Consider the following 56,248-nt stretch of genomic DNA (forward strand, 5'->3'; position numbering starts at 1 on the left):
TGTCGTGCGTCCAGCAGCCCCAGGGCGACACGGACATCGTCGGCCGCCGCCTGCCGGGCCTCCGCCAACGTCCGGACACTGTGATCCAGCTTGGTCCGCGAGTCCCACAGCGGATACCAGATCTGTGCCGCCAGCTCGTCCACCCGCGGGTACCCCTCGGCGTGCACGAGCATCACGTCGAGATCGCTGTACGGCGACAGCTCCTCGCGGCCGTAGCCGCCGACCGCGACCAGCGCGACGCCCTCGGTGGGCACACCGAGGGCGTCACAGGCCTTGGCGAGGAGCAGGTACAGCAGCGCGTCGGCCTCCTCGGCACGAGCGCGCCGCTGTTCTGCCCGGTTCACCATCTACAGTGCGTCTCCATCCAGCTCGCCGGTGCGGACCCGGACGATGGTCTCGACCGGAGTGACCCAGACCTTGCCGTCACCGATCTTGCCGGTCTGTGCGGCCTTCACGATGACATCCACCACGTCCGAGCTGTCGCCGTCCTCGACGACGACCTCGAGCCGGACCTTCGGGACCAGGTCCACCTCGTACTCCGCACCGCGGTACACCTCGGTGTGGCCCTTCTGCCGGCCGTAGCCGCTCGCCTCGGTCACCGTCATGCCGGTGACGCCGAACGTCTCCAGCGCGGCCCGGACGTCCTCCAGCTTGTGCGGCTTGACCACCGCGGTGATCAGCTTCATGCGTTCGCACCTTCCTTCTCGGACGTCTCGGTGGACTCATTCTCCGGGTCGGCGGCCGGCGCCGGCGTCCGGGCCAGTGCGTTGTGCCCGCGCAGGCCGGCCGCACCGAGGAAGTCGTACGCCGTCTCGGCGTGCTCGGCCTGGTCGACACCGGCGACCTCGTCCTCTTCCTTGAGCCGGAAGCCGATGGTCAGGTCGATCACCTTGGCGAGGATGAACGCGATCGTGAACGAGTAGACACCGACCACCAGGTTGGCCAGCGCCTGCTTGCCCAACTGCGAGGCGCCACCGCCGTAGAACAGGCCGTTGACGGCCGACGGGGCTGCAGCCGAACCGAGGAAGCCGATCGCCAGCGAGCCGAACAGACCGCCGACCAGGTGGACGCCGACCACGTCGAGCGAGTCGTCGAAGCCGAGCTTGTACTTCAGCGAGACCGCGAAGGCGCAGACCGCACCGGCGAGCAGACCGAGGATGATCGCGCCGACCGGGGTGACCGCGCCACAGGACGGCGTGATCGCGACCAGACCGGCGACCGCACCGGACGCCATGCCCAGCGTGGTGGCCTTGCCGTGCCGGATCCGCTCGACGATCAGCCAGCCGATCACCGCGGCGGCGGTGGCGACCTGGGTGTTCACGAACGTGACAGCAGCGGTGGTGCCGGCGCTCAGCGCCGAGCCCGCGTTGAACCCGAACCAGCCGAACCACAGCAGTCCGGCACCGAGGATGACCAGCGGCAGGCTGTGCGGCCGCATCGGGTCCTTCTTCCAGCCGATCCGCCGGCCGAGCACGATCGCCAGGGCGAGCGCGGCCGCACCGGCGTTCACGTGCACCGCCGTACCGCCGGCGAAGTCGATCGCCTTGAGCTTGTCGCCGATCCAGCCGCCGTTGCCGCCGTCGAGGAACCAGACCGAGTGCGCGACCGGGAAGTACACCAGCAGCGTCCAGCCGACCACGAACGCGATCCAGCCGCGGAACGTGGCCCGGTCGGCGATCGCGCCGGAGATCAGCGCCGGGGTGATGATCGCGAACATCAGCTGGAAGGCGACGAACGCGAGCGTGGGCGTCGTCCCGGTCACCGCATCCGGCGACAGCAGGCCCTTCAGGCCGACCTCGGAGAAGTCACCGATCACGTGCCCGGTGTCACCGGCGAACGTCAGCGAATAGCCGACCACCACCCACAGAATCGTGACGACGGCGATGGTGATGAAGCTCATCATCATCATGTTCAGCACGCTCTTCACGCGCACCATACCGCCGTAGAAGAAAGCCAGGCCCGGTGTCATCAGCATCACCAGGGCGGCGCTTGCCAGGACCCAGGCGGTATCGCCGGGCACAGTCGTCATGAGCGTCGTCCTTCCATCGTTCCGGACGTGACCGGCGTCCTCAACCAGGAAGCTCCACAACGCCGGGGAGCCCGCCCGCCAGCCACACCGCACACGGTGTCGGCGCGCCGTTTCAGCCGATCGGTCCGTTTGTTTCAGGCATGTGACAAAGAGGGCGATCAGGTGACATCGAGGTGACATCGCCCAAGGTGTGGCACTCTGGCCTGGACCACACGGGTACGCAGCCGCGCCACTGCGCCCGTCCGACCTGGGGAAACGAAATGGGGACCAACCACGGGGTGAGGCCGCGCCGCGGCAGGCCGCGGGACCCGGACGCGGAGCCGAGGATCCGTAGGTACGCCGTGCAACTGCTGCTCGAGCGCGGATTCGACGGAATGACGGTCGACGACGTCGCCGAGGCGGCGGGCGTCGGCAAAGCCACCATCTACCGCCGCTGGGCCAGCAAGGAACTGCTGGCCAACGACGCGATGGCGGAGCTCTTCGACATCCAGATACCGGACGCGGACACCGGCTCGATCGCCGGCGACCTGCGCCAGGTCTACGCCGACGCACTGGCGTTCGTGAACAGCGAGAACGGCCTGGCACTGATCCGCCTGGCGGTCACGGAGGCGAACCGCGACGAGCGGTCCGCACGGATCTACCGTGAGCTGCTGGACCACCGGATCGAGCTGACCCGGGATGCGCTGGAACGGGCCCGCAAGCGCGGTGAGCCGATCCGGACCACGGTGGACCCGGTGCTGATGGTGCAGTGGCTGGCGGGCATCTTCGTCATCCGCGCGCTGACCGGCGAGCCGATGCCGGCGCCGGAGGACGCGGACAAACTGGTGGAGTTCACGCTGCGCTGCATTTTCGACAAGGGTTCAGGGGCGAATCCCGGGACCAACCGCCAGGCCGGCCACGGCCAGTTCGGTGACCCGGCGGACCCGGCCTGAGTTCAGGTCCCAGGCGAGCACCCAGCCTCGGACCTCGAACAGCGGGGTGTCGTGGTCGTACCAGCCCAGTACGGCGCAGCAGCCGGGCTCGCGCACGTACGGCCGGTCCATGGGCGGGGCCGAGGACATCACCGTGGGGTCGCCCAGCACCAGCAGGCGGCTCGGCTGTGCCTGCAGGGTCGAGATGGCCGCCACCACCTGCGGCTGTGAGGCGTTGGTGGTTACTGCCGGGATCAGACCGTCCGCGACGAACAGCCGGGCGGCGGCGCTGTCCGTGGAGAACGTCTGCCCGACCCATGAGCGCACCGGCAACGGCAACTGCAGAGCGCTGTCGACGATCCACTGGCCACCGACCATGTAGCGCAGCACGGCACCCTTGTCGAGCCGGAACGGCGCTGTGACCGCCGACGGATCCGCGGCACCCGCGATCGCCACGAGCGGCTCCTCGCCGGTGCCGCTCTCCCCCACCAGCACCCGGTAGGCGACGCCCGGCCCGCTGACGAGAACGCGCTGGGCATCCGGCAGCCAGGAGACGCTGCGGATGTCCCGGGCCGGCATCTTGATGCGGAACACCTCTGCCGTCGCCGCGTCGACGGTGACCAACTCGCCCGGCTGCGGGAAGGCGGCGATCCGCCCGTCCGGCGACACCGCCCCGGAGCTCAGCGGCGTACCGGTGCGGATCGGGAGAAGCTCCACGTCGGCTCGCGCCCAGGAGGAGTCGGAGCCCAGCAGGAGCGGTACGTAGCGGTCGCCTCGGTCCTCGAGCACGACGGCGGCGATGCGGTCCAGCGGCCTGTCCGCGAGCGGTTCGACGTTGTCCGGTAGCTGCAGGCGATCGCCGAGCGGCGTCTCGAGCCGGTCGAGGAACCGTTCGCTTCCGGACGGCGGAGCGACCCAGAAGTCGATCCCGTTGATCTGTCCGTCCGGGGCGCGGATCTCCGGATTGCTGGGCGGTGTGATCGGTGGGATGAACTGGGAGTTGTCGTCACCGCTGAGGCCCACTCCGATCGCAGCGATCACAGCGATGAGCACAGCAGCGATCAGACCGATGAGGATGCTGCGCCGCCGGCGGCGACGGGTCTCCACTCCGGCCGCCCAGGCCGCGTCGGCCAGATCCGGTTCGGGCAGCCGGTCGGATGCCTTGGCGAGCATCGGCTGGACGTCCTCGCGCCTCATCGCTGGTCGCCACCAATGTCACGGGCCCTGTCAGGTGCGCTGTCGCGGGGGCTATCCCGCCAGTCGCCCCCGCCGCCGAGCGCCGTACGGAACCGGCTGAAGGCGGACATGCCGTGTCCGTGCACGGTCTGGTGGGACATGTTGAGCATGTCCGCCACCTCGAACTCGGTGAGCTCCTCCAGGTGGAGCAGCACGAACACCGTGCGCTGTGCGGGCGACAGCTCGGCCAGCGCGAGCTTCACCGGGTCGTCCTCGTCCGGGAACGCCTCCACCCGGCCCCACCGGTTCAGAGCAGGCTGGTAGAGCAGCCGCTGAACGAAGACGTCCGGATCGTCCACCCTGGTCCAGCGCAGCGCGAGCCGGGCGAAGGCGTGCAGCAGTGCATCCTCGGCACGCTCAGGATCGCCGTACACCAGGTACGCCGTTCGGAGCCATCTGCCCTGCCGCGCATCGACATACGAGGCGAAATCCGGGTCGACCGTTTCGTGCATCCACCCTCCCGCCTCTATTCAACTCCTCAACTACTGCGGGCGGCCACTGCCAGCCTGATCTCTTCGCCGATCAGGTCGAAGTTGACACCGCCCGCAGCCATCAGCCCTGCCGCTGCGGCAGAGATGACCTGCGCCCTCGGATCGGTCACGTTGCCGGCCGCAAAGACGCCCGGCACCTGGGTGGCGCCCATCGCGTCGACCTGGACAGCGGTGCCCAGGACGATCCCATTGGCCTCCAGCTCGGTCGTCTCCAGCCCCAGATCGGTCAGGAAGCCCGCACGCGCCCGCATGGTGCTCTGCACGGCCAGCGCCTGCCGTGGGATGACCTTCCCGCCCTCCAGCCGGACACCGGTGAGTTTGCCGTCCTCCACCTCGAGCTGCTCGACCTTCCCTTCCACTACTGAGATGCGGCGGGCCGCGAGCTCCTCCCACTGCTCATCTGTCGGCTCCGGCGCGGTGTGCAGGAACAGCGTCACGTCGTCACTCAGCTGCCGGAACAACTGCACCTGGTGCAGCGCCATCACCGTGGTCGCCAGTACGCCGATCGCCTGGTCGCGCACCTCCCAGCCGTGGCAGTACGGGCAGTGCAATACGTCCTTGCCCCACCGTTCGGCCAGCCCGGGTAAATCGGGCAGCACGTCCGTCAGCCCGGTCGTCACCAGCAGCCGCCGGCCCTGGTACGTCGTACCGTCTGCAAGCTCGACTTTGAAGTCGCCGTCCCGGCGGGCCGTGGTCACGGTGCCGGTGACGACCTCACTGCCGTACCCGATGACCTCCTCGCGGCCGATCGCGTACAGCTCGGCCGGCGGGACCCCGTCCCGGGTCAGGTAGTTGTGCACGTGCTCCGCCGGCGCGTTGCGCGGCGTACCGTCGTCGATCACCAGGACCGACCGGCGCGATCGGACCAGCGCCAGCGCTCCACTCAGCCCGGCGGCGCCTCCGCCGATCACGATCACGTCGTACTTCTTCATCTCCGGCTCCTCTCGGTTGGCTCGAGAGTGCGTGACGATTCTCGTTTTCGACAACTTTGTTTGCCAGAATGGCAACATGGAGTCCTACGACGACGTACTCGAAGCAGTCGGATCACGGCTGCGCAGCCTGCGATCGGAGCGGGGTACGACGCTGTCCCAGCTGTCCGAGGAGACCGGGATCTCGGTGAGCACGCTGTCCCGGCTGGAGTCCGGACAGCGCCGGCCGACCCTGGAGCTCCTGCTGCCGCTGGCACGGGCGCATCAGGTCCAACTGGACGAACTGGTGGACGCGCCACCGACCGGCGACCCGCGGATCTACGCGAAGCCGATCAAGCGCCACGGCACGGTGCACATCCCACTGAGCAGGCGGCCGGGCGGTCTGCAGGCCTTCAAGCAGATCCTGCCGGAGGGCTACCCCGGCAACGACGTACAGCAGAAGACACACGAGGGCTACGACTGGATCTATGTGCTCTCCGGACGGGTCCGGCTCAAGCTCGGCGACCAGGACTTCATCCTGAAGGAGGGTGAGGTGGCGGAGTTCGACACCCGGGTGCCGCACTGGTTCGGCAACCCCGGTCCTGGTCCGACGGAGGTCCTGTGCCTGTACGGGCCGCAGGGCGAACGCATGCATGTCCGGGCGCGCACCAAGTAGGCTGCGGCGGTCTGTCAGGCGATCCGTGTGACTGAGGAGGAACTGGTAGTGAGCATCGCGTTGTTCACCCTGGGCGGCACCATCGGGATGGCCGGCAAACACCGACTGACCGGCGAGGACCTGGCCGCCGCGATCCCCGGGCTGTCGGAGCTCGGTCACCCGGTCGAGATCCAGGACATCGAGGCAGTGCCCAGCGCCAACCTCACCGCCGCGAAGATGCTCGAGGTCGTCGACGCCGCCTCGAAGGCCGTGTCCGCCGGTGCCACCGGAGTCGTGGTCACGCAAGGCACAGACACCCTGGAGGAGACCGCCTTCTTGGTCGACCAGGTCTGGCCACACCCACAGCCGTTCGTACTCACGGGCGCTATGCGCAACCCCACGCTGGCCGGCCCCGACGGCCCGGCGAACCTCCTGGCTGCTCTCCGCGTCGCCTGCTCCCCCGCGGCCCGCGACCTCGGCGCACTGGTCGTGTTCAAGGAGGAGATCCACGCCGCCCGGTGGGTGCGCAAGACGCACAGCACGAGTACGGCGACGTTCGTGTCGCCCAACACCGGACCGATCGGGCACGTGGTCGAGGACCGCGTCCGAGTCCTCACGCGTCCGATGCGCCTTGACGGCGTACAGGGAAGTGCGGAGCCGGCGGAGCTCGACGCGACGCGGGTGGCGCTCTACACCGTCACCATGGACGACGACGGCCTGCTGTTGCAGGGGCTGGCGGACACTCACCAGGGTCTGGTGGTGGCCGGCTTCGGCGTCGGACATGTCCCGGCCGCACTTGCTCCAGTGCTCGGAGAGCTGGCCGCGAAGATGCCAGTGGTCCTGACGTCGCGCACGGGCGCCGGCTCGATCGTACGCAACACCTACCGGTCGGTCGGGTCGGAGTCGGATCTGCTGCAGCGTGGCCTGATCGACGGCGGCTTCCTGGACCCGTACAAGGCCCGGGTGCTGCTTCGGTTGCTCTTGGCAACAGATGACGACATCGCGGCGGCGTTCGGACAATACGTTTGATTGATTTACGTTTGATTATTTGATTATTGCCTTAGGCAACCTTCCGGGGTTCGGGCAGACCAGAGGTCGTACCTCCTACCCACGGATCGGGGTTGTCAATCAATCGCCACGAAGATCGGACGAATCGTGGCAAATCCGTCGCTTGAACTTGACCACGGCCGCCCGACAGTGCTCGGATCGTCACCGCTCGGGGATCGATTTCGAAGATTGGGAGATGGTTGCGCCGTGGTCGAGCAGGCTCAGGGCAACACAACGGGGGACAGCGATTACGAGGCGGTCGGCGGTGGTCCCGCGATCGCCTCGGTGGTGGATGTCTTCTACCGCGATGTCCTTGCGGACCCCCAGCTGGCCGGCTACTTCGCCGACAGCGACCTGGCCAAACTGAAACGGCATCAGGTGCAACTGGTCTCGCAGGTCATGGGCGGACCGGTCACGTACGACGGCCTCGCGCTGTCCGAGGCGCACAAGGGCCGCGGCATCACCGGTGACGACTTCGGCAAGGTCGTGGTGCACCTGGTCGCCGCGCTGGAGGCGCACGACGTACCCGCCGACATCATCGGTCGGGTGGTGACAGCGCTGGGCGCCACCCAGGACGACATCGTCGGGGTGCACTGACGCGGATGGACCCGGCTGCTCTGAAGAACAGCTGGGCCCTGGTCGCCAAATCCGGTGACGAGGTGCCGTTGTTCTTCTACTCCCACCTGTTCCTTTCCCATCCTGAGGTCCGGGAGATGTTCCCGGTCTCGATGGCCGCCCAACGCGACAAGCTGGTCGGCGCTCTCGGCGCCGTCGTCAGCAACGCCGCACAAATCGACGAGGTGGTGCCCTTCCTGCAACAACTCGGCCGCGACCACCGGCGCTTCTCGGTCGTCGCCGAGCACTACTCCGCGGTCGGAGCGTCCCTGCTCGCGACGCTGCAGCACTTCCTGGGTGCTGCATGGACGTCCGAGCTGGCCGCCGACTGGGCCGAGGCCTACGGCCTGGTCGCGACCGTGATGGTCCAGGCCGCCGAGGAGTCGGCCACCGGTGACGCCCCCGCCTGGTGGACCGGCCAGGTCCTCGGGGTGGACCGGCGCACGATGGACGTCACGATCGTGCAGATCCACCCGGAGCGACCGCTGGACTACCGGCCCGGCCAGTCGGTCGCGGTCGAGATCCCCTACCGGCCGCGGCGCTGGCGCTACTACAGCCCGGCCAACGCTCCGCGCAGCGACGGCTCGATCGAGCTGCACATCGGCCTGGTCCCCGGTGGCCAGGTCAGCGGACCCGCCGTTCGGTCGCTCAAGCGTGGTGACCCGGTCCGGATCGGCGCTCCGGTCGGGGACACGCTCAAGCTGCCCGAGGACGACGGCCGGGACCTGGTGATGATCGCCGGCGGCACCGGACTGGCGCCGTTCCGGGCGATGCTCGAGCAGCTCGACCGGCGGACCCAGCCGAGCCAGGTGCCCCGCGTGCATCTGTTCCACGGTGCGCGGATGCCGTGGAACCTGTACGAGCACAAGCAGCTGACCAGCCTCACCCAGCGGCCCTGGTTCAGCTACACCCCCGTGGTGTCCGACGACTCGTCGTACCCTGGGGCGCGCGGGCAGGTCGGCGCGATCGCCGCCGAGCACGGGCCGTGGACGGACCGCACCGCCCTGGTGTGCGGCTCCCCCGCCATGGTCCGGCACACCGTCGCGGACCTCACCGAGGCCGGGGTGCCGGCCACCGCCATCCACACAGAATCCTTGGGGATCACGACCTCGGCAGGGAGTCAGCAGTGACGCGCCAAGATCCGTTCGCCGGCCGACCGGCTCAATCGCCGTACACGATCCGGCACAAGACCTTCGGCACCCGCCGCAAGGGCCTGGACCAGGACGAAGTCACGGCGTACCTGAGCGACCTGGCGGACCAGATCGAGTACGCCGACGCGGACCGGGCCGAGCTGCGGGCGGAGGTCGAGCGGCTCCGCAGCAGTTCGCCGGACGCGGACCAGCGTGCCCACATCACCGCCCACGCGGTCGGGCTGCTCAGCCAGGCGCAGCAGATCGCGGACAACCTGGTGGGCGAGGCGGAGCAGTACGCGAAGGATCTGGTGGAGACGGCTCGTACTCAGCAGCGGGACGCACTGGAGCAGGCTCGGGACTCGGTGGAATCGGCTGTGAAGCACTTCCCGGCGAGCGATGCTCCGGTCGCCGAGCTGGAGTACGTGCGGACGTTCACCCGGGTCGCACATGTGCAACTCCGGTCCGTCCTGGACGCATTGGCGGAGCAGGTCGAGCGGCTGGGTCATCTACCGCAGGTGCCGGCCGAGGCGGCGACTCCCCCGGACGACGAGGTGCTGTGGTGGAACGACCTGTCTGCCGGCCCGGACGGGGGCGGCATTCAGGAGACGCCGACGGTGGCCGGCCACCGTCGGCCTATCTGAGCGCTGCCGCCTTGCTGGTCAGGTAGTCGCGCTCGGGGACGCTCGTCGTACCGTGGGCCGCCGCGCGGAAGTGCTGCGCGGCGGTCTCGTGGTCGCCCTTCATCTCGTACAGATGCCCGCGTACGGCGTCCAGCCGGTAGTGGCCGGGGAGTTCCTCGTCGAGTGGCTCGAGGAGCTTCAGACCGGCGTCGGGGCCGTCCACCATCGCGGCGGCGATGGCCCGGTTGAGCTTCACCATCGGGTTGCCGGACAGGTCCTCCAGCAGCCCGTACAGCGCGAGGATCTGCGGCCAGTCGGTGTCCTCCGCCCGATCCACTTCGTCGTGCAGCGCGGCGATCGCGGCCTGCAGCTGGTACTCCCCGAGTGGCGGTGTGTCGAAGGCCTGCACGGCCAGTGCGACGCCTTCGGTGATGTGGTCCTTGTTCCAGAGCGTGCGGTCCTGGTCCGTGAGCGGGATGAGCTCTCCGGCGCCGCCGGTGCGGGCCGGGCGGCGAGCGTCGCTGAGGAGCATCAGCGCGAGCAGTCCGGTGACCTGTCCGTCGTCCGGCAGTAGTGCGTGCACGCTCCGCGTCAGACGGATCGCTTCCGCCGACAGATCGCTGCGCTGCAACTCCGGACCGCTGGTGCTGGTGTAGCCCTCGTTGAACATCAGGTACAGCACGTGCAGGACGTTGCGGAGTCGCTCCTCGCCGGTGTCCAACTCGAAGGCGACGCCCTTGAGCCGCTGCTTCGCCCGGCTGATCCGCTGCGCCATCGTTGCCTCAGGCACCAAGTAGGCGTGCGCGATCTCGGCGGTGGTCAGGCCGCCGACCGCCCGCAGCGTCAGCGCGATGGCCGACGCCGGCGTCAGCTTCGGGTGGCAGCACAGGAACAGCAGCCGCAGCGTGTCGTCCTGCTCCTCGACGTCCTCCGGCGGTACGTCGCGCAGCGCGGCCTTCTCCTCACGGCGTCGCCGGGCCTGCTCCTGCCGGACCTCGTCGATCAGCCGCCGCGACGCTGCCTGGATCAGCCACGCCTTCGGGTTGTCCGGCGTACCGTCCCGCGGCCACGTCGTCGCAGCGGCCAGCAGCGCCTCCTGGACGGCGTCCTCCGCCGCCGCGAAATCACCGGACCGCCGGACGAGCACGCCGACAACCTGCGGCGTCAGTTCGCGCAGCAGGTCCTCGAGGTGGTGGTCATTCGTAGAGGTCGGCATCCGACTCCATCACCCGGCGGACCTCGATCGGCTGCTCGACCGGGACACCGCCCGGGCCGGGCGCGGCGGACTGCTCGGCCGCGATCTCCAGTGCGCGTTCCTCCGACTCCACGTCGACCATCGTGTAGCCGGCCAGCACCTCCTTGGACTCGGCGTACGGACCGTCGGTCAGCACCGGCGCACTCACGCTGGCAGCCCGGACGACCTTGGCGTGCCGGGGCCAGGTCAGGGCCTGCGCCTCCACCAGCTCACCGCTCTCCCGCAGCCGGTCCAGGCCGTCGCTCAGGTATTGCAGGTGCGCCTTCATGTCGGGCTCGTCCCACTCCAGCATCGGGGTGTCGACGTTCCCGCCGTCGTAGTGCATCAGCAGCAAGAACTTGGTCATCTCGTCTCCTCCTTCGGGCCCACCTCAGTGTGGGCGAACCCGCTCCGGACTCGCGGTCTCCAGCGGTACGTCGGCCGCGGGGATGACACCGAGTTGCGTGGTCTGCCGGTGCAGTGTCGCATCGAACAGCCACTCGGTCGCCGTACGGACGCGGTTCCCCGGCATGGACATCAGATGGTAGCCACGGGTCACCGCCTTCGCGGGGAGCCCGGCCAGCGGGATCTGCAGCGGGTTGGCCGCCGCCTGTTTGCCACCCAGGTCCACCACGAAGCCGAGGTCCTTGTGGGTGTACGGCTTGCGCTCACCGGTCCCGAAGCTGGCGGCAACGTTCTTGGCAGCCCGCCGGCCCTGCCGCTCGGCATGCTGCGCCGTCATCGGTGTGACCTCACCAGGCCGCGTCAGGTCGGGTACGGCGGCCGCGTCGCCACACGCGAACACCTCTGGGCGGTCAGGCACGTTCAGGTACTCGTCGACCAGGAGACGCCCCTTCTCCGTCTTCAGCCCGAGTCCCTCCACCACAGGGTCCGGACGGACGCCGACACACCAGATCAGCGAATGAGTCGGTACGTCGGACTGGTCGGTGAGTCGAACACCGTCGTGCATGGCCTCTTCGACCGACGTACCCATCAGGACCTCGACACCACGCTCGCGCAGCACTCGGTCCGCCGTACGCGACAGGCGCTCGTCCAGCTCGGGCAGGACGCGGTCTGCGATGTCCAACAGCATCCAGCGCATCCGCTGATCGCGTAGGCGCGGTCTGCGCTTCTTGAGCAGCTCGGTGTACAGCACGCCGTGTGCTGCCACCTCTGTGCCCGTGTAGCCCGCTCCGACGACGACGAACGTGCAGAGTGCGTCTCGCGCGGCCACATCGTCGGTGGCGTCGGCGAGCTCGATCTGCTGGGTCAGATGGTCACGCAGGAAGACCGCTTCGGGGATGCCACGGAAGCCGTGCGCGTACTCCGTCACGCCGGGGATGGGCAGCAGCTTGTTCACACTGCCCGCGGCGATGATGAGCCGGTCGTACTCGAGCTCGTCGCGCCGGTCGAGCGGATCGGCGTACTGCACCGTGCGACGGTCCAGGTCGAGTCCCTCGACCTCTCCGAGCACCAATCGGACGTCGGGCAGCGCGTCCGCGATGGACACCGTGATGTTCCGGGGCTCCAGGATGCCGGTGGCGACCTCAGGCAGCAGCGGGACGTACAGGAAGTAGTCGGTCGGGTTGATCACCACGACCTCGGCCCGGCCCTTGGCCAGCCGGCACAGCGTCTTGGCCGCGTGGAACCCGGCGAACCCAGCACCGATGATCACGACTCTTGGCAGCGTCATGCCACCTGAGTACCAGATCAACCCGCCCGGCAAACAGCCTCAGTCCAACGGCGTGTGTCAGCGCAGCGGCGTGTCGGTCCAGCCGGCGTGTCAGTCCAGCAGGGCGTCGACGAACTGCTCGGCGTCGAACGGGGCCATGTCGTCGGCGCCCTCGCCCAGGCCGACCAGCTTGACCGGTACGCCGAGCTCACGCTGAACGGCGATCACGATGCCGCCCTTCGCCGTACCGTCGAGCTTGGTCAGGACCAGTCCGGTGACGTCGATGACCTCGGCGAAGACGCGGGCCTGGGTGAGCCCGTTCTGGCCGGTGGTGGCGTCGATGACGAGCAGCACCTCGTCCACCTCGGCGGTCTTCTCGATCACCCGCTTCACCTTGCCCAGCTCGTCCATCAGGCCGGTCTTTGTGTGCAGCCGTCCCGCCGTGTCGACCAGGACGGCGTCCGCCTCCTCCTCGATGCCCTGCTTGACCGAGTCGAACGCGACGCTGGCCGGGTCGCCGCCCTCGGGACCGCGCACGGTCCGGACCCCGACCCGGTCACCCCAGGTCTGCAGCTGGTCCGCGGCCGCAGCCCGGAACGTGTCGGCCGCACCCAGTACGACGTGCTTGTCCTCGGCCACCAGGACCCGAGCCAGCTTGCCGACCGTGGTGGTCTTGCCGGTGCCGTTCACGCCGACGACCATCACGACCGCCGGCTGCGTCTCCTTGCGGCTCACCTTCAGCGTCCGGTCCAGCGACGGGTCGACCAGCGCGATCAGCTCCTCGCGGAGGATGTCGCGGGCCTGCGCGCCGCCGACGCCCTCAACCCGCATCCGAGTCCGCAGCTTCTCGACCAGCTCCTGGGTCGGCGCCACTCCGACGTCCGCAGTGATCAGCGTGGTCTCGATGTCCTCCCACGCCTCCTCGTCCAGCTTGTCCCTCGACAGCAGCGCGAGCAGGCCCTTGCCCAGCGACCCCTGCGACCGCGCCAGCCGCGCACGCAGCCGGACCAGTCGTCCCTGCGCGGACTCCGGCTTCTCGATCGTCGCGGCCGGGGCCTCCGCCGGCAGCTCGGTGTCCTCCAGCGTCCGGGTCGGCGTGTCCCGCGGCTCCTCGGCGTCCTCACCGACCGTCGGCTCAGCGGTGTCGAGCGACGCCCGCTGAGTGGCCTGGGGCAGCTGGGACCTCCGACGCCGGGACACGACGAGTCCGGCGGTACCGGCGACCAGGACAGCCGCAACCACGACGATGATCGCGATCAGGGCCTGGTCCGAGAGCAGAGTGACAAGCTGTGGAGTCAACACGGTTCCCCATCTTGACAGACACCAGGCCCGCCCTCCGCATCCATCACGTCAGGCGCACCAGCTGTCGCGGTACGTGAGGCGGCACCAGCTCGGGCCGGTGGGTGAGCAACACCACGGTCCGGTGCCCGGCCGCGGCGAACAGGTCCTCCAGCAGCGCCCGTCCGGTCTCCTCGTCCAGGTGCTCGGTCGGCTCGTCGAGCACGAGTACATCGCGGTCGGCCAGCAGCAGCCGGGCGAACGCGAGCCGCTGCCGCTCACCGCCCGACAGCCGGGCGCCGTGCTCGCCGACCATCGTGTCGAGCCCGTCGGGCAGGTTCTCGACGAAGACACCGAGTCGGGCGCGGTAGAGCGCCTTCCAGAGCTGCAGGTCGCTGACGCCGGGCTTGGCGAGCAGGAGGTTCTCCCGGATGCTCGTGTCGAACACGTGGCTCTCCTGGGTCAGCAGGCCGACCACGGACCGGACCTGGTCGCCCTCGAGCTTGGCCAGGTCGACACCGTCCAGCAGTACCTCGCCGTCGCGTGGCTCCAGGAACCGCAGCAGGACCGCTGCGAGGGTGCTTTTACCTGAGCCGCTCGGGCCGGTGATCACCACTCGGCTGCCGGCTGGCATGTCCAGGCTCAACCCGTTGAGTACGTCGGCGTGGTCGGCGTACCCGACTCTAAGGAGCTTGACCTCGAGGTCGCGTCCGTGGGTCAGGGGTAGCGGGGTCTTGGGTTCGGTGACAGGCTCTGGGGTGTCGAGGAGCTCTTGGACCCGGTCGAGTGATGCACGGACGCGGATCGCGAGTTGTGCGGCGGCCGGGATGCCGCCGAGGACGTCGGCGAGGGCGAGTGGGGTCAGGACGAGTACGGCGAACACTGCGCCGGTGATGTTCGCCGTACTGCCGAGCACCAGACCGGCCAGGCTCGCACCGCCGACGCACAGCACGAGGAGCGCTGCGCCGAGCCCTGCGCTCCAGGCTGAGCGGCGCTCAGCCGCGGCTAGGCGGGAGTCGCTGGCGGTGAACGAGTCCAGCACGTTGTCGAGCGCGTTGAACGCGACGATGTCGCCTGCGGTGAGCAGCGTCTCGGTGGCGGAGGCTGCTACCTCGCCGCGTGCACCTGCCAGCTTCCGCTCGGCTCGTGCAGCGGTCTTCGCGGTTAGCCACGGTACGACGGTGCACGCGATCAGGACCGCCAACGCGACGGCTACACCTGCGGTCGGCAGCAACAGAGCTATGAGGACCACGGTGGCGGTGGATGTCACCGCTGCGACCGCTACCGGCAGCAGCACGCGCAACCACAGGTCCAGCACCGCGTCCACATCCAGCACGAGCCGCGCCAGCAGGTCACCCTTCCGCTGCGAACTCAGCCCGCCCGGCGCCAGCTTCTCCAACCGCCCAGTGATCCGCGCCCGCGTCTCCCCCAGCACCCGGTACGCCGCGTCATGCCCGACCAACCGCTCGACGTACCGGAACACCCCGCGCCCCACCCCGAACGCCCGCACCGCCACGATCGCCACCATCAAGATCAACACCGGCGGCTCAGCCGCAGCAGTAGTGATCAACCAGGCAGAAGTAGCCAACAACCCCACCGCACACCCAGCCGCCGCCACCCCCGCCGCAAGCGCCAACCCCAGCTGCCACCAAACCCCCCGCTCAGGCAAAACCAGCCCAACCGGAAACCGCCGCTCGGGTAGCAGTTCTCTGAGATTGCTCATGCGTTGACCAGTTCTCGGGTGCCTACGGTGACTGTTCGGTCGGCGGCGGCTATGAGGGCCGGTCGGTGGGCGACCATGAGGACTGTGCGGCCGCTGGCGCGGAGGCCGGTGATGACTGTTGCCTCGGCGTCGGGGTCCAGGCCAGCTGTGGGCTCGTCCAGGAGGAGCACGGGAGCGTCGGTGATCAGCGCTCGGGCTAGCGCCACCCGGCGTTGCTGACCGCCGGACAGCAGTTGACCTTGCTCGCCGACTGGCTTGTCGAGCTCTAGTTCACCGGCGCCTGCCGCAATGAGCGCGAGCCGGACCTCGTCGTCGGAGGCATCCGGCCGACCCAGCCGCACGTTGTCTGCGATTGTGCCCATCCGCAGCCCAGGACGCTGTGGCACCCAGGCGAACTGCCGCCTCCACACCGTCGGCTCGAACTCATCCGCCGCACTCCCACCCGCAACCACCACACCTCGCTCCAGCTCCACAAACCCGAGCAGCACAGCCAGCACAGTCGACTTCCCAGTCCCGCTCGGCCCAGTGAGCGCAACCACCTCCCCCGGCCGCAGGTCCAAGTCGAACCCGTCCAGCGCAGCCTCGTCGCGACCCGGGTACCGCACCGTCACGTCGTACAGCTGCAACGGACTCACCCGCAGATCCGGTACGTCGGTCCGATCACCGCGCTCCGGCAGCGGCGTCTCCAGGATCCGGAACACCTCTTCGCTCGCGGCGACCCCGTCCGCACTGGCGTGGAACTGCATGCCGACCTGACGCAACGGCAGGTACGCCTCGGGCGCCAGGATCAACACCATCAACGCCGTCTCGAGCCCGAGCTTGCCGTCGACCAGCCGCAGACCGACACCGACAGCGACCAGCGCCACCGAGATGCTCGCCAGCAGCTCCAGCGCGAACGACGACAGGAACGCCAACCGCAGACTGCTCATCGACGCCACCCGATGCTTGTCCGTCACCCGACGTACGGCGGACTCCTGAGCCTTGGCGCGGCCGAACAGCTTCAGTGTGGGCAGACCGGACACGACATCGGCGAAGTGATGCGCGAGGACGGACAGCGCGTGCTGGCGGCGCCGGCTGTGGGCTTGGGTCGCCCACCCGATCAGCGCCATGAAGATCGGGATCAGCGGGAGCGTGACCACGACGGTGCCCGCCGCGATCAGGTCGCCCGTCGCCATCCAGCCGATCACACCGGCCGGGACCGTCGCGGCCAGTACGAGCTGCGGCAGGTATCGCGCGAAGTACGGATCCAGGTCGTCGAGTCCCTTCGTCAGCAGAGTGGTCAAGGCACTACTGCGCTCACCACTCAGCCACACCGGCCCGAGCTTCAGCGAGTGCTCCAGCACCTGCCGACGCAGCGTCGACTTCACCGCAGCCGCCGCCCGCTGCGCCACCACCTCCTGCCCCCAAACCAGCAACCCCCGCCCCACCACAACAACCCCTAGCCCCAACGCCACGGCCGTCAGCCCGCCACCCAACAGACCCCCGCCCAGCAAGCCACCGCCGAGCAGACCACCGTCCGGCACGCCGCCACCGGCCTCACCGCCGCCCGCGTCTCCACGGAGTACGCCGGTGCCTCCGTCGGCGACCGGCACCATGCCGGCGATGCCGCGCGCCAGCAGGATCGCCTGGACCACGATCAGCAGTCCGCTCGCGATCCCGATCAGCACCGACGCGGCAAGGAAGACCCGGGCACCCCGCGCTCGGCGCAGCAGCCGCGGATCGACGGGCTTCATGTCGCGGACTCCGAGACAGCGACCGGCTCGACAGTGATGCGCTTGCGGAACACCCAGTACGTCCAGCCCTGGTACAGCATCACCAACGGCAGGAAGATCCCGGCAATGATCGTCAACACCTTCAAGGTGTACGGCGTTGACGCGGCATCAACTGTTGTCAATGTTGATTGCGGATCAAGTGTTGACGGCATCACGGCCGGGAACATCGCGGCGAACAACGACGCCACGGCCAGCCCGACAGCGAGCGCCGTACCGAGGAAGGCCCAACCCTCACGCCGGACCCAGTTCGCAACCAGGCCACCGGCGAACGCCACCACCGCCGCAGCCGCAACGATCCAGGAGCCGGTGTCACCGCGGATCGTCTGAGCCCAAGCAAGGAAGACGATCACCAGCACCGCCGCCACCAACCCGGCACGCGAGGCCAACCGATTGGCCCGCGCCCGCAGATCATCCGTCGTCCGCAAGGCAAGGAAGATCGCGCCATGGGCAACGAACACCGCGGTGAACGCCACCGCACCGAGCAGAGCGAACGGACTCAACAGGTCACCGAAGGTGCCGACGTACTCGAATGAATCATCCAGCGGCACCCCACGCACCAGATTGGCGAACGTGAGACCCCACAGCAGCGCAGGCAACACCGACCCGACCGTGATCATCGTGTCCATCCGGCCACGCCAAACCAGGTCGTCGCGCTTCCCGCGGTACTCCAACGCCACCCCACGCAGGATCAGCGAGACCAGGATCGCGAACAGCGGCAGGTAAAACCCGCTGAACAAGGTCGCGTACCACTCCGGAAAGGCAGCGAACGTCGCCCCGCCGGCCACGATCAGCCACACCTCGTTGCCGTCCCAGACCGGCCCGATCGTGGTGATCACCGCCCGCCGCTCCGGCTCGTTCCGCCCGAGCACCCGCAGCAGCGTGCCGACGCCGAAGTCGAATCCCTCCAGCACGAAGTACCCGATCCACAACCCCGCAATGGCGAGGAACCAAACAGTGGTGAGTTCCATGGCCAGCCCCTCAGTAGGCGAACGACAACGGTTTGGCGGCGTCGTCCGGTGCGTCGTCCGGCGAGGGCGCAGGCCCGTCCGTCCCGGCCAGCCCACCCCGGATGGTGCGCAACATCAGCTTGGCCTCCACCACAGCGAGTACGCCGTACAGGACGGTGAAGCCGACCAGCGACGTGATCACCTCCCCGCTGGTGGTGCCCGGCGACACACCCGATGCCGTGGGCAACAATCCGAACACCAGCCAGGGTTGTCGCCCGGTCTCGGTGAAGATCCAGCCGAAGGTGTTCGCCAGCAGAGGCAGCAACGGCAGCGGAGCCGCCACCCAGATCAGCCACCGAGCAGGCGCCCTACCCCGCCGCGTAACCCACAGCAGCCACACCGCGAGCACGGCCGACGCCATCCCGACCCCGATCATCAACCGGAACGTCCAATAGGTCAGCGGGATGTTCGGCTTGTACGACCCCGGCCCGTACAACTGCTCGTACGCAGCCTGCAGCGAGTTGATCCCCTTCACCTCGCCGTTGAAGTTCCCAGTGGCCAGGAACGACAGCAGATGGGGCAGCTTGACCGAGAAGATCTCCCGCGACCCGTCCAGCGTCCCCACGGTGAAGACCGAGAACGACGCCGGCTTCTCTGTCTCGTACAGCGCCTCGGCCGCGGCCATCTTCATCGGCTGTACTTCGGTCATCACCTTGCCCTGCTGGTCACCGCTGATCGCAACCCCAGCACCGGCCGCGATCACGATCACAGCCCCGATCTTGAGCGCCGTACGGAACACATCGTGGTCCACCAATGGCCGCCGGATCAGATGCCAGAGCGCCACCCCGGCCACGAACGCACCGCCGACCATGAACGCGGCGAAGATCGTGTGCGGGTAGGTGACCAGGACGACCTTGTTCGTCAGCACCGCCCAGACATCGGTCAGCTCCGCGCGGCCACGGGAAGCGTTGTAGCGGAAGCCGACCGGGTTCTGCATCCACGAGTTGGCCGCCAGGATGAAGTACGCCGACAACTGCGTGCCCAGCACGACCATCCAGATGCACCCGAGGTGGACCAGCCGCGGCAACCGCTCCCAGCCGAAGATCCACAGCCCGATGAACGTCGACTCCAGGAAGAACGCGAGGATCCCCTCCAGCGCCAGCGGTGCGCCGAACACGTCGCCGACGAAGCGGGAGTAGTCGCTCCAGTTCATCCCGAACTGGAACTCCTGGACCAGGCCGGTGACCACGCCCATCGCGATGTTGATCAGGAACAGCTTCCCGTAGAACTTGGTCAGCCGCAGGTACTTCTCCTTGCCGGTCCGGTACCACGCCGTCTGCAGCCCGGCGGTGATCGCGACCAGCGAGATCGTCACCGGGACGAAGAAGAAGTGGTACACGGTGGTGATGGCGAACTGCCATCGAGCCAGATCCAGGGTGTCCACGTGCCGGCCTCCCCAACCATCTACGACGTTACGTAGTAGATGCTAGCGCGGATCTACTACAACGTGTAGTTATACTGGTCACGTGGCGAGTGAGGAGAAGGCACCGCGCCCCCTGGGTGACCTGGAGCGGCTGGTCATGGAGCGTTTGTGGGCGGCGCCGGGGGCGCTGACCGTGCGCGAGGTGCATGAGCAACTGGCGGACACCCGTGAGCTCGCCTACACGACCGTGATGACCGTGCTCGACCGGCTCGCCAAGAAGAAGCTGACCGAGCGGGAGCGCGACGGCAAAGCCTGGCGCTACCGGGCCGCCTCGCCACGTGAGGAGCTCGCGGCCGACCTGATGCGGGATGCCCTCGACCGTGCCGGCGATCGCCGTGAAGCGTTGGTCCGCTTCGTCGGACAGGTCAGCGACGAGGAAGCCGCACTGCTCCGCGAAGCCCTCGGCCGGCTGGAAGGCCAGGCGGATGAGCGGGCGGAGAGCGCGGAGCGGGCGGGGTGATCACTCCCGTCCTGCTCGCCGCACTCGCCCTGGTGCTGACGGGGCCGGCACCGGCGCTGCTGGCACGCTCCAGCTGGCCCTACCGGATTCCGCGCGCCGCCGTCGCACTCTGGCAAGCGATCTCGCTCGCCGCCGTACTGGCCGCGCTGGGCGCCGGCATCGCGCTCTCCTACTCCACAGCGGGCGAGCCGGGCCGGCCACGCTTCGACCCGTCGTCCGGCCGAGACCTGCTGGCGGCACTCATCCTCGCCATGACCGCACTGGTTCTGGTGCGGCTCCTCTGGGCAGCCAGCCGAGTCGCAGTGGGCACCAGGGCCCGTCGCAAGCGGCACCGTGACCTGGTCGACGTACTGGCCACACCGGACGGCCTGATCCCGGGACTGCGTGTGCTTGCCGAGGAGACACCGCTGGCCTACTGCCTCCCAGCTCTCCGCGGCGCTCGCGTGGTGGTGTCGGTCGGAGCTCTGGACCGGCTCGAAGACAACGAGCTGCGAGCTGTGCTCGCCCACGAGCAAGCACACCTCCGCGCCCGGCACGACCTTGTCCTCGAGGCGTTCACAGCACTGCACATGGCGTTCCCGCGCTGGGTCCGCAGCGACGTGGCACTGGAGCAGGCACGCACGCTGGTCGAGCTGCTGGCGGACGACGACGCCCGCCGCCGCAACGGCCCACGCCCACTCGCGCGTGCGCTGGTAGCACTCGCAGGCGCGCCAGCGCCCGAAGCAGGACTGGCCGCGGCCAAGTCGTCGACCGTACTGCGGGTCCAGCGCCTGGCCGACCCCGAGCCGAGCAACACCTGGCTCGCCGCCGGCACCTACGCCGTGGCGGCCGCCCTCCTGATCCTTCCGACGATCACCGTCGCCGCCCCACTCGTCAAAGCGATCGTCAGCGCGGTGAGTTAGCCGGTTGGTAGCGGAGCAGGACGCCGCCCTTCGCCCACGGCCTCGCCTCGATCAGGTCGAGGTCGACCGGCTGCCCCCCGACCGGGAACGCGCTCTTGCCCGCGCCCAGCAGGATCGGGCAGATCCGCAACTGCACCTCGTCGACCAGACCGGCGTGCAGCAGCGAGTGGAACAGCGTGATGCTGCCCCACAGGATCAGGTCCATGCCGTCCTGCTCGGCCTTGATCGCCCGCACCGCGTCGAGGTCGCGGACCACCAGGCCGGGCTCGTACGGCCCCCACGGCGCGCTCTCGAGCGTCGTCGACACGACCACCAGGTGCAAAGCGTTGAGCTTCTCCGCGATCATCTCACCGGCCGAGGCGGCCGTCGGCCAGAACGCGGCGAACAACCGGTACGTCTCCGCACCGAGCACCATCGTGTCGACGTTGTCGAGCAAGGCGAGATTGTCGGTGTCCGACTGCCCGGCGATCGTGTCGAAGAACTCCAGCCCACCGTCCGGTCCGGCGGCGTACCCGTCGAGGGTGACGTACTCCTGAAAGATCAGTCGCCTCATCCAGCGAGGCTACCCGAAATATTTCCCCTCACCCCGGGCCACGGCCAGCAGCACGAGCCCCGACAGAACCAGCAGAACGACCATGGTGACGACGAATGTCAGCACTTCTCTCCCCGTATCCCCAACCCAACAATCACACTGACGACGTCAGTGCCGCAAAAGTTCCCCGAACGCCTTGGCGACTTCGTCGACCTGCCACTCCAGCGTGTGCGGAGCAACCACCAACTCGATCCACGACCATCCCGGTACGTCGGCAGGCTGCCACCGGCCGCAGATCGCCTCGCGCGTCGTCTCCATCCGTTTCACCGCGGCGGCCTCGATCGTATCGGCTGCCTGCGGTGCATAGACCCGGAACGAGTTGGTGTGCGGCGGCTCCGGGAACACCCGGAAACCCTCGCTCTGCAAGGCCATCGAGAGCTCGACCGCCCGCTGGTACAGGTCATCCATGAGCGGCAGGACGGTCCGCAGTCCCTCCCGCGCGGACACGGCGTACGGGAACAGCGTGTAGAGGTTGCCGCCCAGCCGACGCTGCCAGCGCCGTACCTCGGCGATCACGTCCTCCGGTCCGGCCAGCGCCGCACCGCTCAAGCCACCGAGCACCTTGTAGAACGACACGTACACCGTCGACGCGAGCGCAGCGATCTCCGCGAGGCTATGACCCAGGTACGGCGTGCTCTCCCACAAGCGAGCGCCATCCAGATGCAGCGGTACGCCGCGCTCCCGGCAGGACTCGGCGAACACGACCAGCTCGTCCCACGTCGGCAGGACGAAGCCGCCATCGCGCAGCGGCAGCTCCACCGTCACGGCGGCCAGCTTCCCCGGGATCGCGGCCAGCTCGTCCGGCCGGGGCTGCCGCGGCTCCGAGGTCATCCGCTCGATCCGGAGCCGGTGCACCTCTTCCAAGGCGTTCAGCTCATGCACGAGCAGGTGGGACAGCCCATGCACCGCGACTCGATCGGTCCCGGCGCGGTCGGCGTACACCCGCAGGACGCTCTGCTGCGCCATGATCCCGGTCGGCATGAAGACCGCCGCCGGCTTCCCCAGGAGGTCGGCGACCTCCTGCTCGAGCGCGGCGACGTCACCATCGTTGCCGTAGACGTCGGCCGAGTCCTCGCACGCGACCTCTGTGAGCTGCTGCAACCTGTCCTGCACAGGCACCCGTGGGTGTGACAGCCAGCGGTCACAGTTCTCGGCCGCGGCCTTCCGGCGGGCCCTGAGGTCGTCAGAGGAGGAGGGGGTAGTAGCCACGCCCCTATCCTCTCGTGCCCCGCAACCCGTTTGGGCTCAGATCTTGGCAGTGACCACGTGCTCGCCCTGGAGCGTCCTGATCTCCACGGACTGCACTTGATTCAACGGCACCAGCACACCGCCGCCGAACTTGCTGCCCTCCTGCGCGGCCTTCGCCGACACCACCCAACTGCCTGCGATCCAGGTCTTGCCAGACTTGTCGGTGACGACCATCTGGCACTCGGCACCGGCCTTCAGGCCGTTGATCTGCACCATGACCCAGCTCCACCCGGCCCGTGGCTCCACCGTCGTCGCCATCGTCGTGCCAGTCGCGATATCCGAGGCGTTGACGTGCTTGGACCCGGCGACAGGAGCGTCCTCGGCCGTCTGGTCAACGGACTGCCGTCCGAGGGCCACACCACCAGCGAGCGCACCGGCCACCACCACAACCGCAGCGGCCGCCAGCAACCACACGCGGGACTTCTTCCTGGCAGGCGGGGCGTGTACCGGCGCCGGCTCGACGGCCGTCTGCCGCACCTCCCGCAGCGTGCGCTGCAGCAGGAGCTCGCCACCATCGGGCGGACCGTCCAGGAACGCCTCCGGCGGCACCTCGCCCAGGAAGTACTTCATCTCCTCCAACTCGGCTACCTCGGTGCGGCACTCGGCACAGGTGGCCAGGTGCTCGTCGACCTCGCGGACCTCGTCGGGCTCGAGCGCGCCCAGGGCGTAGGCACCCAACTGCGAGCGATCGTGCTCAGTCATCGGGCCACCTCCGCTTCTGTTCCGGCCATCACCGCGCGCAGAGCTCGGAGGGCGTAATACGATCTCGATTTCACGGTACCGGGCGGGACACCGAGTTCCTTTGCGGCCTCGGCCACCGACCGGCCCCGGTAGTACAACTGCACCAGCACCTCGCGATGTTCCGGCGACACCCGGTCGAGTGCGTCCATCACCACCATGGTGTTCACCACGGCCTCGGAGTGGTCACCCTCGACCGGCGGCCGGATCTCCACGTCGGCGACCTCGGCCGGTCGCGCCGCTCGGGCCCTGGCCCGGTCGGTGACGATGTTGCGTGCCACCGTCAGCAACCATCCGCGCACGGAACCCTTGCCCGCGGTCAGATCGCCGGCATGTTTCCACGCCCGCACCAGAGTCTCCTGTACGACGTCCTCCGCGGCCGCACGGTCACCGGTCAGCCGGGTCGCATAAGCCAGCAGGCTGCGGCCGTGTTCGGCGTACAGCGATCGGATCAGCGTCTCGGCAGCCTCCGGCCCCGGGTAGTCACCCACCGTCCGTACGATAGGGGATTCACCGGCCATCGCAATGGCTGGGCTCAACCGCGGCCGGAACTCAGTAACCTGAGTTGCCATTACTGGACGGCTGAGTCGTGATCTTCTTACCGTCCGCGCCGACGACCCACCAGACTCCACCGACCGCCTGACCTTTGGCGTCGCCCGCCTTGGTGTCACTGGCGAACAGGTAGATCGGCAGCCCACCGACCGCCAGCTGCTTGCTGCCGTCGGACCGGGTCACCGTGCTGACCAGTGAGGCGTCGATGCCGTCCAGCTGCGGCGTACCGTCACCGGCGGCCACGACCGGCCACTTGGCCAGGCAGTCGCCCTCACAGTTGGACTTGCCGGACACGTCCTTGTCGAACACGTACACCGTTCGCCCGTTGCCGTCGACAATCACCTTGCCGAGGCTGCCCACGTCGGCCGTGGCGAGCTTGGCGCCGGCCGCGGCCGGTGCGCTCGAGCTGCTGCTGGATGTTCCACCGCTTGCGGAGTCGCCGTCGTCACCGCAGGCGGTCAAGCCGGCGAGGCCGAGCGCGAGCACACCGATCACAATCCCCATACGCTTCATCAGGTCCTCCTCGGGGTCACCGTTGAACACCTGCCATACGTCCGGACTCCGTGACCGGTTCAAACCGGAGAGATATCGTTTCGGACATGGTTTCAGGCATGGATGAGATCCCCGCCGCGGTCGAGCGTGCACTCACCGCGATCGACGAGCAGGACAACGACGCGTTCGTGGCGGCCTTCGCCGACGACGGCTACGTCGACGACTGGGGCCGCCAGTTCCGCGGACACGATCGGATCCGTTCCTGGAGCGACAACGAACTGATCGGCAAGCGGGCCACCTTCACCGGCACCCAGGTGTCCACCCCGGGCAATCCGCTGACGATCGTCACCCAGGTCGGCGGCGACGGCTTCAACGGCCCGTCCCACTTCACCTTCGACGTCCAGGGCGACCAGCTCGCGTCGATGACCATCACCGCCTGACCCTCTCGCTTAGTTGCCGGAGGCAACTCCCCGTCGCCGGACGCGGCCGATCAAACGCTCGATCGCACCCGTCGGCACCTACAGTCCGGTCATGAGAATGTCAGCGCGCCGGTACTTGCGGCTGCCGAAGGTCGAGAACCCTCCGGAGTTGTCCGTGGCGGAGGCTGCGTTGCTCGTGTTCGCCGAGGTCGGCCCGGCAGCGACCGGTGGCACGGTGCTCGAGCTGGCGCAGCTGGGTGCCGTGCGAGTCGAGGAGGGCAGCACCGAACACTCGCCGCAGACAGTTGGCCTGGTCGATCCCGGGGCCACCGCGGGCGAGCACCATCGGGTCCTGCTCCGAGGGATGTTCCCGTTGCTCAAGCCGGGCGACAGCCGGATGATGCGCCGCGGGCGGAAGGACAATCTGCGGATGCTCGGCGCGCACCAGAAGTTCCGGACCGCCGTCGAGGAGCGGGTCGCTGAGCGCGGCTGGTTCCACCGGCCACCGACGGCTGGTCGTGCGGGGGCGATGCTCCGCCGGACCAGGCTGGCGGGTTGGGGCAGTCTGACGCCCGCCGGTCACGACATGGTGGCCGACGTACTCGGCTTTCGGCGGTACTTCGCCACCCTCGAGGCAGGCGACGTACGACGGGCCGACCTGATCCGGTTCCTCCCCTGGGCGCTCGCCCTCGGACTGCACCACCGCTGGGAGCAACTGTCGGCCGGCCTGGACACGGACGACGACGAGCCGGTGAGCTGGTGGAGCGCCACAGGCATGTTCCGCCTCGGCCCGTTCCGCCGCGGCCTCGCCGCCTTCGCTGACGCCGCCACGCTACGAGCCGCCGAGGACACGAAGTACTCCTACGGCCTCTACGACTACGACGCCGGCGACGACTTCGCCTTCGACTCCGGCCCGTCCGCCGGCGGCGACTCCGACGGTTTCAGCGACGCCCCCAGCGACAACAACTGGTAACCCGACCGACCTCTAGACCGCTTCGGGTTCGCGGATGCGTTGGGAGATGACGGATGAGACGCCGTCGCCGCGCATGGTGACGCCGTACAGCGCGTCGGCGACCTCCATGGTCCGCTTCTGGTGGGTGATGACGAGGAGCTGGCTGTTCTCGCGCAGCTCTTCGTAGAGCTCCAGCAGGCGGCCGAGGTTCGTGTCGTCCAGCGCTGCCTCGACCTCGTCGAGGATGTAGAACGGCGACGGCCGGGCCTTGAACAGCGCGACCAGGAAGGCGACCGCGACCAGCGAGCGCTCACCACCGGACAGCAGCGACAGCCGCTTCACCTTCTTCCCCGGCGGACGCGCCTCGACGTCGATCCCGGTGGCCAGCATGTCGTCCGGATCGGTCAGCACCAGCCGGCCCTCACCGCCGGGGAACAACCGGGCGAAGACGTGCTCGAAGGCGACCTCGACATCGCGGTAGGCCTGGGTGAAGACCTGCTCGACCCGCTCGTCGACCTCCTTGACGATGTCCATCAGGTCCCGGCGGGACTTCTTCAGGTCGTCCAGCTGCTCGGACAGGAACCGGTGCCGCTCCTCCATCGCGTCGAACTCCTCCAGCGCCAGCGGGTTGATCCGCCCCAACTGGTTGAGCGCGCGCTCGGCCTGCTTGAGCCGCTTCTCGACCTTCGTCCGGTCGAACGGCTCGCCCTCGAGCTCGAGGGTGTTGTCGTCGCCGTCCTTCGGCAGCGGCGGCACCAGCTGGTCCGGCCCATACTCCGCGACCAGCGCCTCGACCTCGACACCCAGCTCGCCGAGCGACTTCTCGTACAGCTGCTCCAGCCGCATCTTCTGCTCGGCCCGGGCCAGCGCGTCGCGGTGCACGGTGTTGGTCAGCTGCTCCAAGTCGGAGCTCAGGCCACGCGTCGCGGACCGGGACTGGGCCAGCGCCTGCTCACGGTCCGCCCGCTGCGCCTGGATCGCCGCCCGCTCGGACGCCGCCAGCTGCAACGAGGTCTCCAGCCGGGCCAGCACGTGACCAGCAGCCAGGTGCACCGCCTGTGCAGCCTCCGCCTGCCGAGCTCGGCGTGCAGCCCGAGCGATCGCCCGCGCCCGCGCCTCGCGCTCCTGCCGCGCCGCGCGCTCCAGGGAGTCCGCTCGGCCCGACAGCGCCCTGGCCCGCTCCTCGGTGGTGCGCAGCGCCAGCCGCGCCTCCATCTCGGCCGCCCGACCGCCCTTGGCCGCCTCGGCGAGCCGGTCGCGCTCGGAGGTGTCCGGCTCGTCGCCGTCGTCGTCGAACTGCTCGGCGTCGGTGAGGCGCTCCTCCAGCTCGGCCAGACCGGACAGGTTCTTGTCGCGCTCCTCCTCGGCCGCAGCGATCGCCTCGGCCATCCGCTGCGCCTCGCCGCGGGACGCCTTCGCCAGCGACCCGAAGTGCGCCAACTGCTCGGCCACGGCCGCCATCGCGGCGTCCGACTCGTGCAGCCGAGCCAGCGTGATCTCGACAGACTCCTTCTGCCGTGACCGCTCGTCCTCGAGTGCCGCCAGCTCGAACCGCAGCCGCTCGCTCCGCGCCGTGGCCTCGGTCAGCTTCTCCGTCGCCTCGTCGACCGCGGACTGCACCTCGATCAGGCTGGGCGCCGCGTCCGAACCGCCGTACGCGAAGTGCGCTCCGAGTACGTCGCCACCGCGCGTGGTGCACGTGACGTCGGGCAGGTTCCGCACCAGCACCCGGGCGGCCGCCACGTCCTCCACCACGACGACCTTGCGCAGCAACCGCCGCAACGCGGGCCGCAGGGTCTCGGGGCAGTCCACGACATCAACGGCGTACGACGCTCCGTACGGTAGCGACGGCCACGTGGCGTAGTCATCCGACGGTGCATCGCCCAGCAGCAGGCCGGCCCGACCCAGATCGTGCTGCTTGAGGTGGCCGACGGCGTGCAGGGCAGCGTCGGTGTGGGTGACCGCGACGGCGTCGGCAGCCTCGCCGAGGGCCGCTGCGATCGCAGTCTCGTACCCGCTCCGCACGCTCAGCAGGGCAGCCACAGAGCCCATCAGGCCGTTCACCTGCTCGGAGGCGGCCAGCAGGGCGCCGGCGCCGTCCTTGCGGTTCAGGCCCAACTCCAGCGCTTCCTTGCGAGCCGACAGGCCGGTGCGCTCACGCTCGGCGTCGCGCTCCTCGGCCCGGACCTTCGCCAGGCGCTCGTCCATCTCGTCGAGGACGGCCTGAGCCGCCTCGTACTGGTCGTCGAGACCCTTCTCACCGGCGTCCAGCCCGGCGACCTGGGTCTCAAGCGCTGTGAAGTCGTGCTGCGCCTTGGCAGCGCGCGCCTCGGCCTCCCGCATGTTGCTGGCGAGACGACCGATCTCGGACTCGGCGGCGGAGGCGCGGCTCTTCAGCGCGTTGACCTGACCGGTCAGCCGGGCCAGGCCCTCGCGGCGGTCGGCAGCGGCCCGGATCAGCGCCGAGATCCGGCGCTCCTCCTCGGCCTCCTGCGACTCGAGCTGCTGTCGGCGTTCGACCGCTTCAGCGAGCAGCTCCGAGTGGGCTTCGACCTCGGCCTCGATTTGCGCCTCGGTCTCGCGGACCCGCGCGGCCTCCAGCTCCAGCTCGTCCGGGTCCCTGCCGGCGCGCGGCTCCTCGGCCTCGTCGTTCAGCGAACGAATCCGGTCCGCCGCGATCCGTGCCGTGCCCTTGATCTTCTCGCCGAAGCCGGACAGCTGGTACCAGGTGTCCTGGGCCGCCTGCAGGGCGGGCGCGTCCTCGCGCAGCGCGTCCTCGAGCTCGGCCTCCAGCTCACGGGCCTCGCGCAGCTTGGCCTCGGTCTCGGTCCGCCGCTGGGTCAGCGCGGCCTCGTCCCGCAGCTCGGCCTCGAGCGCGGACTGGGCCTGGACGATGTCGTCGGCGAGCAGCCTGGCCCGGCCGTCCCGGACCTCCGCCTGGATCGTCACCGCCCGGCGCGCCACCTCCGCCTGGCGCCCGAGCGGCTTGAGCTGGCGGCGGATCTCGGTGATCAGGTCACCGAGGCGGTGCAGGTTGCCCTCGGTGGCCTCCAGCTTCCGGATCGCCTTTTCCTTGCGCTTGCGGTGCTTCAGGACACCGGCCGCCTCCTCGACGAACCCGCGCCGGCCTTCCGGGGTGGCGCGCAGGATCGAGTCGAGCTGGCCCTGGCCGACGATGACGTGCATCTCGCGGCCGATACCGGAGTCGCTGAGCAGTTCCTGAACGTCGAGCAGCCGGCAGTTCTGGCCGTTGATCTGGTAGTCCGACCCGCCGTTGCGGAACATCGTCCGGGAGATCGTCACCTCGGCGTACTCGATCGGCAACGCGCCGTCGGTGTTGTCGATGGTGAGCACCACTTCGGCGCGGCCCAGCGGGGCGCGGCCGGAGGTGCCGGCGAAGATGACGTCTTCCATCTTGCCGCCACGCAGCGACTTGGCGCCCTGCTCGCCCATCACCCAGGCGAGAGCGTCGACCACATTGGACTTGCCGGAACCGTTCGGGCCGACGATGCAGGTGATGCCCGGTTCGAAGTTCATCGTCGTGGCCGACGCGAACGACTTGAAGCCTCGGAGCGTCATGCTCTTCAGGTACAAAGCGATGCTCTCCAACCCGTGAAAGGACAGACGATACCGAAGGAACCGTCATAACTGCACGTAACGCTGCCGCTACCCGGGGGAAGTAGTTCCGCTTCGCAGTCTACAAACAGCTGCCGACGTTCCTGCGGAGGCCAGCCGATCAGAATGGCGGGCAAGGGATCTGGGAGCACAACATTCGATGAACAGACAACCGGCGGGGGCCCGGACGGGGGCCACCGCCGTGGGTAGTGCGGACGGTAGAGATGGAACTCTCGTTGTCGCGGCTCGGGTCCTCAGACCGAAGCGGGGGCGCGCAGAGCCTCGTCGACGGTAAGCAGCCGGCCCTCGTGGACCTGTGCGACGAGGTGGTCGTTCTCTGCCTGCAGACGCATCACGTGCGCCTCCAGATCGGCGACACGCCGGTTGAGCAGACGAACCTGCTCAAGCATGCGCGGGTCAGTGCCTCCAAGGTGCCCTAGAAGAGCCTTGGCCATTGTGCTGTCCTCCGGAAGGGTTCTGGCCGGGTGCGCTCCTGGGGTCAACGACGTGGAGCGCTGAAAATGTGTGCCGTCTTTCAGGGTGACACCGGCGGGGCCGACGGTCAACCTGGGCCACGTTTATTAACGATACCTCGCTCACCAGCGGACATGGCGAGGGATCGGCTGACATTTCGGGCACCGATACGACGAACGGTTCATGAACGGCTCCCGACGGATCGGCCGCCCGTCGCGCGGACACGGCGAACCCTCTTGTCCGTAGACGTTCAGGCCACGCTCGAAGTACCCCGATTCCCCGTTCACGTTGACATACAGGGCATCGAAGCTGGTCCCGCCGACATCCAGCGCCTCGGCCATCACCTCATGGGCGTGACGTAGGATCTCCCTTGTTTGTAAGGGTTTCAGCGTTTCCGTCGCCCGGGCGTAGTGCATTCTTGACCGCCACAACGCTTCATCTGCGTAGATATTGCCCACTCCGCTGATGACGGTCTGGTCCAGCAAGGCCCGTTTGAGCCCGGTCTTGCGGCGCCGCACCGCGGCCACGAAGGCGTCCGGATCGAACAGAGGATCGAACGGGTCGCGGGCGATGTGCGCGATGTCCGGCGGCAGTTCCGCACCACCCTCGGAATAGGACAGACCACCGAACATCCGCTGGTCCACAAACCGGACCTCTCCGCCGTCGTCGGCGAACCGGAACCGGACCCGCAGATGGGGCTCGTCGGGCGCGCCGACCGGCTGGACCCGGAACTGCCCGCTCATCCCGAGATGGGTCAGTACGGCGTCCCCGGACTCCAGCGGCAGCCACAGGTACTTCCCGCGCCGAGCCGGCTCGGTGAACACCTGCCCCTTCAGCCGCGCGACGAAATCGTCCGGCCCGGCGGCATGACGCCGTACCGGGCGGGGATGCAGGACCTCGACCGCGTCGATGGTCCGGCCGGTGGTGAACTCCGCCAGACCCCGGCGTACGACCTCTACCTCAGGAAGCTCAGGCACCTAGGGCTGCTGGGATGGATCTGTGCTGTCGGGGTGGGCGGCCCGGAGCGCCTTCCAGGCGGTCTCCGCGGCCTGCTGCTCGGCTTCCTTCTTGCTCCGGCCGATGCCGTGACCGTACGTGTCCGAACCGATCCGGACCCGCGCCTCGAACGTCTTGGCGTGGTCCGGGCCGGACTCGGCGATCACGTACTCCGGCACGCCGACGCCCAGCTGCGCGACCAGTTCCTGCAGCGAGGTCTTCCAGTCCAGGCCGGCGCCGAGCCGGGCCGAGGACTCCATCAGGTCGTCGAACAGCCTGTGCACGACCCGGCCGGCGGTCTCGAAGCCACGGTCCAGGTAAACCGCACCGATCAGCGCTTCGACACAGTCGGCCAGGATCGACGACTTGTCCCGGCCTCCGGTCGCTTCCTCGCCGCGGCCGAGCCGCAGGTACTTGCCCAGCTTGAGGTCGCGGGCGACACCCGCGAGCGCGCGCATGTTCACCACCGCGGCGCGCAGCTTGGCCAGCCTGCCCTCGGACAGGTCCGGGTGATTGCGGAACAGCGACTCCGTGACGATGACGCCGAGCACGGAGTCCCCGAGGAACTCCAGCCGCTCGTTCGTCGGCAGCCCACCGTTCTCGTACGCGAACGAGCGGTGGGTGAAGGCGTGCTCCAGTAGTTCGTCAGCCAGCGATACGCCGAGCCGCTGGTTCAGCTCGGCGTAGAGCCCCGTCTCGTTGACCGAATTCACTGGGTGAGGTGTCGCTTAGCTCTCGACGACCTGGCGGCGCTCGCCCTTGGCGCCGTACTGGCCGCAGGTGGGGCAAACGGTGTGCTGCAGGTGCTTCGCGCGGCAGGCGGGGTTCACGCAGGTGACCAGCGACGGGGCAGTGGTCTTCCACTGGGCCCGGCGGTTGCGGGTGTTGCTGCGCGACATCTTCCGCTTCGGAACGGCCACGGTTATGACTCCTCGGTTCGGCCGGGGGTTTGTGGACCCGGCCGGCTGGCTGACGTGTATTCGGTCTTCAGTTGTCTTGCTGGTCGTTCTGGAGCAGTCCGCCGAGGGCCGCCCAGCGTGGGTCGGTCCCGTCCTCGTGCTTGTGGCCGGGCTCGTCCGCCAGGCGTACCCCGCACTCGGGGCACAGACCCGGACAGTCGTCCGTACACAAGGGCTGGAACGGCAGCGCGAGCACCACCTGGTCCCTCAGCACCGGCTCGAGGTCGATCAGATCGCCCTCCATCCGGCTGGCCTCGTCGGGTTCGGCTTCGCTTTCCGGGTAGACGTACAGCTCCTGGACGTCAGCGAGGAACTCGTCCTCGATATCGACCAGGCACCGCGCGCACTCCCCGACCAGTCGGCCACGGGCCGTCCCGGTGACGAGGACCCCTTCGACGACCGATTCCAGCCGTAGATCGAACTGGATCGGATCGCCCTCGGGGACGCCGATCACGTCGATTCCGAGATCCGCCGGAGCCGGTGCCGTGAAGGTGACCTCGCGCTGGGACCCGGCGCGGCGCGTCAGCTCGTGCGTGTCGATCACGAGTGGGGACCGCGGGTCCAAGACGCTCAGGACGTTCCTCTCAGGCGTGGGCAAGGCAAAATCTCGGTCTCGTCGAGACCGGTTGTCTAGATTACCAACTCCGCGGCCAGTCGCCCAATTCGGGGTACATCTAGAGTTTTTCCAGTAACCGGGAGTGAACAGCCGGTGTGACGAAGGAGCTCACGTCGCCGCCGAGGCGGGCGATCTCCTTGACCCAGCTGGAGGAGATGAAAGCGTTCTCCGCCCGGGTCGGCAGGAACACCGTGTCGACCCCGGTCATCGCGCGGTTGAGCTGGGCCATCTGCAACTCGTAGTCGTAGTCGGCCGCCGACCGCAGGCCCTTCACGATCACGCCGGCGCCCTCGGCCCGGCAGTAGTCGACCAGCAGCCCCTCGAAGGTCCCGATCCGCACGTTGCCGAACGGCGCGGCGAGCTCGGTCAGCATCTCCACCCGCTCGTCGGGGCTGAACAGCCGGTGCTTGGACTGGTTCACCCCGGCCGCGACGATCACCTCGTCGAAGGCGGCGGCCGCCCGGGTGACGATGTCCAGATGCCCGACCGTCGGCGGGTCGAAGGTGCCGGGGAAGACCGCCCTACTCATGGCGGTGACCGTACCAAAGCCGGGCCTCGCCGTACTTGCGGTCCCGCAGCGCGGCGAACCCCTCCGGCCACTCCCACGGCTCCCGCTTGCCCCGCTCGACCACGACGACCGCGTCGTCGGCCAGCCAGCCGTTCGCGGCCAGGCCGGTCAGCACGTCCTGCAACTCCTCCGTCTCCAGCTTGTACGGCGGATCCGCGAACACCAGATCGAAGACCGCGGGGCTCTCCCCCGCCGTGACCTTCTCCACCGGGCGTGTCAGCACGGTCGCGCCCGGCAAGCCCACGACCTTGATGTTGGCCGCGATCACCTCGGCCGCCCTCCGATCCGACTCCACCAGGACCGCGCGCGCCGCTCCCCGGGACAGCGCCTCGAGTCCGATCGCGCCGGATCCGGCGTACAGGTCGAGCACCGCGAGCCCGTGCAGGCTGCCGAACTCGGACTCCAGCGACGAGAACAGCGCCTCCCGAACCCGATCCGCGGTCGGCCGCGTCCCGCTCCCCGGCGGTACGGCGATCCGCCGACCACCCGCCGCTCCCCCGACGATCCGGCTCACGTCTTCTCCAGATACTCGGTCGTCTCCGACTCCAGCGCGCTCCGCACGAACGACCGGAGCGCCGGGTACTCGGCCAGCTCGGCGTCGACCGAGACGATCGTCTTCGCCACGTGCCGGGCGGCGAAGATGATGTCCTCGTCCCGCAGCACGCTCAGCAGCTTCAGACTGCTCCGCCGACCCGACTGTGCGACTCCCAGCACATCACCCTCACGGCGGGTCTCGAGGTCGATCCGCGACAGCTCGAACCCGTCCGTCGTCGATGCGACCGCGTCCAAGCGCCCGTACGACTTCGAGCCCGCCCACAGGTCCGTCACCAGCAGGCACAGCCCCGGCACCCGGCCCCGGCCGACCCGGCCACGTAGCTGGTGCAGCTGCGAGATGCCGAACCGGTCGGCGTCCATGATCACCATCGTCGACGCGTTCGGTACGTCGACGCCGACCTCGATCACCGTGGTCGCGATCAGTACGTCGACCTCACCGGCCGCGAACCGCGACATCACCGCGTCCTTCTCTTCGGCCGGCAGCCGGCCGTGCAGAATCTCCACCCGCAGGTCGTGCAGGATCTCGGCCAGCGCCTCGGCCACCTGCATGACCGAGATCGGCGGCCGGGCCTGCTGCTTCTTCCCGCCGGCCTTCTCCTCCTCGCCCGCGACGAACTCGCCTTCCTCGTCGGCCGCGTTCTTCACGTCGTCACCGATCCGCGGGCACACGACGTACGCCTGATGGCCCTTGCCGACCTCCTCGCGGACGCGCGCCCAGGCGCGCTGCAGCCAGTCCGGCTTCTCCTTCGCCGGGACCACGGACGACTGGATCGGCGAGCGTCCGGCCGGGAGCTCGGTCAGCGTCGAGACGGACAGGTCGCCGAACACCGTCATCGCCACGGTCCGCGGGATCGGCGTCGCCGTCATGACCAGCACGTGCGGAGTGTTCTCGCCGGACTTCTGACTCAGTGCCGCCCGTTGCTCGACCCCGAACCGGTGCTGCTCGTCGACCACCACGAGCCCGAGATCCGCGAACTGCACCTTGTCCTCGAGCAGCGCGTGCGTCCCGACCACGATCCCGGCGGCGCCGCTGGCCGCGTCGAGCATCGCCGTACGTCGGGCTGCCGCGCCCAGGGAGCCGGTCAGCAACCCGACCCGGGTGGCCCGCTCCGCGCCGCCGAGCATGCCCTCCTCGGCCAGATCGCCGAGCATCTTGGTCAGCGTCTTGTGGTGCTGGGTGGCGAGCACCTCGGTCGGGGCCAGCAGCACGGCCTGACCGCCAGAGTCGACCACCGACAGCATCGCCCGCAGCGCGACCACGGTCTTGCCGGAACCCACCTCGCCCTGCAGCAGACGGTGCATCGGGTGCGGCCGGGCCAGGTCGGCGAAGATCTCCTCGCCCACCTCCGCCTGACCGGCGGTGAGCTCGAACGGCAGCCGCTGGTCGAACTCGTCCAGCATCCCGCCCTCGGTCCGCGGCCGCGGGATCGCGTTCAGCGCGTCGGTGACGGCCCGGCGCTGGGCCAGGATCGTTTGCATCACCAGGGCTTCCTCGAACCGGAACCGGTGCTGCGCGTCGCGGATGTCCTTCTCGGTGTCCGGCAGATGCACCTTCTGCAAGGCCTCGCGCAGACTGAGCAGCTTCTCGTTGCGCAGGATCAGCTCCGGGATCGGGTCGTCGAGACCCTCGTCCAGGCTGTCCAGGACGATCTTCACGCTCCGCTCGATCGTTGCGGTCGGCAACTTCGCGGTGGCCGGGTAGAGCGGCCGGAACGGCCTCGCCCGGCGTTCGATCTCGGCCTCGGACAGGTCCTCGTCGTCGAGGATCTCAGTGCCCGGGCTCTTCAGCTGCATGATGTCGCGGAACATCGTCACCTCGCCCCAGAACAGGGCGGCCGTCCCCGGCGTCAGCTTGGTCGCGAGCCAGGGCTGGTTGAAGAACGCCAGCTCCAGGTCGCGCCGGCCGTCGGTGACGACGACCTTGGTCAGGGTCTTGCGCCGGGCCCACTTCTGTACGTCGGTGAGCGGGATCTCGGCCTTGGTGTCCAGCGACCGCACGGTGACCTTCTTGACCCGGCCGTTCACGGTCGCCTGGTCGCCCACCTCGAGCTCGTCGAAGGGGGTCAGCTCCCCCTTCTTCAGGTACCGGCGCGGGTAGTGCCGCAGCAGGTCGCCGACGGTCTCGATGGCGAGCACGTCAGCGAAGATCTTCGCCGTCCTGGCACCGAGGAAGTCGCGGACCTTCCTGTCCATGTCAGTCTTCATTCCACCCCGATCAGCAGCGGGTACCTGTCCTGCCCTCCGTCGTACACCACGACGTCGACATCTTTGCGGTTCCGCCGCACGTGCCGCTCCACAGCCGCCGCCAGAGCGGGGTCCGCGTCCCGGCCGGTGACGATGGTGAGCAGCTCGCCACCACCGCCGAGCAGCCGGTCGACCACGCCGAACGCCGCCTCCTCCAGATCCTCCGTGATCAGCGCGAAATCGCCGTCGACCACGCCCAGCGCGTCGCCGACCCGGCACATGCCGGCCATCGTCCACGCGTCCTTCACCGCGATCGTGACGGCGCCGTGGCGGGTCTGCCCGGCCGCCGCCGAGAGGTGTACGACGTCGTCGTCGAAGCTGCGCTCGGGGTCGTGCACGGCGATCGCCGCCAGCCCCTGGACCTGGGCCCGGGTCGGAATCACGGCCACTCGGATCCCGTCCTGGCGGGCCGCGGTCGCGGCGGCCTCGGCGACCGCGAGCGAGTCGCTGTCGTTGGGCAGCAGCACGATCTCGGGCGCCTTCGACTTCTCCATCGCCCGCAGCAGTTCCCCGGTCGAGCACCGCCGCCCTGGGCCGCCAACGATGACCTGTGCTCCGGCTTCTTGGAACAGGTCTGCGAGCCCTTCACCGGCGACGACGGCGATCACCGCGCGGCCCGGGGGCGGCTCGTGGTGGGTCTGGTCGGCGAAGTGCGTGACCCGGATCCGGTGCGGCCGGCCGATGTCGATGCCGTGCTCGATCGCGGCGCCCACGTCGTCGGTGTGGACGTGCACATTCCACAGCCCGTCGCCACCGACCACGACGACCGAGTCGCCGAGACCGGCCAGAACCTGGCGGAAGTCGGCGACCTTGTCGTCCGGCGCGTCCAGCAGGTACATCACCTCGTACGCCGGTCCGTCCTGACTCTCGCCGTTCTCGCCCTGAGGCTCGACCCGCGCCGGTACGTCGACGCGCACGATCTGCCCGGTGAGCACCGACTCCATCGCGCCCAGGATCACGACCAGGCCCGCTCCCCCGGCATCCACGACACCTGCGCGCCGCAGTACGTCGAGCTGCTCGGTCGTCTTGGTGAGCGCCTGCCGGGCGGATGCGACGGCGGCCAGGCACACGTCCGCCAGGCTCTTCCCGTCGTTCGCAGCCGTGGTCGCGCCGGTCGCCGCTGCCCGGGCGACGGTCAGCATGGTCCCTTCGACGGGTTGCGCCACTGCGCCGTACGCGGCATCGGCGGCGTACTTCAGTGCGTCCGCGAACGCGGCCGGCTCGCTCATCCGGGGGTCGGCGAGCACGGCCTGGACATCGGTGGCCTGGTCACGCGGGAGGTTCTCGGCGAGGCGGAGGCCGCAGGCGCGGATCAGCTGGGAAGTGATGACGCCGGAGTTGCCGCGAGCGCCGAGCAACGCGCCGCGGCCGAACGCCTGGATGGCTTCGGCGAAGGTCAGCTCGCCCGCGGGCAGCGCGTCGCAGGCGGCCTCCCAGGTCAGGTAGAGGTTCGTACCCGTGTCGCCGTCAGGCACCGGGTACACGTTCAGCTCGTCGATCTCGGTCCGCGCACGGCCCAACTCGACCAACGCCGTCCGAGCCCAGGCCCGCAACACCTCGACCGTCAATTCCTCCACGCCCGGAAGGCTAACCAATCCGCTTACCATGTGCTGTGCTCTCCCCGATTCTGTTCTCGGTTGCTGCCGACAGTTATGAGTGGGCGGTCCGGGAGATCCGGGGCGAGTTCGGGCGTGAGGTGCGGATCGAGCGGGTCAGCGGTGACCTGGGGCGCATCGTCGAGGGCGGTCTGTCCGTGGGCGAGATCGCCGCGGCGTGCGATGCCGGGCGGATCGTGTTCGTCCGGCACCTGACCACCGAGATCGCCAGCTTCGCTGAGCTGCCCCCGGATTACGAGCTGGCTGACCTGGTGCTGAGCGCCTTGCCTGATTACCCGAAAGCGCTCGCGGTCCAGGCCTGGACCGACGATGCAGGCACTGGCGGCTCGTACTACCACCGGCTCGAGCAGGCACTCACGGAGCGTGGGGTGAGCGTGACCCGCTCGGGGCAGGACGTTGTCGTCTCGTGCTTCGTGGGCCGGCGAGCGGTCCTGCTCGGGGTGAACCGGCGCGCGGACAGCCTGTCGGATTGGCCGGGTGGGCGGATGCGATTGGCTCGGGCCGAGGAACGGGTGTCGCGGTCGGAGTTCAAGCTGGAGGAGGCGATCGCGACCTTCGGGCTGGAGTTGCCGCCGGGTGGGAAGGCCGTCGACCTGGGTGCGTCGCCGGGTGGGTGGACGCGGATCCTGCGGCTGCACGGGCAGGAGGTGTGGTCGGTGGACCCCGGCTCGCTGGACCAGCGGCTGCAGCGCGACCGCGGGATCCATCACGCCGCGACGACGGCCGGGCGGTTCTTCGCGGAGAACCGGGTGCGGTTCGACGTGGTGGTGAACGACATGCGGATGGACCAGGTGATGAGCGCCCGGATGATGGTCGACGCGGCGGCGCACCTGCGCCGCGGCGGACTCGCGATCGTCACGCTCAAGGGCGGCGGGAAGAACCCGCTCGACGGCGCCCGGCGCGGTATCGACGTGCTGCGGCAGCAGTACGACGTACTCCACGCCCGGCAACTGCATCACAACCGCAACGAGATCACCGTCGTCGCCCGCAAGGTGTGAGAAGACGCGAAAGAGGCGCCCGGGTGATCCCGGGCGCCTGTTTCAGGCCCTACGACGGAGAAAGCTGGGGTCAGCCGACGACGCGCTGGACCTTGCCGGCCTTGATGCAGGACGTGCAGACCTTCAGGCGGGTCGGGGTGCCCTTGATGAGCGCCCGGACCGGCTGGATGTTGGGGTTGAACCGCCGCGGCGTACGAGCCTTGACCCGACGGATCATCGCGCCCTTACCCAGGCGGGCAACGTTGTTGCCGAACGTCGGCTGCTTGCCGCAGACATCGCACTTCTTAGACATGATTCTCCGTGTTCAGGGTCGTGACACCGACAGACCATGTTACATGCGGCCTGACGCACGACCAATTCGGTCCACACTCGCCGATCAGGCAGTGAGGTAGGCCACTTCCTCGTCGGTGAGAGTGACCGACAGCCCCGGTGTCGAGGTCCGGGTCTCGCTGACGTGCCGCGGCCCGATCAGCGGGAACACCGGGTACGGCTGGTGCAGGAGCCAGGCCAGCGCGATCGCCGTCGGCTCGACTCCCTTGGCGGCCGCCAGCTCCCGCGCCCGGTCCAGCCTACGGAAGTTCTCGTCGGAGTAGAAACAGCGCACCAGTTCCTCGTCCGACCGGTCCTCCGGCTTGGCCCGCCCGGTGAAGAACCCGCGCGCCTGGCTCGACCACGGGAACAGCGCGACCTGCCGCTCCCGCAGCCACGCCTGCGACTCGTCGTCGGAGACGTGCCGGCAGCCCTTCCACGGTACGTCGTACGCCCGCGCGAGGCTGAGGTGGTTGCTGAGCAGCGTGAACGGCTGCTTGCCGTTGGCCTCGGCGTACGCGTTGGCCTCGTCGAACCGCGGCAGCGACCAGTTGGAGCCGCCGTACGCCTTGATCCGGCCGGCCTTGAAGTGCTCGTCGAGGACGTCGATGAACTCCGAGACATCGATCTCGGAGTTGTCGCGGTGCATCATGTAGAGGTCGACGTGGTCGGTCTGCAGCCGCTCGAGGCTCTCGTGCAGCTGCCGGGTGATCGACTCCGGATCGCAGTGCGGCGTGTGCGCACCCTTGCCGATGACAACGATCTCGTCGCGGTTGCCGCGGGACGTGATCCACTGGCCGAGCAGCTTCTCGCCCCGGCCGCCGCCGTAGATGTAGGCGGTGTCGAACGTCGTTCCGCCGCGCTCGACGAAGTCGTCGAAGACCACCGCCGCGTGCGGCAGCGTCTGCTGGTTGTCGACGCCCATCACGAGCCGGGAGACGGGCTTGTCGAGCCCGGGCACCTTGCCGTAGGTCATCGGGGCGTCAGCGCGCTTGGCCAGCGGACGGCCGGTGGCGGTCGGGACCTTGGCGTCGTCCCGCTCGCTGGCGTACTGCTGCCCGATCGCGGCCCGCCACGCGTCCTGGACGGTCAGGTTGCCGAGCGTGTCGGCCCAGCTCATTTCCGGTGCCTGCCGCTGCTCGATCGCCCGCGCGACCGCCTCGGCCTCGGCCGCGTAGATGAGCGCTGGGTCCGCGGAGATGTCCCGCGGCTCCTCCCCCACCTTGTGCAGGGTGACGTGGGTCGGCTTGCCGTCGCCGCCGAACCACGGGTCCTCGACGACCAGGTAGCCCTTGCTGCCGAAGATGCGGACCTGGTTCTGGTCGCTGAGCCGCACGCCGGTGCTCACCTGAGCGGTGACGCCGCCCTCGAAGAACAGCGTCGCCACGGACCATTCGTCGGCTCCGGTCTCGCCGACCGTGCCGACCGCGGTCACCGCGGCCGGGTCGGCGAACGGCTGCCCGGTCGCCGCACCCGCGATCAGCCGGGCCATCGAGACCGGGTAGCCACCGACGTCGAGGATGCCGCCGCCGGCCAGCTCGTCGGCGAAGATCCGCGACTCCGGCCGGAACGCCGACGCGAACGCGAACGTGGCCTGGATCTGGTGGACGGTGCCGAGCTCGCCGTCGCGGACCAGCTGGGCGATCAGCTTGGTCTGCGGCAGGCAGCGGTACATGTACGCCTCCATCAGGAAGACGTCGTTGCGTACCGCGGCCTCGATCATCGCCTCGGCCCAGGCCTTGTTGATCGCCAGCGGCTTCTCGCACAGCACGTGCTTGCCGGCCTCGGCGGCCTTGATCGCCCACTCGACGTGCATCGGGTGCGGCGTTGCGATGTACACCGCGTCCACGGTCTCGTCGGCGAGCAGGTCGTCGTACGACGCGTGCCGGTTGGCGATGTCCCACTTGTCGGCGAAGGCGTTGGCGGAGTCGATCGACCGGCTGCCGACGGCGACGACCGCGTTCGTCGGTGAGGTCGGCACCTGGCTGGCGAACCGGGAGGCGATGTTCCCGGTGCCGAGGATGCCCCAGCGGAGCTTGGTGTCAGTCAAGAGGTGTCCCGTTTTCGTTGTCGGTGTGGATCAGAATTTCATGGCGCCGGCGGCCAGGTCGGAGATGAAGTGCCGGCCGCCGATCAGGAAGACCCCGATCAACGGTATGACGCTCATCAGGGCGCCCGCCATGACCATGGAGTAGTCGGTGCCGTAGATGCCGTTGAGCTGATCGAGGGCGACCTGCAGGGTGAGCCGGTTCGGGTCTGTCATCACGATCAGCGGCCAGAGGTAGTCGTTCCAGACGTTGATGAAGGTGAAGATGCCGAGGAACGCGAGGCCGGGCCGCAGCACCGGCAGACCGACGGTCAGGTACTGCCGGAAGAAGCCGGCACCGTCGACCTTGGCGGCCGAGATGAGCTCGTCCGGGATCGCGCCGGCGGCGTACTGGCGCATCCAGAAGATGCCGAACGCGTTCGCCGCGCCCGGGATGATCAGTGCCTTCAGCGATCCGATCCAGCCGAACTCCGCGAGCGTGACGAACTGCGGCACCAGCGACAGCTGGGTCGGGATCATGAAGGTTGCCAGTAGCAACCCGAAGAGCAGGTTGCGGCCCGGGAACTCGTACTTCGCGAACGCGAACGCCGCCAGCGAGTCGAAGAACAGGACCAGGACGGTGACGCCGAGGGAGGCGATCAGGGTGAGCAGCATCGCTCCGAAGAAGTCGACGTTGTCGAGCACCTTGCCCATGTTTTCGAACAGGTGGGAGCCGATCACCAGCTTCGGCGGGTAGCTGAAGATGTCCGGTGTGGTGTTCGAGGCCATCACCAGCATCCAGTAGAACGGGAAGATCGAGACCAAGACGCCGAGCATCAAGACGATGTGCCCGATCGTGGTGCGGATGCGCTCAATGGACATCGGCGGCCTCCTTCGTGGTCTGCTGCGCTTCCTCCTGCTGTGCGGCCTTCTGGGCGGCGATGTTGCGTTCGGCCCGGCGGGCGGCGCGACGGGCGATCCGCTCGTTGTCCCGGCCGCCGATCAGTCGCCAGTTGATGATCGAGAACAACACGATGAGGATGAACAGCGCCCAGCCGATCGCGGCGCCGTACCCGAACTGGTTGTTGATGAACGCGCTCTGGTAGAGGTACGACACGATCGTCATACCGGCGTTGCCGGGGCCGCCGATGTTGTTGGTGTCACCGAACAGAACCCGGGATTCGGTGAAGATCTGCAGTCCGCCGATGGTCGAGGTGACCGCGGTGAAGAGGATGACCGGCCGCAGCATCGGCACCGTGATCCGCCAGAACACCTGTCGCGAACTGGCGCCGTCGACCTTGGCCGCCTCGTACACGTCGGCCGAGATCGCCTGCAGTCCGGCCAGGAAGATGATCGCGTTGTAGCCGACCCAGCGCCAGGTGACGATGGTGGCGATCGCGATCTTGATGCCCCACGGCTGGGTCAGCCATTCGACCTTGCCCAGGCCGACCGACTGCAGGAACGCGTTGAGCAGGCCGAAGTTGTTGCTGAAGATCGACCCGAACACCAGGGTGACCGCGACCACCGAGGTGACGTTGGGGATGAAGTAGGCAATCCGGTAGAAGCTGCGGAACCGGGTGGCGTTGTGCAGCGCGTTGGCGATGACCAGCGCGAGCAGCAACATCGGCACGGTCGACAGCACCCAGATGATCAGTGTGTTGCCGATCGCCTGCCAGAACTTCGGATCGCCGAGCAGGTAGCTGTACTGCTGCAGGCCGACCCAGGTCATCGAGCCGATGCCGTCCCAGTCGTGGAACGAGATCCAGATCGAGAACAGCACCGGGAACGCGCCGAAGATGGCAAACAGGATGAAGAACGGCGCGACAGCGGCGTACTGCGGGAACGCCTGGCGGTACTTGCCCGGCGGCTTGGCGGTGGTGTCCGTGGTGCGCACAGTCACGGGAAGTGTTTTGGTGGCAGTCATCTCAGATCGCCCCCGCCCGGGTGAGTTCACGTTCGACCTGGTGCTGTGCGTCGTTCCAGGCCTGGTCCGGTGATTTGCCGGCCACTTCGACGTTCACGAGTTCGGCGCTGATCGGCGCTCCGATGATCGAGTCGTACGGCGAGAAGTAGGCGCCGGGGTACTTCGTGGCCGACTCCGCGAACACCTCGACGATCTTCTGACCGCCGAAGAACGGATCCGGCGCGGCCAGCCGGGAATCGGTGTAACTGGCCGGCGTGGACGGGAACAGCACCGGATCGAGGAAGGCCTGGGCCTGGTTCTTCGCCGACTCCAGCCAGCTGATGAACGCGAAGGCCGCCTCGGGGTTCTTGCAGTACTTCGTGATGCCCAGGAAGGACCCGCCACGGTTGCCGGCGCCACCAGGAGCCGCCGTCACCCGCCAGAGTCCCTTCGTCTTGGGCGCCGCGTTCTTCGGGCCGAGCTGGGCCCACCAGACAGCGGCGTTGAAGGCGACCAGCTTGCCGTTGGTCACGACCGCATCCGCGTCGGTCGAACCGTCCTGCGCGTTGGCGGACAGCCCTTCCTTGACCACGCGGATGGCCAGGTCGAACGCCTCGCGGACGTGGTCCTGGTCGCCGATGTACTGCCCGTCCTCGGTCATGTACCGCTTCGGCTGCTGGGCCATCCGGTAGGCGAAGATGCTGTTGATGTTGTCGGTGATCGACGAGCCGGGGACGGCTTGCTTCACCTTCTTGCCGAGCGCGATGTAGGTGTCCCAGTCCGGCGCGAGCCCGGCGACCGCGGCGGGGTCGATGTCGATGCCGGCCTTGCTGAACACGTCGGTGCGGTAGAACAGCGCCGTCGGACCGGTGTCCATCGGGTAGGCCATCATCTTGTTGTCCGGCGTGACGCCGAGCTTCCACTTCCAGGGCAGGAACTCGCTCTCGCGCTCCTTGGCGCCGAGTTCGAACAGGTCGTGAAACTGGTCGGCGTTGGGGAAGTACGTCGCCACGTCGTCGTTGATCGCGACGATGTCGGGGACCAGCGACTTGCCGGCCAGCGAGGTCAGCACCTTGGTCTTGTAGTTGCTGCCGATCCGCGTCATCGACAGCCGCAGGCCGTCGTGGCCCGGAATCGCCTTTTCCGCCTGGCCGATCAGGTCGTCGTTCACCGATCCGACCCACGTCCACATGCTCAGCTCGTCCGATCCGCCGAGCGAACTTCGGGAGCCACATCCACTCAAACCGGTGCTCGCGGCCGCGGCGCCGGCACCGAACGCGAGGAACTTCCTTCTGCTCAGACTCATACGCCTCACCTGGCGCTTTCTGTTGTTTTTCGCCGGAAGGTGTCCAGATATGTTTACGTAGCCCATAAGGTAAGCGCATACCGACTGAACCGGTCAAGGCCCCGGGCTGACAGGATGGATTCATGCCGACGACCTCTGTCACCGCCGTCCTGTTCGACGCCGACGGCGTGCTCCAGCGCCCGACCATCGACTGGTGGTCGCGCCTGAATTCGCTCGTCCCGGCCGATGGCGAGACCTTCGTGGCCGAGGTGATGGCGGCCGAGAAGCCCAGCCTGGTAGGCAAGGGCGACTTCCGGGACGCGCTCGCCGAGGTCCTGCAGCGCTGGAATTCCACCGCGACGGTCGAGGACGCACTCGAGCCGTGGCAGTGGTTCGCGGCCGAGCCGGCGGTGGTGTCGTTGATCCAGGGCCTGCGCGCCGCCGGGATCGGCTGTCATCTCGCGACCAACCAGCAGGCGTACCGGCGGTCGCTCATGCACGACGAGCGCGGCTACGGCGAGTGGTTCGACCAGAGCTTCTACTCGTGCGATCTGGGGTTGGCGAAGCCTGATCCGGCGTACTTCCGGGCGATCCTGGCCGCGATCGACGTACCGGCGTCGTCGGTGCTGTTCATCGACGACAACGAAGCCAATGTGGCGGGTGCTTTGAGCGTCGGACTGCATGCCGAGGTGTACGACCTGTCGACCGGAGTGGACACGTTGGTGGAGCTGCTACGCCGTTACGGATTGCCGATTCCGGCCTAACCTCTTGTGAGGCGGTGACGGCTTGTGGCATGGTCTCGGGGCAGATGACAACGTAGGACAGTCCACCAGCCGCTCCCTGGAGGCACCGCATGTCCGATCGACGACGTCTCACCCGCCGGCACGCCCTCGGCCTGACCGCGGGGTTGGGCCTGGCGTCCCTTGCTCCCTCGTTCTCTGTGCCTTCCGTCGCCTCCGCCGCCTCCGCAGCCGGTGCTGCGGCGTACCCCAAGGGGCAGCGGCCGCGGCTGCTGAACGTGCTGACCGAGGACTCGCTGAGTTCCGCTGAGCGGACGCTCGCGACCACGCTGCAGGGGCTGCTCGCCCGCCGCGGTGGCGAGTCGCTGTATCTGAACATCCCGTCGCTCGGCTACCAGATCTGGCTGGACGACCTGGTCTCCCGGTACGGCGTTCGCACGCGTTCCGGTGACCTGTGGACAACCGTCACCCGGTCCGGCGTCGACGGATATGTTCTCTTCCGAACAGGCACCCCGTCGGTCAACGTCGCGACCACGCTCTCCGGGCTGACCGGAGCGGTGGCCGTCGAGGAAAGCCTGGAGGCGCTCGCCATCCAGCACGGCCTGCGCAAGGTGCTGGACGTGCGGGACAAGGACGACCGCTGGGTGATGGACAACTACTGGCCACGGTTGCGGCACGACGTCGCGATCGAGCAGAAGGGAGACTGGCCGGAGCGACTGCGGGACTACGTGACGATGGCGGGGACGCTCGCCTTCTTCGACGGCAACTCGGACTTCCGCGCCGAGGTGGTCGACGCACTCGACGACGACGCCACCGTGATCGGCTGGGGCGACGCGTCGAACGGCGAGGACGCCTTCATCGGCGTGAACTCCACCGCCGGCGTCAAGGCGCTTCCCGCCGACCACGCCCGCAACCTGTCAGTGCTCTCGGGCATCCGAGAGGACCGACTGCAGCAGCGCGGGCGGCTCTACGACCCCGCTCTGGCCGGAGGTCCAGCTGCGGGTGCCCGCTCCGGCGCAGCAGGTGCTCCGGGCAACGAACAGAGCGGAGGGGGTGGGGGGAGGGTCCCCGAACCCGACCCGAACGCCCACTACGTCACCTTCCTGATCACGGACGGGGACAACATTCAGTGGATGCTTGGGGACTTTCCGACCGACCCGCGGTGGTTCGGGAGTCCTCGGCGTGGGGAGGTCGACCTGGGCTGGGGCATCTCGCCGTCGCTGATCGATCTCGCTCCCTCGGTGATGCGCTGGTACTACGACCAGTCGCGCAAGGACCGCTGGGTCGTAGGACCGTCAGGCGGCGGCTACATGTACCCGAGCCGCTACCCCGCCGCCGCGCTGGACAAGCACACCGCTTCCCTGGCCAAGGCGATGGGCCGGGCAGATCTCTCCGTCGCGCAGATCATCGACTTCGACGCATTCGAGAACACCGGCCTGTGGTCGTCGTACCTCAAGCGCCGTGAGATCGACGGACTCATCTACCTCGAGTACTCCCGGTACGACGGTCTGAAGGGCAAGGTCGTCTGGTCCGAGGGCAAGCCGGTCATCTCCGCCCGCACGATGCTCTGGGACGGACTCGACGGCGCCGACGAGGCCTCGGTGACCGCTGAGCTCAACGCCGCCACGCGCAACCCGCGCTCAACGGCCGGCTACTCAGTCGTCGTCTGGCACGCGTGGAGCAAGTCCGTCGACAACGTGCTGGCTGTTGTCGACGGACTCGACCCCCACGTCAAGGTCGTCCCGCCGGACACCCTGGTGAAGATGGTCGGCCGGTACGCCCGGCCGTAAACGGCAGCGAACTCCTCGCGCCGACCGGCATCAATCGCCAACCACGAACCTGTGCTGCCGACCCGCGGGGTGCGGGCCGACGGCGCGCCGTACACCCACGACCTTGTGCACCGATCAACCACCAACCACCGGTTGACGTGGTCAACCCGTGCACAAGGTCGCACCTCCGCCCCAGTCATCTGGGCCGTGGACAGGATCTGGGGGCCGTGGACATGACACGACCTGTGCACAGTCACCACGAAGTTGTTCCGTGCGCCCGAGCACCTACCCCGCCAACCGACCAGCCCCCCCCCGATCCCGACCGAGTGCCCCTAGAGCGTGCGGTAGTAGACCGCGACCGGGAGTTTGATGCACCCGAGGCTCTCGTAGAGCCCTCGGGCAGGGGCGTGGAAGTCGTCACCGCCAGTGCCGATCTCGACGACCTCCGCGCCCAGGCTTCGCATCCCGTCGAAGGCGTGCTCACACAGGGCAGTGCCGAGGTTCTCCCGACGGTGCTGAGCCGCGACGGCAAGGATGGTCACCTCGCCATGCCGCCGTTCGGGCTCCACCGCCCACGCCACATAGCCGGCGAGTACACCGTTCTCCTCGGCGACCGCGACGTACTTGTGCTGGTCCGGATCATGCAGCCCCGCGACCTGCTTGTGGTAGTCGTCGCGCCAGTTGCCGTGCTGGATGCCGAAGATCGTCTCGCCGACCAGCGGCCGGAACGACTCCTCGTAGAACGGCCCGAACGTCTCGATGGTGAAGTCGATGAGCCGGGGCAAGTCAGAGTGAATGTACGAACGAATGAACATGAAGTGTGCCTCTCACACTAAAGGAAATCGGGCGCGCGTGACCCACCCGCAGCCCACGCTGCGACGGGCCAACCTTCAGCGCCGAGTACGCCCCGCGGCAAAACACTCCATGCGGCCGATGCTATCGGCTTCCGGGTCTTGCGCGCGCCGCTAAGTCCACTCTACGATCAACTTCGATCACTCAGTGAACGAAGAAGGCAGAGTTGTGGACGAAGTTCTCGACACGAACCCGATGTCCTCGCCGAGCTCGGCGGCGATCCTGGCGGCGATCCGCGACACCGGCGGCGTCTCTCGCGCCGACCTGGCGACCAGCACCGGACTCAGCAAGGCGATCGTGTCCGAGCGGGTGCGGTGGCTGGTCGGGTCCGGCCTGGTCGAGGAGACCGGGGCGAACGCCAGTACGGGCGGACGCCGAGGTACGGCGCTGTCGCTGAGCCGGAGCCGGGGAGTCGTTGTCGGTGCGGAGATCGCGATGACCCACCTGCAGGTGACGGTGTTCTCCCTCGCGCACGAGTTGCTGTGGGAGGAGCGAGTCACGGTCTCGATGCGGCAGGGCCCAGAGCCGGTCCTCAATGCACTGGAGCGCGCTGTCGAGAAGGGGCTGACCGCAACCAAAGCCCATCACCCGCTGTGCGGGATCGGGGTTGGGATCGCCGGGCCGGTGGAGTTCGAGACCGGTCGCACGATTCACCCGCCGGTCCATCCGGACTGGCACGACCAGCAGGTGCGGGACCGTCTGCAGGAACGCTTCGGCGTCCCGGCGCGGATCGACAACGAAGTGAACCTGATGGCACTGGCCGAGCAGATGGTGGGTCAGGGGCAACAGGTCCGCGACCTGCTGGTGATCAAGCTGGGCGCGTGGGTCGGCGCCGGCCTGGTCTCGAACGGCAAACTGCACCGCGGCGCGCAGGGAAGCGCCGGAAGCCTGGTCACCACTCAGGGCGGCGACCACATCGCCGAGCAGGCGGAACTTCTGGCCACGTCCGGCCGGAGCGCCATGCTCGCGAAGGCGAGCACGGCAGGGCAGGAGATCTCGGCCCGCCTGGTGGTCGAGTGTGCCCAACTCGGTGACACCGCGTGCCGCGAGCTGCTCGACAAGGCTGCCGAGAACATCGGCCAGGTGCTGTCCGTCGTGGTCGACTTCTTCAATCCGGCCACCATCGTGGTGGCCGGCCGGATGGCCGGCGACAACGACTTCCTGGCCCGGATCCGCGAGACCATCTACGGCCGCTCCCTCGCGCTGGCGACCCGCGATCTGCAGATCGTCCCGTCGGCGCTGGGTCCCGAGTCGGCGAGCCTCGGTGCGGCGATCATGATCATCGACGAGATCACCAGTGCCGGCCTGCTCACCCGTACCGCCCGCAGGTTGTCGGAAGCGCCGGCGCGATGACCAGAGTCAGCCAGGTGACCCGCGTCGGCATCATCGGAGCCCGCGGCGTCGGCGCCATCCACGCGGCTGTGCTCCAGACGTTGCCCGGTGTCGAGGTCACGATGATCGCCGGATCAGGTCCGGCCACCGCAGCCGCGGCCGCCCGCCGTCTCGGCGTACGACGCTGGACCGCCGATGCCGTCGAACTGGTCACCGACCCCGAGATCGACGCCGTACATGTCTGTACGCCGAACGACCAGCACTTCGATGTGGTCCGCCTTTCGATTGCCGCCGGCAAGCATGTTCTGTGCGAGAAGCCGCTGACCCTTGTTCCGGCCCACGCCGACCTCCTCGCGGCCGCCGCCGAACAACACGAGGCCATCACCACTGTGGCCTACAACTACCGCTACTCCCCTCTCGTCCCTCGCCTGCAACGATTGATCGCCGACGGCCGACTTGGTTCGCTGCACACGATCCGTGCCGGGTATCTCCAGAACTGGGCTCTCGACCGGGTGCACTCGTGGCGAAGCGACCCGGCACAAGGCGGGCGTTCACGCGTACTGAACGACATCGGCGTGCACCTGATCGACCTCGTGGAGTTCGTCAGCGGCACGCGCTTGGAGAGACTGGACACGACGTTCACCGCGCTCGACGGCTTGGCTCCTGGCGCGACGATGTCGCCCTCGCGACCGCACTCAGTGCCGACGGTGTGGCGCTGTCGCTCGTGGCCTCCCAGATCGCCGCCGGCAGTTCGAACGCACTGAGCATCGCGGTCGACGGTCACGACGGTGCGGCCGAGTGGTCCTTGTCAGACTCCGAGGTGGTCACCGTCACCGATCGTTCCTCGGCGTCCAGCCTGCGCACCGACAGCCACGCGCCGGCGTCTGTCGCGGGCGAGTTCTGGCGATCGGAACCCGCACCGGACAGTGCCCGCCGGGCGATGTTCACCGACTTCTATTCCGCCGTCTCGACCCGGACCCGTCCGTCCCGGCTGCCGACCTTCGCCGACGGAGCCCGCCACGTGCACCTCGTGGCGGACGCCTCCGAGGCGCTCGTGCCGGCATCTCTCACTCAGACCCAAGGAGACAGTCATGATCCAGCGCTCTCCGCGTAACGCGCTCCGGGGCGCCGTCGCAGTGGCGGCCGTCCTCGCCTTCTCGGCCTGCGGCACGACCACCGGCGGCAGCACCGACGACGATTCCGGCGGCCTCACTGTCGGCGACAAGGCCACCGTGACCGTCGTCTCGCAGTTCGGGGACAACGCCGCGCTGCAGCCGGTGCTGAAGAAGCTGAGCGAGGCGTACGAGGCCAAGCATCCCGAGGTCACCGTCGACATCCAGTTCCTGTCCGCGGACGACGAGCAGAAGACCCTGCCGACGTCCCTGGCCTCCGGGTCCGGTCCGGACATCTTCGACTACGACGCCGCGGAGTCGGCACTCGGCGAACTGGCGACGAACGGCCTGGTGGCACCACTGGACCGGTACGCCGAGAAGTACGGCTGGAGCGCAAAGATGGCGTCCTCGGTTCTCGACCGCGCCAAGTACAACGACAAGCTGTACGGCGTCCCGCGCTCGAGCGAAGCGGTCGGGCTCTTCTACAGCACCGCGATCTTCGCCAAGCACGGTATCGCCGCCCCGACGACGTACCCGGCGTTCGTCGCGGCCGCCGACCGGCTGAAGGCGGCCGGGGTCACTCCGATTGCCTTTGGCAACAAAGACCAGTGGCCGTCCTCGCACCTGATCGGTGCGGCCCTGCACGCGAACACCCCAGTCGAGACGATCCGGTCGCTGGAGTCGCTCGGCGGCAGCGCGACCTGGCACGACCCGAGCGTGCAGGCCTCGCTGGCGCTCGCGCAGTCGTGGGCGAAGAAGGGCTACCTGACCAGCAACTTCAACGGGGTCGCGTTCGACGACGCGTTCAAGTCGTTCTACACCGGCCAGGCCGGCATGTTCGTCGAGGGAACCGGCGTGACGCCGGACATCCTCCAGAACGCGAGCCACCCGGACGACTTCCGGTTCGTCTCGTTCCCCATGGTCGATGGTGCCCTCAAGCAGCAGGCCGAGGGCGGCGTCGGCGGGGCCTGGTCGATCTCGGAATCGTCCAAGGCCAAGGACATCGCCGCGGACTGGATCGACTTCGTCCACTTCTCCGACACCGCCGAGGCGACCTGGCTGAAGGCCGGTGTGCTCCCGACCTCGAAGTACGACACCAGCAAGGTCGACGTCGCTCCCCTGCTGCAGCAGAACGTCGACGTGGTCCGGGCCGCGCAGGACGGTGGCGGCATCGGGGCATGGACCGGCTACACCTCCAGCGCCCTGGTCACCGAGGCGTGGAACGGCGCGGCCCAGCAGTTCCTCGGCGGCAGCCGTGATGCCGCCGCCTTCGCGACCACCCTCGACGAGGCCCTCACCAAGGCCCGCGCGAAGAAGTGACACCGACGACCACCAGGGACTGAGCAGCTGTGAGCGCATCCACCTCGCTTGAGCGACCCACCGTACTCGGGCCACCCTCGAAGGCCGCCGCCCGCCAGCGCCCGCGCGCCGGTGTCATCGGCTACTGGCTGGTGCTTCCCGCCGCCGCGATCTACGCGGTCTTCACGCTGTGGCCGATCCTGCAGACCGTGTACCTCAGCTTCACCGACTGGAACGGCCTGTCGCCGTCGAAGTCGTTCGTAGCCTTCGACAACTATCGTGAACTGGCCGGCGACAGACGCTTCTTCGGCGCCTTGCTCAACAATCTCGAGTGGGTGGCCGGTAGCTGGCTGGCCCAAGGACTGGGCCTGCTGCTCGCCGCGCTGCTGTCGGCGTCCTGGATCCGGGCGCGGACGTTGTTCCGGACCGTGCTGTTCGTCCCGGCCACCATGTCGCTGGTCGTGGTCGGGATCGCCTGGAACCAGCTCTACCAACCCGACACCGGCATCCTCAACGCCACCCTCAGGGCCGCCGGCCTGAACGGTGTCGGCTGGTTGTCCGACCAGCACACCGCGATGCCGGCCGTCATCGCCACGGCCAACTGGACCTACTTCGGGTTCGCGATGGTGATCCTGCTCGGCGGCCTGCAGTCGATCGACCGCAGCCTGTACGAGGCGGCCTCCGTCGACGGCGCCGGCCCGGTCAAGCAGTTCGCGCACATTACCCTGCCCGGGATCCGGAACCAGATCACCCTTCTGCTGGTGCTGTCGTTCATCAACACGCTGAAGACGTTCGACCTCGTCTACATCATGACGAACGGCGGCCCCGGTCACAGCACCGAGGTCGTTGCCTACTACATCTACTCGCTGGCGTTCGTCACCCACCAGGTCGGCTACGGCGCCGCGGCCGCGGTGATCCTGAGCCTGATCATCCTCGTCATCACCATCGTGTTCCTGCGGCTGCGGGAAAGGAGCGAACAGTGAGCCGGACCGCCACCCCGACCAGGATCTCCGTCCATGCGGCCCTGGCCGTCGTCTCGATCATCTCCCTCGTCCCGCTGCTCTGGGTGCTGCTGCAGTCGGTCCGTACGTCGAACGCGACCTCGCTCGACCCGTTCTCGTTCGAGTGGCCACCGGTCTTCCGCAACTACCTGACCGCGTGGGACCAGGCGCACTTCTCGCAGTACCTGCTGAACAGCACCATCGTGGCCTTCGGGACCGTCGCCCTGGTGCTTGCCGTCGCCTTTCCTGCCGCGTACGGGCTGACCGTGCTGAAGCTCCGCCTGAGCTCAACGGTGTTCTACACGTTCCTGCTCGGGCTGATGATCCCCGTCTGGTCGGTGGTCATCCCGCTGTTCTTCCAGCTGCGCAACATGGGCCTCGTCAACACCCGGATCGGCGCCGTCCTGGTCGAGACGGCGATCGGAATCCCGTTCGCGATCTTCCTCCTCAGGGCGAGCCTGCGGGACATGCCGTACGAACTCGTGGAAGCGGCCCGTATCGACGGCGCGGGCGACATCCGTACGCTCTGGTCGATCGTGCGGCCGCTGGTCAGTCCGGCACTGCAGGCCGTCGTGATCCTGCAGTTCATGACGTCGTGGAACGAGCTGGTCGTCCCGCTGTTCTTCCTGCAGACCGACGACGTCCGCACGCTCCCGATCGGCCTGACGTTCTTCCAGGGCCGGTTCACCACCGACACCTCCGTACTGGCCGCCGGCACCACGCTCGCGGCGCTGCCGGTCCTGATCATCTACGTCGTCCTCAACCGCCGGTTCATTCAGGGCCTGACCGCAGGAGCCAGCAAGTGAGCGCAACCGTCTATGAACTCACCCGCCCCGGCGCCGGCCGGCTCGTACCGCAGAAGGTACCGACGCCTGGCCCGCACCAGGTCCTCGTCCGCGTGCAGAACGTCGGCGTCTGCGCCAGCGACCTGCCCACGTGGGCGAACCCGCAGCCGACGTACCCCATGCAGCTCGGGCACGAGCCCGTCGGTGAGGTGATCGAGGCAGGACCGGGCATTGATGTCCCGGCCGGTTCGCTGGTCGGCGGCCGGATTTTCCCGTCGTTCGCGACGTACGCCGTTGCCGACCTGGCCGACCTCGTCCTCATCCCTGACGGGGTCGATCCCGCGGTCGCCCTCCCCGAGCCGGTTGGCTGCGTCGTCGAGGGTTACCGGCGTACGCCGACCGCGCCCGGCGCATCCGTCGCTGTCGTGGGCGGCGGGTTCATGGGCCTGATCATGGTGCAACTGCTGGCGTCGTCGGCCATCTCCGACCTCATCGTCATCGATCCACGCGCCGACGCCAGAGATGCTGCGACGGCCTGCGGTGCCGGCCGGGTCTACGAGCCGGCCAGTGTGCCGGGCGCGCTCCGCTACGGCATGAACAGCCGGGAGACCGCCGGCGTCGACGTCGTCGTGGAGGCGTCCGGTTCGCAGGCCGGACTGGATCTGGCTGGTGACCTCGTCCGGCCTCACGGCGTACTGTCCATTCTCGGCTACCACCAAGGACGCCGGCAGGTGAATCTGCAGGACTGGAACTGGAAAGCGCTCGACGTCGTGAACGCCCACGTCCGGGACCAGCGCCTGCTTCGCGAGGCGACGCTGGCCGGGCTCCGCCTGCAGCAGGCCGGGCGGCTCGAACTGCAGAAACTGGTCACCCATCGCTTCACCGCGGACCGGATCGACGAGGCGTTCGAGACACTCCGGAGCAAGCCGCACGGCTTCATAAAGTCCGTCGTCGATTTCAGGTCGTCATGAACAGCCGCATCCGGGTCCTGGTCTGATCGAGGTCCCGGAGCAGGGGATGTACGGCGAGTACTTCGACATCCCGCAGCCGGACTAGACCGTGTTCCTGTCCACGTTCAGCGCGGCGAGGTGTTCCGGTCCGGCGTCACCTATACCCGCGGGGCCGGCAAGGTGTTCTACTTCTCGCCCAGCGACCAGGACTACCCCGCCTACCACCACCCGGACATCCAGCGCGTGCTCGCCAACGCGGTGTGCTGGGCCGCGCCGACCCGACCTCGTTCGGACCTGGTGACGGTCAACTCGCCGCGGTTGCGCGTGCCGGCCGGCGACTGAGGACGAACAGCGTGATCAGCAGTGGGAGGGTGACCAGGTACGCGGTGCGGAGGTCGACGACGCGGGCCAGTCCGGCGAGTGCAGCGGGCGCGATCAGGATCGCCGTACCGGACGCCAGAGCGCCGATCGCCGACAGGCGGGCGGGGCTCAGACCTGGAGTCGCGACCAGGGCGGCCAGGGTCACCGGGTAGAGCGGAGCAACACCCAGACCGGCGATGGCCAGGCCGAGGGCGACGGCCGCGGGTGCGTCGAACAGGCTGACCAACAAGGTGCCGAGGATCGCGAGCAGTCCGGACGGTACGACGGGAGACCAGCCGCGCCAACGGATCGGGCCGATCGCGCGACCCACCGCCATGCCGATCGGGAACGCGCTGCCCAGTACGGCGGCGGTTGCCGTCGACAGACCGCTGTCCACCAGTCGGGCCACAGCCCACACCACGAAGCAGAACTCCACCGCCACGGCCAGTACGACCCGCAACCACCCCAGTCCGACATCCAGAGCGACTTTGCGGCCCAACCACCGTCTGCCGAGGCCGACGGCCGGAGCCGAGTCGATCAGGACGGGGACCGGCGTGTCGACCGGGCGGCCAGGAGGATGCGGCCGTTGCGCGCGGCGGCTGAGGACGGCCAGGGCCACGAGGGGTGGCGCGGCGGCGAGCATGGCCAGACGGCCGGTGGGGCCGAGGGAGTCGAGGGCTCCGATCGCGAGTGGGGCGAGGATGCCGGTGCCACTGGCTACCGCGTTGACCCGACTGAGGCGCGCGGCGGCGGTGGGACCGTCCAGCATGAGCGGCGCGACCAGGACGAGCAGGGCCCCACCCAGGCCGACACACAGTCCTCCTGCGATCGCCACGGCGTACACAGGAGCCAGGGCGAGCAGGACCGTGCCGAACGCGCATACCACCGACCCGATCGCGAGGACCGTCGTCATCGGCCACGTCCGGAGGATCCGCGGCCCGACGACCGCGACGATCAGCAGACCGAGTGCGAAGCCCGACGACAGCAGAGCCAAGCGGTCGGTCGGCTCGTCGAGATCGCGCGCCAGGATCGCGATGCAGGCTCCCAGTCCGGCCAGCACGAACCCCATCGACGACAGCCCGATCCCGATCCGGACCTCGTCGCGCCGTGCCTGTTCCCCCGCCCGCACCGGAGCCTCCGTGCTCATTCGCGGGTCAGCTCAGCGACGAGGTGGTGCAGGTCGGGTAGCTCGATGTCGGCGGTTGTGCCCTTCAGGCCGGCCGTGAGCGCGCCGGCCGCGCGGCCGGCGGCCAGGCCGACCTCGGTGTCTTCGACGACTAGGCACTGCTCAGCAGGTACGCCGACCAGCTCGGCGGCCCGCAGATAGCCCTCGGGATCCGGCTTGCCGCGGGTGACGTCGTCGACGGTGACCAGGATCGACGGCGAGATCCCAGTAGCTCCGAGGCGGACCTTCGCCAGTCGGGTGGAGGCGCTCGTGAAGACGGCCCACGGCAGGCCGAGCCGTTCGAGCAGCGCGATCAGCTCATGTGCACCAGGTGCAGGCACGACATCGGTCAGGTCCTCGCACTCCAGATCCAGCAAACGCGCCGCGGCCGCGGATACCTCCGCCGGACGGAGATCGGGCCGCAGCCGCGCGATCGTCGCCTCGGACGGACTGCCGGGAGCGATCGCCAGTGCGTCAGCCGGCGGTACGCCGTACTCCTGCGCCCAGAGCGTCCAGGTCCGGTCGACGGCACCGTCGGAGTCGACCAGCGTGCCGTCCATGTCGAACAGCACCGCGCGGATGTCGCGAAGCCCCATCACCCCTCCAATTA

General features: G+C 68.6%; 58 protein-coding genes (1 of these 58 only partly in view). 21 read left to right on the forward strand and 37 right to left on the reverse strand.

The features are described 5' to 3' along the window. The 3 genes in view from E0H73_RS14125 to E0H73_RS14135 are tightly spaced (each overlapping or abutting the next) and all read right to left on the reverse strand, a layout consistent with a single transcriptional unit that may run on beyond the window. Positions 1-347 carry the 5' portion of a [protein-PII] uridylyltransferase gene (locus tag E0H73_RS14125; RefSeq protein ID WP_131355083.1) on the reverse strand. Its footprint begins 1,918 nt before the window's first position, so the window shows 347 of its 2,265 coding nt (coding positions 1-347); it begins with the start codon at positions 345-347; its stop codon lies off the left edge, out of view. Further along, positions 348-686 (reverse strand): P-II family nitrogen regulator, encoded by a 339-nt coding sequence (locus E0H73_RS14130; RefSeq protein WP_131355085.1) that lies wholly within the window; start codon positions 684-686, stop codon positions 348-350. Next, the gene (locus E0H73_RS14135; protein ID WP_131355088.1) at positions 683-2,029 is read right to left on the reverse strand and encodes an ammonium transporter; all 1,347 of its coding nucleotides are present in this window, start codon (positions 2,027-2,029) and stop codon (positions 683-685) included. The genes E0H73_RS14130 and E0H73_RS14135 overlap by 4 nt, the downstream gene beginning before the upstream one ends. 260 nt (positions 2,030-2,289) lie before the next feature. Here E0H73_RS14135 and E0H73_RS14140 point away from each other — a divergent pair, with 260 nt between their 5' ends. Beyond that, positions 2,290-2,961, forward strand: a complete 672-nt coding sequence (locus E0H73_RS14140) for a TetR/AcrR family transcriptional regulator (RefSeq protein WP_131355091.1) — start codon at positions 2,290-2,292, stop codon at positions 2,959-2,961. Here the strand turns inward: E0H73_RS14140 and E0H73_RS14145 are convergent. The 3 genes from E0H73_RS14145 to E0H73_RS14155 are packed head-to-tail and all read right to left on the reverse strand — an operon-like array spanning position 2,890 to position 5,599. Continuing rightward, complete coding sequence (locus E0H73_RS14145) at positions 2,890-4,137, reverse strand: hypothetical protein (RefSeq protein WP_131355094.1); 1,248 nt, start codon at positions 4,135-4,137, stop codon at positions 2,890-2,892. The two genes, E0H73_RS14140 and E0H73_RS14145, sit on opposite strands and share 72 nt — an antisense overlap. Next, positions 4,134-4,628 carry a sigma factor-like helix-turn-helix DNA-binding protein gene (locus E0H73_RS14150; protein ID WP_131355097.1) on the reverse strand — a complete coding sequence of 165 codons (495 nt, stop codon included), beginning with the start codon at positions 4,626-4,628 and terminating at the stop codon, positions 4,134-4,136. Before E0H73_RS14150 ends, E0H73_RS14145 begins: the two co-directional genes overlap by 4 nt. Positions 4,629-4,654: 26 nt before the next feature. Then, positions 4,655-5,599: an NAD(P)/FAD-dependent oxidoreductase gene (locus E0H73_RS14155; protein ID WP_131355100.1), complete on the reverse strand. Its 945-nt coding sequence runs from the start codon at positions 5,597-5,599 to the stop codon at positions 4,655-4,657. Positions 5,600-5,675: 76 nt separating this feature from the next. Here E0H73_RS14155 and E0H73_RS14160 point away from each other — a divergent pair, with 76 nt between their 5' ends. The 5 genes from E0H73_RS14160 to E0H73_RS14180 all read left to right on the forward strand — a co-directional run bounded on the left by E0H73_RS14160 (position 5,676) and on the right by E0H73_RS14180 (position 9,666). Beyond that, a complete protein-coding gene (locus E0H73_RS14160) occupies positions 5,676-6,251 on the forward strand; it encodes a helix-turn-helix domain-containing protein (RefSeq protein WP_131355103.1) in 576 nt (191 codons plus the stop codon). A 48-nt stretch (positions 6,252-6,299) separates the two neighbouring features. Continuing rightward, positions 6,300-7,259, forward strand: coding sequence for an asparaginase (locus tag E0H73_RS14165; protein WP_131355107.1), 960 nt, complete (start codon positions 6,300-6,302; stop codon positions 7,257-7,259). 225 nt (positions 7,260-7,484) lie between these two features. Beyond that, the gene (locus tag E0H73_RS14170) at positions 7,485-7,874 is read left to right on the forward strand and encodes a group I truncated hemoglobin (RefSeq protein WP_131355110.1); all 390 of its coding nucleotides are present in this window, start codon (positions 7,485-7,487) and stop codon (positions 7,872-7,874) included. A gap of 5 nt (positions 7,875-7,879) precedes the next feature. Beyond that, the gene (locus tag E0H73_RS14175; RefSeq protein WP_131355113.1) at positions 7,880-9,022 is read left to right on the forward strand and encodes a globin domain-containing protein; all 1,143 of its coding nucleotides are present in this window, start codon (positions 7,880-7,882) and stop codon (positions 9,020-9,022) included. Next, on the forward strand, positions 9,019-9,666 hold the full coding sequence (locus E0H73_RS14180) for a DivIVA domain-containing protein (protein WP_165555669.1): 648 nt from the start codon (positions 9,019-9,021) through the stop codon (positions 9,664-9,666). The genes E0H73_RS14175 and E0H73_RS14180 overlap by 4 nt, the downstream gene beginning before the upstream one ends. On the opposite strand, the gene E0H73_RS14185 is transcribed toward E0H73_RS14180, so the two are convergent. The 8 genes from E0H73_RS14185 to E0H73_RS14220 all read right to left on the reverse strand — a co-directional run bounded on the left by E0H73_RS14185 (position 9,659) and on the right by E0H73_RS14220 (position 19,715). Then, positions 9,659-10,861: an RNA polymerase sigma factor gene (locus E0H73_RS14185; protein ID WP_131355119.1), complete on the reverse strand. Its 1,203-nt coding sequence runs from the start codon at positions 10,859-10,861 to the stop codon at positions 9,659-9,661. The two genes, E0H73_RS14180 and E0H73_RS14185, sit on opposite strands and share 8 nt — an antisense overlap. After that, positions 10,842-11,246, reverse strand: coding sequence for a YciI family protein (locus tag E0H73_RS14190; protein WP_131355122.1), 405 nt, complete (start codon positions 11,244-11,246; stop codon positions 10,842-10,844). Before E0H73_RS14190 ends, E0H73_RS14185 begins: the two co-directional genes overlap by 20 nt. Before the next feature lie 24 nt (positions 11,247-11,270). After that, positions 11,271-12,572, reverse strand: a complete 1,302-nt coding sequence (locus E0H73_RS14195; protein ID WP_131355125.1) for an NAD(P)/FAD-dependent oxidoreductase — start codon at positions 12,570-12,572, stop codon at positions 11,271-11,273. 90 nt (positions 12,573-12,662) lie between these two features. Beyond that, a complete protein-coding gene (gene ftsY / locus E0H73_RS14200) occupies positions 12,663-13,853 on the reverse strand; it encodes a signal recognition particle-docking protein FtsY (protein WP_131355128.1) in 1,191 nt (396 codons plus the stop codon). A 43-nt stretch (positions 13,854-13,896) separates the two neighbouring features. Further along, positions 13,897-15,552 carry a thiol reductant ABC exporter subunit CydC gene (gene cydC, locus E0H73_RS14205; RefSeq protein WP_131355131.1) on the reverse strand — a complete coding sequence of 552 codons (1,656 nt, stop codon included), beginning with the start codon at positions 15,550-15,552 and terminating at the stop codon, positions 13,897-13,899. Beyond that, entirely contained in the window at positions 15,549-17,285 is a 1,737-nt protein-coding gene (cydD, locus tag E0H73_RS14210) for a thiol reductant ABC exporter subunit CydD (RefSeq protein WP_131355134.1), read from the reverse strand. Before cydD ends, cydC begins: the two co-directional genes overlap by 4 nt. Then, positions 17,282-18,292: a cytochrome d ubiquinol oxidase subunit II gene (gene cydB / locus E0H73_RS14215; RefSeq protein WP_131355137.1), complete on the reverse strand. Its 1,011-nt coding sequence runs from the start codon at positions 18,290-18,292 to the stop codon at positions 17,282-17,284. The genes cydD and cydB overlap by 4 nt, the downstream gene beginning before the upstream one ends. A gap of 10 nt (positions 18,293-18,302) precedes the next feature. Continuing rightward, positions 18,303-19,715 (reverse strand): cytochrome ubiquinol oxidase subunit I, encoded by a 1,413-nt coding sequence (locus E0H73_RS14220; protein ID WP_131355139.1) that lies wholly within the window; start codon positions 19,713-19,715, stop codon positions 18,303-18,305. 82 nt (positions 19,716-19,797) lie between these two features. Here E0H73_RS14220 and E0H73_RS14225 point away from each other — a divergent pair, with 82 nt between their 5' ends. Then, positions 19,798-20,214, forward strand: a complete 417-nt coding sequence (locus E0H73_RS14225) for a BlaI/MecI/CopY family transcriptional regulator (protein WP_131355142.1) — start codon at positions 19,798-19,800, stop codon at positions 20,212-20,214. Then, entirely contained in the window at positions 20,211-21,116 is a 906-nt protein-coding gene (locus tag E0H73_RS14230; RefSeq protein ID WP_131355145.1) for a M56 family metallopeptidase, read from the forward strand. Before E0H73_RS14225 ends, E0H73_RS14230 begins: the two co-directional genes overlap by 4 nt. On the opposite strand, the gene E0H73_RS14235 is transcribed toward E0H73_RS14230, so the two are convergent. From E0H73_RS14235 to E0H73_RS14255, 5 genes are all read right to left on the reverse strand, one after another. Further along, positions 21,100-21,669: a dihydrofolate reductase family protein gene (locus tag E0H73_RS14235; protein ID WP_131355148.1), complete on the reverse strand. Its 570-nt coding sequence runs from the start codon at positions 21,667-21,669 to the stop codon at positions 21,100-21,102. The genes E0H73_RS14230 and E0H73_RS14235 overlap by 17 nt on opposite strands. A gap of 147 nt (positions 21,670-21,816) precedes the next feature. Continuing rightward, entirely contained in the window at positions 21,817-22,917 is a 1,101-nt protein-coding gene (locus E0H73_RS14240; RefSeq protein WP_131355151.1) for a threonine aldolase family protein, read from the reverse strand. A gap of 36 nt (positions 22,918-22,953) precedes the next feature. Beyond that, the gene (locus E0H73_RS14245; RefSeq protein ID WP_131355154.1) at positions 22,954-23,658 is read right to left on the reverse strand and encodes an anti-sigma factor family protein; all 705 of its coding nucleotides are present in this window, start codon (positions 23,656-23,658) and stop codon (positions 22,954-22,956) included. Further along, positions 23,655-24,185, reverse strand: coding sequence for a sigma-70 family RNA polymerase sigma factor (locus E0H73_RS14250; protein WP_202867387.1), 531 nt, complete (start codon positions 24,183-24,185; stop codon positions 23,655-23,657). The genes E0H73_RS14245 and E0H73_RS14250 overlap by 4 nt, the downstream gene beginning before the upstream one ends. 61 nt (positions 24,186-24,246) lie before the next feature. After that, complete coding sequence (locus E0H73_RS14255; protein WP_131355157.1) at positions 24,247-24,759, reverse strand: COG4315 family predicted lipoprotein; 513 nt, start codon at positions 24,757-24,759, stop codon at positions 24,247-24,249. A 98-nt stretch (positions 24,760-24,857) separates the two neighbouring features. Between E0H73_RS14255 and E0H73_RS14260 the strand changes: the two genes are divergently transcribed. Together E0H73_RS14260 and E0H73_RS14265 are read left to right on the forward strand one after the other, a co-directional pair. Continuing rightward, complete coding sequence (locus tag E0H73_RS14260) at positions 24,858-25,178, forward strand: nuclear transport factor 2 family protein (RefSeq protein WP_131355160.1); 321 nt, start codon at positions 24,858-24,860, stop codon at positions 25,176-25,178. Between the two features lie 91 nt (positions 25,179-25,269). Continuing rightward, positions 25,270-26,130, forward strand: a complete 861-nt coding sequence (locus E0H73_RS14265; protein WP_131355162.1) for a DUF2207 domain-containing protein — start codon at positions 25,270-25,272, stop codon at positions 26,128-26,130. Between the two features lie 12 nt (positions 26,131-26,142). Here E0H73_RS14265 and smc read toward each other — a convergent pair whose 3' ends face one another. The 10 genes from smc to E0H73_RS14315 all read right to left on the reverse strand — a co-directional run bounded on the left by smc (position 26,143) and on the right by E0H73_RS14315 (position 37,713). Further along, positions 26,143-29,688, reverse strand: coding sequence for a chromosome segregation protein SMC (smc, locus tag E0H73_RS14270; protein WP_131355164.1), 3,546 nt, complete (start codon positions 29,686-29,688; stop codon positions 26,143-26,145). A gap of 290 nt (positions 29,689-29,978) precedes the next feature. Continuing rightward, positions 29,979-30,134 (reverse strand): hypothetical protein, encoded by a 156-nt coding sequence (locus E0H73_RS14275; RefSeq protein WP_233712037.1) that lies wholly within the window; start codon positions 30,132-30,134, stop codon positions 29,979-29,981. A gap of 186 nt (positions 30,135-30,320) precedes the next feature. Continuing rightward, positions 30,321-31,175, reverse strand: coding sequence for a bifunctional DNA-formamidopyrimidine glycosylase/DNA-(apurinic or apyrimidinic site) lyase (gene mutM / locus E0H73_RS14280; protein WP_131355169.1), 855 nt, complete (start codon positions 31,173-31,175; stop codon positions 30,321-30,323). Then, entirely contained in the window at positions 31,176-31,907 is a 732-nt protein-coding gene (gene rnc / locus E0H73_RS14285; RefSeq protein WP_131355172.1) for a ribonuclease III, read from the reverse strand. Positions 31,908-31,922: 15 nt separating this feature from the next. Continuing rightward, positions 31,923-32,114 (reverse strand): 50S ribosomal protein L32, encoded by a 192-nt coding sequence (gene rpmF / locus E0H73_RS14290; protein WP_131355175.1) that lies wholly within the window; start codon positions 32,112-32,114, stop codon positions 31,923-31,925. 67 nt (positions 32,115-32,181) lie between these two features. Next, positions 32,182-32,697, reverse strand: a complete 516-nt coding sequence (locus E0H73_RS14295) for a YceD family protein (RefSeq protein ID WP_238163995.1) — start codon at positions 32,695-32,697, stop codon at positions 32,182-32,184. A gap of 130 nt (positions 32,698-32,827) precedes the next feature. Further along, positions 32,828-33,298 (reverse strand): pantetheine-phosphate adenylyltransferase, encoded by a 471-nt coding sequence (gene coaD, locus E0H73_RS14300; protein WP_131355181.1) that lies wholly within the window; start codon positions 33,296-33,298, stop codon positions 32,828-32,830. Next, complete coding sequence (rsmD, locus tag E0H73_RS14305; protein ID WP_131355184.1) at positions 33,291-33,851, reverse strand: 16S rRNA (guanine(966)-N(2))-methyltransferase RsmD; 561 nt, start codon at positions 33,849-33,851, stop codon at positions 33,291-33,293. The genes coaD and rsmD overlap by 8 nt, the downstream gene beginning before the upstream one ends. Beyond that, on the reverse strand, positions 33,848-36,097 hold the full coding sequence (recG, locus tag E0H73_RS14310; RefSeq protein WP_131355187.1) for an ATP-dependent DNA helicase RecG: 2,250 nt from the start codon (positions 36,095-36,097) through the stop codon (positions 33,848-33,850). Before recG ends, rsmD begins: the two co-directional genes overlap by 4 nt. After that, entirely contained in the window at positions 36,094-37,713 is a 1,620-nt protein-coding gene (locus E0H73_RS14315) for a DAK2 domain-containing protein (RefSeq protein WP_238163997.1), read from the reverse strand. Before E0H73_RS14315 ends, recG begins: the two co-directional genes overlap by 4 nt. A gap of 35 nt (positions 37,714-37,748) precedes the next feature. Between E0H73_RS14315 and E0H73_RS14320 the strand changes: the two genes are divergently transcribed. Continuing rightward, positions 37,749-38,750 (forward strand): SAM-dependent methyltransferase, encoded by a 1,002-nt coding sequence (locus E0H73_RS14320; protein ID WP_238163998.1) that lies wholly within the window; start codon positions 37,749-37,751, stop codon positions 38,748-38,750. Between the two features lie 70 nt (positions 38,751-38,820). Here E0H73_RS14320 and rpmB read toward each other — a convergent pair whose 3' ends face one another. From rpmB to E0H73_RS14345, 5 genes are all read right to left on the reverse strand, one after another. Then, positions 38,821-39,042, reverse strand: coding sequence for a 50S ribosomal protein L28 (gene rpmB / locus E0H73_RS14325; RefSeq protein WP_131355194.1), 222 nt, complete (start codon positions 39,040-39,042; stop codon positions 38,821-38,823). Between the two features lie 84 nt (positions 39,043-39,126). Further along, positions 39,127-41,109, reverse strand: a complete 1,983-nt coding sequence (locus tag E0H73_RS14330) for an aldo/keto reductase (RefSeq protein WP_131355198.1) — start codon at positions 41,107-41,109, stop codon at positions 39,127-39,129. 30 nt (positions 41,110-41,139) lie between these two features. Then, entirely contained in the window at positions 41,140-41,967 is an 828-nt protein-coding gene (locus E0H73_RS14335) for a carbohydrate ABC transporter permease (protein WP_131355201.1), read from the reverse strand. Further along, the gene (locus E0H73_RS14340; protein WP_238163999.1) at positions 41,957-42,985 is read right to left on the reverse strand and encodes a carbohydrate ABC transporter permease; all 1,029 of its coding nucleotides are present in this window, start codon (positions 42,983-42,985) and stop codon (positions 41,957-41,959) included. Before E0H73_RS14340 ends, E0H73_RS14335 begins: the two co-directional genes overlap by 11 nt. 25 nt (positions 42,986-43,010) lie before the next feature. Next, the gene (locus E0H73_RS14345; protein ID WP_131355208.1) at positions 43,011-44,294 is read right to left on the reverse strand and encodes an ABC transporter substrate-binding protein; all 1,284 of its coding nucleotides are present in this window, start codon (positions 44,292-44,294) and stop codon (positions 43,011-43,013) included. 122 nt (positions 44,295-44,416) lie between these two features. Here E0H73_RS14345 and E0H73_RS14350 point away from each other — a divergent pair, with 122 nt between their 5' ends. Together E0H73_RS14350 and E0H73_RS14355 are read left to right on the forward strand one after the other, a co-directional pair. Beyond that, the gene (locus E0H73_RS14350; protein WP_131355211.1) at positions 44,417-45,037 is read left to right on the forward strand and encodes an HAD family hydrolase; all 621 of its coding nucleotides are present in this window, start codon (positions 44,417-44,419) and stop codon (positions 45,035-45,037) included. Positions 45,038-45,126: 89 nt separating this feature from the next. Next, a complete protein-coding gene (locus E0H73_RS14355) occupies positions 45,127-46,803 on the forward strand; it encodes a GxGYxYP domain-containing protein (protein WP_131355214.1) in 1,677 nt (558 codons plus the stop codon). A gap of 311 nt (positions 46,804-47,114) precedes the next feature. On the opposite strand, the gene E0H73_RS14360 is transcribed toward E0H73_RS14355, so the two are convergent. Beyond that, on the reverse strand, positions 47,115-47,567 hold the full coding sequence (locus E0H73_RS14360) for a GNAT family N-acetyltransferase (RefSeq protein WP_202867388.1): 453 nt from the start codon (positions 47,565-47,567) through the stop codon (positions 47,115-47,117). 235 nt (positions 47,568-47,802) lie between these two features. Here E0H73_RS14360 and E0H73_RS14365 point away from each other — a divergent pair, with 235 nt between their 5' ends. The 8 genes from E0H73_RS14365 to E0H73_RS14400 all read left to right on the forward strand — a co-directional run bounded on the left by E0H73_RS14365 (position 47,803) and on the right by E0H73_RS14400 (position 54,455). Further along, entirely contained in the window at positions 47,803-48,987 is a 1,185-nt protein-coding gene (locus E0H73_RS14365; protein WP_131355220.1) for an ROK family transcriptional regulator, read from the forward strand. Continuing rightward, complete coding sequence (locus E0H73_RS14370) at positions 48,984-49,730, forward strand: Gfo/Idh/MocA family protein (protein WP_131355223.1); 747 nt, start codon at positions 48,984-48,986, stop codon at positions 49,728-49,730. Before E0H73_RS14365 ends, E0H73_RS14370 begins: the two co-directional genes overlap by 4 nt. Beyond that, positions 49,691-50,080 carry a hypothetical protein gene (locus E0H73_RS14375; protein ID WP_131355226.1) on the forward strand — a complete coding sequence of 130 codons (390 nt, stop codon included), beginning with the start codon at positions 49,691-49,693 and terminating at the stop codon, positions 50,078-50,080. The genes E0H73_RS14370 and E0H73_RS14375 overlap by 40 nt, the downstream gene beginning before the upstream one ends. Then, positions 50,058-51,398, forward strand: coding sequence for an ABC transporter substrate-binding protein (locus tag E0H73_RS14380; protein WP_131355229.1), 1,341 nt, complete (start codon positions 50,058-50,060; stop codon positions 51,396-51,398). Before E0H73_RS14375 ends, E0H73_RS14380 begins: the two co-directional genes overlap by 23 nt. 29 nt (positions 51,399-51,427) lie before the next feature. Then, positions 51,428-52,360, forward strand: coding sequence for a carbohydrate ABC transporter permease (locus E0H73_RS14385; protein ID WP_131355232.1), 933 nt, complete (start codon positions 51,428-51,430; stop codon positions 52,358-52,360). Continuing rightward, complete coding sequence (locus tag E0H73_RS14390; RefSeq protein ID WP_131355235.1) at positions 52,357-53,184, forward strand: carbohydrate ABC transporter permease; 828 nt, start codon at positions 52,357-52,359, stop codon at positions 53,182-53,184. The genes E0H73_RS14385 and E0H73_RS14390 overlap by 4 nt, the downstream gene beginning before the upstream one ends. Further along, on the forward strand, positions 53,181-54,134 hold the full coding sequence (locus tag E0H73_RS14395; protein ID WP_131355239.1) for an alcohol dehydrogenase catalytic domain-containing protein: 954 nt from the start codon (positions 53,181-53,183) through the stop codon (positions 54,132-54,134). Before E0H73_RS14390 ends, E0H73_RS14395 begins: the two co-directional genes overlap by 4 nt. Positions 54,135-54,251: 117 nt before the next feature. Next, on the forward strand, positions 54,252-54,455 hold the full coding sequence (locus tag E0H73_RS14400) for a type 1 glutamine amidotransferase family protein (RefSeq protein WP_337590319.1): 204 nt from the start codon (positions 54,252-54,254) through the stop codon (positions 54,453-54,455). On the opposite strand, the gene E0H73_RS14405 is transcribed toward E0H73_RS14400, so the two are convergent. Next, positions 54,418-55,620 carry an MFS transporter gene (locus tag E0H73_RS14405; RefSeq protein WP_131355242.1) on the reverse strand — a complete coding sequence of 401 codons (1,203 nt, stop codon included), beginning with the start codon at positions 55,618-55,620 and terminating at the stop codon, positions 54,418-54,420. The genes E0H73_RS14400 and E0H73_RS14405 overlap by 38 nt on opposite strands. Next, positions 55,617-56,234, reverse strand: a complete 618-nt coding sequence (locus tag E0H73_RS14410; protein ID WP_131355245.1) for an HAD-IA family hydrolase — start codon at positions 56,232-56,234, stop codon at positions 55,617-55,619. The genes E0H73_RS14405 and E0H73_RS14410 overlap by 4 nt, the downstream gene beginning before the upstream one ends. Between the last annotated feature and the right edge of the window lie 14 nt (positions 56,235-56,248).

The organism is Kribbella pittospori, assembly GCF_004331465.1.
Classification (GTDB): Bacteria; Actinomycetota; Actinomycetes; order Propionibacteriales; family Kribbellaceae; genus Kribbella; species Kribbella pittospori.

What these genes read in the sequence shown, in the direction of transcription:
- E0H73_RS14355 (WP_131355214.1), top strand. Translation starts at nt 45,127, where the DNA reads ATGTCCGATCGACGACGTCTCACCCGCCGGCACGCCCTCGGCCTGACC.
- E0H73_RS14275 (WP_233712037.1), bottom strand. Translation starts at nt 30,134, where the DNA reads ATGCTTGAGCAGGTTCGTCTGCTCAACCGGCGTGTCGCCGATCTGGAG.
- E0H73_RS14135 (WP_131355088.1), bottom strand. Translation starts at nt 2,029, where the DNA reads ATGACGACTGTGCCCGGCGATACCGCCTGGGTCCTGGCAAGCGCCGCC.
- E0H73_RS14175 (WP_131355113.1), top strand. Translation starts at nt 7,880, where the DNA reads ATGGACCCGGCTGCTCTGAAGAACAGCTGGGCCCTGGTCGCCAAATCC.
- smc (WP_131355164.1), bottom strand. Translation starts at nt 29,688, where the DNA reads ATGACGCTCCGAGGCTTCAAGTCGTTCGCGTCGGCCACGACGATGAAC.
- cydD (WP_131355134.1), bottom strand. Translation starts at nt 17,285, where the DNA reads ATGAAGCCCGTCGATCCGCGGCTGCTGCGCCGAGCGCGGGGTGCCCGG.
- E0H73_RS14160 (WP_131355103.1), top strand. Translation starts at nt 5,676, where the DNA reads ATGGAGTCCTACGACGACGTACTCGAAGCAGTCGGATCACGGCTGCGC.
- E0H73_RS14350 (WP_131355211.1), top strand. Translation starts at nt 44,417, where the DNA reads ATGCCGACGACCTCTGTCACCGCCGTCCTGTTCGACGCCGACGGCGTG.
- cydB (WP_131355137.1), bottom strand. Translation starts at nt 18,292, where the DNA reads ATGGAACTCACCACTGTTTGGTTCCTCGCCATTGCGGGGTTGTGGATC.
- E0H73_RS14235 (WP_131355148.1), bottom strand. Translation starts at nt 21,669, where the DNA reads ATGAGGCGACTGATCTTTCAGGAGTACGTCACCCTCGACGGGTACGCC.
- coaD (WP_131355181.1), bottom strand. Translation starts at nt 33,298, where the DNA reads ATGAGTAGGGCGGTCTTCCCCGGCACCTTCGACCCGCCGACGGTCGGG.
- E0H73_RS14255 (WP_131355157.1), bottom strand. Translation starts at nt 24,759, where the DNA reads ATGAAGCGTATGGGGATTGTGATCGGTGTGCTCGCGCTCGGCCTCGCC.
- E0H73_RS14145 (WP_131355094.1), bottom strand. Translation starts at nt 4,137, where the DNA reads ATGAGGCGCGAGGACGTCCAGCCGATGCTCGCCAAGGCATCCGACCGG.
- E0H73_RS14410 (WP_131355245.1), bottom strand. Translation starts at nt 56,234, where the DNA reads ATGGGGCTTCGCGACATCCGCGCGGTGCTGTTCGACATGGACGGCACG.
- E0H73_RS14260 (WP_131355160.1), top strand. Translation starts at nt 24,858, where the DNA reads ATGGATGAGATCCCCGCCGCGGTCGAGCGTGCACTCACCGCGATCGAC.
- E0H73_RS14245 (WP_131355154.1), bottom strand. Translation starts at nt 23,658, where the DNA reads ATGACTGAGCACGATCGCTCGCAGTTGGGTGCCTACGCCCTGGGCGCG.
- E0H73_RS14345 (WP_131355208.1), bottom strand. Translation starts at nt 44,294, where the DNA reads ATGAGTCTGAGCAGAAGGAAGTTCCTCGCGTTCGGTGCCGGCGCCGCG.
- E0H73_RS14195 (WP_131355125.1), bottom strand. Translation starts at nt 12,572, where the DNA reads ATGACGCTGCCAAGAGTCGTGATCATCGGTGCTGGGTTCGCCGGGTTC.
- cydC (WP_131355131.1), bottom strand. Translation starts at nt 15,552, where the DNA reads ATGAGCAATCTCAGAGAACTGCTACCCGAGCGGCGGTTTCCGGTTGGG.
- E0H73_RS14140 (WP_131355091.1), top strand. Translation starts at nt 2,290, where the DNA reads ATGGGGACCAACCACGGGGTGAGGCCGCGCCGCGGCAGGCCGCGGGAC.
- E0H73_RS14370 (WP_131355223.1), top strand. Translation starts at nt 48,984, where the DNA reads ATGACCAGAGTCAGCCAGGTGACCCGCGTCGGCATCATCGGAGCCCGC.
- E0H73_RS14185 (WP_131355119.1), bottom strand. Translation starts at nt 10,861, where the DNA reads ATGCCGACCTCTACGAATGACCACCACCTCGAGGACCTGCTGCGCGAA.
- E0H73_RS14155 (WP_131355100.1), bottom strand. Translation starts at nt 5,599, where the DNA reads ATGAAGAAGTACGACGTGATCGTGATCGGCGGAGGCGCCGCCGGGCTG.
- E0H73_RS14265 (WP_131355162.1), top strand. Translation starts at nt 25,270, where the DNA reads ATGAGAATGTCAGCGCGCCGGTACTTGCGGCTGCCGAAGGTCGAGAAC.
- E0H73_RS14380 (WP_131355229.1), top strand. Translation starts at nt 50,058, where the DNA reads ATGATCCAGCGCTCTCCGCGTAACGCGCTCCGGGGCGCCGTCGCAGTG.
- E0H73_RS14150 (WP_131355097.1), bottom strand. Translation starts at nt 4,628, where the DNA reads ATGCACGAAACGGTCGACCCGGATTTCGCCTCGTATGTCGATGCGCGG.
- E0H73_RS14190 (WP_131355122.1), bottom strand. Translation starts at nt 11,246, where the DNA reads ATGACCAAGTTCTTGCTGCTGATGCACTACGACGGCGGGAACGTCGAC.
- E0H73_RS14335 (WP_131355201.1), bottom strand. Translation starts at nt 41,967, where the DNA reads ATGTCCATTGAGCGCATCCGCACCACGATCGGGCACATCGTCTTGATG.
- E0H73_RS14130 (WP_131355085.1), bottom strand. Translation starts at nt 686, where the DNA reads ATGAAGCTGATCACCGCGGTGGTCAAGCCGCACAAGCTGGAGGACGTC.
- rpmB (WP_131355194.1), bottom strand. Translation starts at nt 39,042, where the DNA reads ATGTCTAAGAAGTGCGATGTCTGCGGCAAGCAGCCGACGTTCGGCAAC.
- E0H73_RS14405 (WP_131355242.1), bottom strand. Translation starts at nt 55,620, where the DNA reads ATGAGCACGGAGGCTCCGGTGCGGGCGGGGGAACAGGCACGGCGCGAC.
- recG (WP_131355187.1), bottom strand. Translation starts at nt 36,097, where the DNA reads ATGAAGACTGACATGGACAGGAAGGTCCGCGACTTCCTCGGTGCCAGG.